The organism is Escherichia sp. E4702, from assembly GCF_963883545.1.
Lineage (GTDB): Bacteria > Pseudomonadota > Gammaproteobacteria > Enterobacterales > Enterobacteriaceae > Escherichia.
In genome coordinates, this window is the sequence record NZ_CAWORF010000013.1 from 1 (window position 1) to 52,624 (window position 52,624).

At 49.8% G+C, this 52,624-nt stretch carries 38 protein-coding genes, 5 pseudogenes and 1 riboswitch; of the genes and pseudogenes, 20 read left to right on the forward strand and 23 right to left on the reverse strand.

What is annotated here, in order from left to right; translation table 11 throughout:
- Positions 1–186 precede the first annotated feature (186 nt).
- On the reverse strand, positions 187–1,902 hold the full coding sequence (gene dld, locus AACU94_RS05735) for a D-lactate dehydrogenase (RefSeq protein ID WP_130217152.1): 1,716 nt from the start codon (positions 1,900–1,902) through the stop codon (positions 187–189).
- Positions 1,903–2,097: 195 nt separating this feature from the next.
- Here dld and bglX point away from each other — a divergent pair, with 195 nt between their 5' ends.
- From bglX to yehW, 5 genes are all read left to right on the forward strand, one after another.
- The gene (gene bglX / locus AACU94_RS05740; protein ID WP_000871488.1) at positions 2,098–4,395 is read left to right on the forward strand and encodes a beta-glucosidase BglX; all 2,298 of its coding nucleotides are present in this window, start codon (positions 2,098–2,100) and stop codon (positions 4,393–4,395) included.
- Positions 4,396–4,646: 251 nt separating this feature from the next.
- Positions 4,647–5,564, forward strand: a complete 918-nt coding sequence (gene osmF, locus AACU94_RS05745) for a glycine betaine ABC transporter substrate-binding protein OsmF (protein ID WP_135489085.1) — start codon at positions 4,647–4,649, stop codon at positions 5,562–5,564.
- A gap of 6 nt (positions 5,565–5,570) precedes the next feature.
- Positions 5,571–6,728 carry a glycine betaine ABC transporter permease YehY gene (gene yehY, locus AACU94_RS05750; RefSeq protein WP_135489086.1) on the forward strand — a complete coding sequence of 386 codons (1,158 nt, stop codon included), beginning with the start codon at positions 5,571–5,573 and terminating at the stop codon, positions 6,726–6,728.
- On the forward strand, positions 6,721–7,647 hold the full coding sequence (gene yehX, locus AACU94_RS05755) for a glycine betaine ABC transporter ATP binding protein YehX (protein ID WP_135489087.1): 927 nt from the start codon (positions 6,721–6,723) through the stop codon (positions 7,645–7,647). The genes yehY and yehX overlap by 8 nt, the downstream gene beginning before the upstream one ends.
- A 4-nt stretch (positions 7,648–7,651) precedes the next feature.
- Positions 7,652–8,383 (forward strand): glycine betaine ABC transporter permease YehW, encoded by a 732-nt coding sequence (gene yehW / locus AACU94_RS05760; RefSeq protein WP_135489088.1) that lies wholly within the window; start codon positions 7,652–7,654, stop codon positions 8,381–8,383.
- On the opposite strand, the gene AACU94_RS05765 is transcribed toward yehW, so the two are convergent.
- Together AACU94_RS05765 and mlrA are read right to left on the reverse strand one after the other, a co-directional pair.
- Positions 8,364–8,471, reverse strand: a complete 108-nt coding sequence (locus tag AACU94_RS05765) for a protein YohO (RefSeq protein ID WP_001216963.1) — start codon at positions 8,469–8,471, stop codon at positions 8,364–8,366. The genes yehW and AACU94_RS05765 overlap by 20 nt on opposite strands.
- A 59-nt stretch (positions 8,472–8,530) precedes the next feature.
- Positions 8,531–9,262 carry an HTH-type transcriptional regulator MlrA gene (gene mlrA / locus AACU94_RS05770; RefSeq protein WP_135489089.1) on the reverse strand — a complete coding sequence of 244 codons (732 nt, stop codon included), beginning with the start codon at positions 9,260–9,262 and terminating at the stop codon, positions 8,531–8,533.
- A 221-nt stretch (positions 9,263–9,483) separates the two neighbouring features.
- Between mlrA and btsS the strand changes: the two genes are divergently transcribed.
- The 3 genes from btsS to AACU94_RS05785 are packed head-to-tail and all read left to right on the forward strand — an operon-like array spanning position 9,484 to position 12,402.
- Positions 9,484–11,169 carry a two-component regulatory system sensor histidine kinase BtsS gene (gene btsS, locus AACU94_RS05775; RefSeq protein ID WP_130217160.1) on the forward strand — a complete coding sequence of 562 codons (1,686 nt, stop codon included), beginning with the start codon at positions 9,484–9,486 and terminating at the stop codon, positions 11,167–11,169.
- Complete coding sequence (btsR, locus tag AACU94_RS05780) at positions 11,166–11,885, forward strand: two-component system response regulator BtsR (RefSeq protein WP_130207024.1); 720 nt, start codon at positions 11,166–11,168, stop codon at positions 11,883–11,885. The genes btsS and btsR overlap by 4 nt, the downstream gene beginning before the upstream one ends.
- A gap of 46 nt (positions 11,886–11,931) precedes the next feature.
- On the forward strand, positions 11,932–12,402 hold the full coding sequence (locus AACU94_RS05785) for a YehS family protein (protein ID WP_130207022.1): 471 nt from the start codon (positions 11,932–11,934) through the stop codon (positions 12,400–12,402).
- Between the two features lie 42 nt (positions 12,403–12,444).
- Here AACU94_RS05785 and AACU94_RS05790 read toward each other — a convergent pair whose 3' ends face one another.
- From AACU94_RS05790 to metG, 11 genes and pseudogenes are all read right to left on the reverse strand, one after another.
- The gene (locus AACU94_RS05790) at positions 12,445–12,906 is read right to left on the reverse strand and encodes a YehR family lipoprotein (protein WP_135487547.1); all 462 of its coding nucleotides are present in this window, start codon (positions 12,904–12,906) and stop codon (positions 12,445–12,447) included.
- Between the two features lie 133 nt (positions 12,907–13,039).
- Positions 13,040–15,031: an SWIM zinc finger family protein gene (locus AACU94_RS05795; protein ID WP_135489090.1), complete on the reverse strand. Its 1,992-nt coding sequence runs from the start codon at positions 15,029–15,031 to the stop codon at positions 13,040–13,042.
- Positions 15,028–16,164, reverse strand: coding sequence for a vWA domain-containing protein (locus tag AACU94_RS05800; protein ID WP_135489091.1), 1,137 nt, complete (start codon positions 16,162–16,164; stop codon positions 15,028–15,030). The genes AACU94_RS05795 and AACU94_RS05800 overlap by 4 nt, the downstream gene beginning before the upstream one ends.
- Entirely contained in the window at positions 16,157–18,436 is a 2,280-nt protein-coding gene (locus tag AACU94_RS05805) for a DUF5682 family protein (RefSeq protein WP_135489092.1), read from the reverse strand. Before AACU94_RS05805 ends, AACU94_RS05800 begins: the two co-directional genes overlap by 8 nt.
- A 10-nt stretch (positions 18,437–18,446) precedes the next feature.
- Positions 18,447–19,535 carry an ATP-binding protein gene (locus AACU94_RS05810; RefSeq protein ID WP_135489093.1) on the reverse strand — a complete coding sequence of 363 codons (1,089 nt, stop codon included), beginning with the start codon at positions 19,533–19,535 and terminating at the stop codon, positions 18,447–18,449.
- A gap of 629 nt (positions 19,536–20,164) precedes the next feature.
- Complete coding sequence (gene yehK / locus AACU94_RS05815; RefSeq protein ID WP_135487551.1) at positions 20,165–20,482, reverse strand: protein YehK; 318 nt, start codon at positions 20,480–20,482, stop codon at positions 20,165–20,167.
- Positions 20,483–20,542: 60 nt separating this feature from the next.
- Positions 20,543–24,190 (reverse strand): DUF4132 domain-containing protein, encoded by a 3,648-nt coding sequence (locus AACU94_RS05820; RefSeq protein ID WP_135489094.1) that lies wholly within the window; start codon positions 24,188–24,190, stop codon positions 20,543–20,545.
- Positions 24,191–24,199: 9 nt separating this feature from the next.
- Positions 24,200–27,231, reverse strand: a pseudogene (locus tag AACU94_RS05825) (WGR and DUF4132 domain-containing protein).
- A gap of 12 nt (positions 27,232–27,243) precedes the next feature.
- Positions 27,244–28,911, reverse strand: a pseudogene (locus AACU94_RS24685) (DUF4132 domain-containing protein); the annotation flags it as partial.
- A 1,941-nt stretch (positions 28,912–30,852) separates the two neighbouring features.
- Positions 30,853–31,044 (reverse strand): annotated as a pseudogene (locus tag AACU94_RS05835) (WGR domain-containing protein); the annotation flags it as partial.
- A 140-nt stretch (positions 31,045–31,184) separates the two neighbouring features.
- Positions 31,185–33,218: a methionine--tRNA ligase gene (gene metG, locus AACU94_RS05840; RefSeq protein ID WP_130217180.1), complete on the reverse strand. Its 2,034-nt coding sequence runs from the start codon at positions 33,216–33,218 to the stop codon at positions 31,185–31,187.
- Between the two features lie 167 nt (positions 33,219–33,385).
- Between metG and apbC the strand changes: the two genes are divergently transcribed.
- The 6 genes from apbC to AACU94_RS05870 all read left to right on the forward strand — a co-directional run bounded on the left by apbC (position 33,386) and on the right by AACU94_RS05870 (position 40,172).
- Positions 33,386–34,495 (forward strand): iron-sulfur cluster carrier protein ApbC, encoded by a 1,110-nt coding sequence (gene apbC, locus AACU94_RS05845; RefSeq protein WP_130217182.1) that lies wholly within the window; start codon positions 33,386–33,388, stop codon positions 34,493–34,495.
- Positions 34,496–34,753: 258 nt separating this feature from the next.
- Positions 34,754–35,035 (forward strand): DUF2574 family protein, encoded by a 282-nt coding sequence (locus tag AACU94_RS05850; protein ID WP_130217184.1) that lies wholly within the window; start codon positions 34,754–34,756, stop codon positions 35,033–35,035.
- Between the two features lie 291 nt (positions 35,036–35,326).
- Positions 35,327–35,869, forward strand: a complete 543-nt coding sequence (locus AACU94_RS05855; protein ID WP_130217186.1) for a fimbrial protein — start codon at positions 35,327–35,329, stop codon at positions 35,867–35,869.
- Between the two features lie 87 nt (positions 35,870–35,956).
- Positions 35,957–36,631: a fimbria/pilus periplasmic chaperone gene (locus AACU94_RS05860; RefSeq protein ID WP_130217188.1), complete on the forward strand. Its 675-nt coding sequence runs from the start codon at positions 35,957–35,959 to the stop codon at positions 36,629–36,631.
- A gap of 15 nt (positions 36,632–36,646) precedes the next feature.
- Positions 36,647–39,127, forward strand: coding sequence for a fimbrial biogenesis outer membrane usher protein (locus AACU94_RS05865; protein ID WP_130217190.1), 2,481 nt, complete (start codon positions 36,647–36,649; stop codon positions 39,125–39,127).
- Between the two features lie 10 nt (positions 39,128–39,137).
- Positions 39,138–40,172: a fimbrial protein gene (locus AACU94_RS05870; RefSeq protein WP_135489100.1), complete on the forward strand. Its 1,035-nt coding sequence runs from the start codon at positions 39,138–39,140 to the stop codon at positions 40,170–40,172.
- A gap of 81 nt (positions 40,173–40,253) precedes the next feature.
- On the opposite strand, the gene rcnB is transcribed toward AACU94_RS05870, so the two are convergent.
- Together rcnB and AACU94_RS05880 are read right to left on the reverse strand one after the other, a co-directional pair.
- Positions 40,254–40,592 (reverse strand): Ni(II)/Co(II) efflux transporter accessory subunit RcnB, encoded by a 339-nt coding sequence (gene rcnB, locus AACU94_RS05875; RefSeq protein ID WP_000153060.1) that lies wholly within the window; start codon positions 40,590–40,592, stop codon positions 40,254–40,256.
- Between the two features lie 217 nt (positions 40,593–40,809).
- Positions 40,810–41,631, reverse strand: a complete 822-nt coding sequence (locus tag AACU94_RS05880) for a nickel/cobalt efflux protein RcnA (protein ID WP_135489095.1) — start codon at positions 41,629–41,631, stop codon at positions 40,810–40,812.
- A 120-nt stretch (positions 41,632–41,751) separates the two neighbouring features.
- Between AACU94_RS05880 and rcnR the strand changes: the two genes are divergently transcribed.
- A complete protein-coding gene (gene rcnR / locus AACU94_RS05885; RefSeq protein ID WP_000019944.1) occupies positions 41,752–42,024 on the forward strand; it encodes a Ni(II)/Co(II)-binding transcriptional repressor RcnR in 273 nt (90 codons plus the stop codon).
- 109 nt (positions 42,025–42,133) lie between these two features.
- On the opposite strand, the gene AACU94_RS05890 is transcribed toward rcnR, so the two are convergent.
- The 3 genes from AACU94_RS05890 to AACU94_RS05900 all read right to left on the reverse strand — a co-directional run bounded on the left by AACU94_RS05890 (position 42,134) and on the right by AACU94_RS05900 (position 44,099).
- Positions 42,134–42,448 (reverse strand): hypothetical protein, encoded by a 315-nt coding sequence (locus tag AACU94_RS05890; RefSeq protein WP_135404922.1) that lies wholly within the window; start codon positions 42,446–42,448, stop codon positions 42,134–42,136.
- A 9-nt stretch (positions 42,449–42,457) separates the two neighbouring features.
- Positions 42,458–42,805 (reverse strand): hypothetical protein, encoded by a 348-nt coding sequence (locus tag AACU94_RS05895; RefSeq protein ID WP_135489096.1) that lies wholly within the window; start codon positions 42,803–42,805, stop codon positions 42,458–42,460.
- A gap of 1,054 nt (positions 42,806–43,859) precedes the next feature.
- Positions 43,860–44,099: an HTH-like domain-containing protein gene (locus AACU94_RS05900; RefSeq protein WP_032303346.1), complete on the reverse strand. Its 240-nt coding sequence runs from the start codon at positions 44,097–44,099 to the stop codon at positions 43,860–43,862.
- A gap of 203 nt (positions 44,100–44,302) precedes the next feature.
- Positions 44,303–44,399, forward strand: a riboswitch (TPP riboswitch).
- Positions 44,400–44,433: 34 nt separating this feature from the next.
- Here AACU94_RS05900 and thiM point away from each other — a divergent pair.
- The 4 genes from thiM to AACU94_RS05920 all read left to right on the forward strand — a co-directional run bounded on the left by thiM (position 44,434) and on the right by AACU94_RS05920 (position 47,701).
- Positions 44,434–45,222, forward strand: coding sequence for a hydroxyethylthiazole kinase (thiM, locus tag AACU94_RS05905; RefSeq protein WP_135489097.1), 789 nt, complete (start codon positions 44,434–44,436; stop codon positions 45,220–45,222).
- Positions 45,219–46,019: a bifunctional hydroxymethylpyrimidine kinase/phosphomethylpyrimidine kinase gene (thiD, locus tag AACU94_RS05910; protein ID WP_135489098.1), complete on the forward strand. Its 801-nt coding sequence runs from the start codon at positions 45,219–45,221 to the stop codon at positions 46,017–46,019. The genes thiM and thiD overlap by 4 nt, the downstream gene beginning before the upstream one ends.
- A gap of 65 nt (positions 46,020–46,084) precedes the next feature.
- A complete protein-coding gene (locus AACU94_RS05915; RefSeq protein ID WP_135487560.1) occupies positions 46,085–46,903 on the forward strand; it encodes a glycoside hydrolase family 25 protein in 819 nt (272 codons plus the stop codon).
- Between the two features lie 51 nt (positions 46,904–46,954).
- On the forward strand, positions 46,955–47,701 hold the full coding sequence (locus AACU94_RS05920) for a GntR family transcriptional regulator (RefSeq protein ID WP_135489099.1): 747 nt from the start codon (positions 46,955–46,957) through the stop codon (positions 47,699–47,701).
- Here AACU94_RS05920 and AACU94_RS05925 read toward each other — a convergent pair.
- The 3 genes and pseudogenes from AACU94_RS05925 to AACU94_RS05935 form a co-directional block, all read right to left on the reverse strand.
- Positions 47,675–48,641 (reverse strand): annotated as a pseudogene (locus AACU94_RS05925) (carbohydrate kinase family protein). The gene AACU94_RS05920 and the pseudogene AACU94_RS05925 overlap by 27 nt on opposite strands.
- Entirely contained in the window at positions 48,638–49,642 is a 1,005-nt protein-coding gene (locus AACU94_RS05930) for an ADP-ribosylglycohydrolase family protein (protein ID WP_130257553.1), read from the reverse strand. Before AACU94_RS05930 ends, AACU94_RS05925 begins: the two are co-directional and overlap by 4 nt.
- Positions 49,639–50,915: pseudogene (locus tag AACU94_RS05935) on the reverse strand (nucleoside permease). The gene AACU94_RS05930 and the pseudogene AACU94_RS05935 overlap by 4 nt, the downstream one beginning before the upstream one ends.
- 256 nt (positions 50,916–51,171) lie before the next feature.
- Here AACU94_RS05935 and fbaB point away from each other — a divergent pair.
- Positions 51,172–52,224, forward strand: a complete 1,053-nt coding sequence (fbaB, locus tag AACU94_RS05940) for a class I fructose-bisphosphate aldolase (protein ID WP_000129551.1) — start codon at positions 51,172–51,174, stop codon at positions 52,222–52,224.
- 135 nt (positions 52,225–52,359) lie between these two features.
- On the opposite strand, the gene AACU94_RS05945 is transcribed toward fbaB, so the two are convergent.
- Positions 52,360–52,624, reverse strand: a 265-nt coding sequence (locus AACU94_RS05945) for a transposase (protein ID WP_167856181.1), incomplete at its 5' end; no start/stop codon positions are given.

Genomic DNA, 52,624 nt, shown 5'->3' on the forward strand with positions numbered 1-52,624 from the left:
CGTAGGCCGGATAAGGCGTTCACGCCGGCATCCGGCATTCGATGCCCGTGCCTGATGCGATGCTTGCGCATCTTATCAGGCCTACAAACGTGACGCGCCCGTAGGCCGGATAAGGCGTTTACGCCGCATCCGGCATTTGATGCCCATGCCTGATGCGATGCTTGCGCATCAGGCATCCAGCCGTATTTACTCCACTTCTTGCCAGTTTTTCCGCTTACTGGTTTTACCGATCCCCGGATTCATACTGTTGGTCGGATCGTTTTCACGATAAAACTTCTGCAACGTCTCCGGTGCTTTATACAAATGACCGACGTTATGCTCGGCAGGATATTGCGCGCCGCGCTGGCGTAACAATTCCAGCATCTGTTCCTTCAGCGCATGCACATCCACGCCTTTCTTAACGATGTAATCCTGGTGGAAGACGTAGCACATAAAATGCCCGTAATAGAGCTTATGCACCAGCTGGCTGTCGATTTCCGGCGGTAGATGTTCATACCACTCGGTGTCATTACGCCTCAGAGCAATATCCAGCGCCAGAATGTCTTCGACTTCATCGGAATGCACGGCCTGATAACGTATCGCTGCGCCTGCCGCCGCGAAACGGTGCAAAAACGCTTTACTGCCTTCTTCCGGCGTACAGACAAAGAAATCGCCTTCGGCCTGTTTGAAAAAATCTACCAGCCAGGATTTTGCTTCGCCCACGCCATCCCCCGCCATTTTTAACAGCAGATGATGTTCATATTTATCGCGCCAGCTTTTCATGCGTGGCGGCAAATGACTGGGGAACAAATGACTGAATTTCTGCATTGCGAGATCGGTAAAGTGTGGTCGGAAGAACTTCACCTTCTCCAGTATCGCATCGGTACGTCCCTTGATATTAAAGAATAACGGCATCTTGTCGGTGCCTAGCTTGTCGATCATCAGGAAGGTATCTTTGCCGTATTTTTCCGCGATATCGTAGATATCCCGATGCATATATTCGCCGGCAACCGGCAGATTTTCGAAATTAGCCAGAATATGGCGGCGGATCTCGGTCAGTACTTCCGGCTGGTTGGTGCCGATATAAAACACCTGCTGGTTTTTTTCCGCTTCAAAGGTATCCAGACGCACTGCGAAAACTGCCAGTTTGCCAGCGCAACCGGAGGATTCAAACAGGCGATCCGGGTCAGCGTTATAACGTGCGGGCGTGTCGGCTTCAATATCACGGACGCGGTGGACATAGTCATAATCGTGGGCGTGACGACCATCGTGACGCACATCGTCATCTTTGATGCGATCGTCATCCAGCTTGCTAAGGATCTGCTCCGGCGTTTCACCCAGATCAATTCCCAGATGGTTAACCAGCGTCAGCTTGCCGTTTTCATCTATGCGTGCGAATAACGACATTTCGGTATACGCCGGGCCACGCTGCACCAGCGAACCACCAGAGTTATTACAGATGCCGCCGATAACCGATGCGCCAATACACGATGAACCAATCACCGAGTGCGGTTCGCGGCCTAATGGTTTGAGAGCTTTCTCCAGCGAATAGAGCGTGGTGCCAGGATACGCCAGCACCTGTTCGCCCTTGCCGAGAACATGCAGCTTGTCGAGGCGCTGGGTGCTGATGATCACGATATCGCGATCATAATCGTTACCATTTGGCGTGGAGCCTTCGGTCAGACCGGTATTGGCGGCCTGCATCAGAATAATTTTGTCGGCGGTGACGCAGGCTTTCAGTACTCGCCACAATTCCAGTAGCGAGCCTGGAAGAACAACGGCCAGCGCGTCACCCTGACCGGAGCGGAAGCCCTTGCGATAGCGGGCCGTTTTTGCGGGATCGGTGAGCAGGTGTGAAGAACCGACCAGACGGGCAAGTTCATTCAAAAAGGTTTTATTATCAGTTGTTGTCATGGAAGACATTTTCCACTCCTTGTGGTGGCGAAAAAATATCAGAAACTAGAATAGCGCCTTGTATGACAATTCAGCGAGTGAATATTTTGAAAATTCAGACAATAAACTGAGCTTTCTTTTTCTCTCTCTATCAGGGTTATGGCAAACTACCGCTTTTGCACCATTTTCGCTGCCACGTCGGGCAACAGAGGAAGAATAATCCATATGAAATGGCTATGTTCAGTAGGTATCGCGGTGAGTCTGGCCCTACAGCCAGCACTGGCGGATGATTTATTCGGCAACCATCCATTAACGCCCGAAGCGCGGGATGCGTTCGTCACCGAACTGCTCAAGAAAATGACGGTCGATGAGAAAATTGGTCAGCTGCGTTTAATCAGTGTTGGTCCGGATAACCCGAAAGAGGCGATCCGCGAGATGATCAAAGACGGGCAGGTGGGGGCGATTTTCAATACCGTCACACGCCAGGATATCCGCGCCATGCAGGATCAGGTGATGGAACTGAGCCGCCTGAAAATTCCTCTCTTCTTTGCCTACGACGTGCTGCACGGTCAGCGCACGGTCTTCCCGATTAGCCTCGGTCTGGCGTCCTCTTTTAACCTCGACGCAGTGAAAACCGTCGGGCGCGTTTCAGCTTATGAAGCGGCGGACGATGGCCTGAACATGACCTGGGCGCCGATGGTCGATGTCTCGCGCGATCCGCGCTGGGGGCGCGCTTCCGAAGGTTTTGGTGAAGATACGTATCTCACCTCAATTATGGGTAAAACCATGGTTGAAGCGATGCAGGGTAAAAGCCCGGCGGATCGCTACTCGGTGATGACCAGCGTCAAACACTTTGCTGCTTACGGCGCGGTAGAAGGCGGTAAAGAGTACAACACCGTCGATATGAGCCCGCAGCGTCTGTTTAATGACTATATGCCGCCGTACAAAGCGGGGCTGGACGCAGGCAGCGGCGCGGTAATGGTGGCGCTGAACTCACTCAACGGCACGCCTGCAACTTCTGATTCCTGGCTGCTGAAAGATGTTCTGCGCGACCAGTGGGGTTTTAAAGGCATCACCGTTTCCGATCACGGTGCAATCAAAGAGCTGATTAAACACGGTACGGCGGCAGACCCGGAAGATGCGGTGCGCGTGGCGCTTAAGTCCGGGATCAACATGAGCATGAGCGACGAGTATTACTCGAAGTATCTGCCCGGTTTGATCAAGTCCGGCAAAGTGACGATGGAAGAGCTGGACGACGCCGCCCGCCACGTATTGAACGTTAAATATGATATGGGGCTGTTTAACGACCCATACAGCCATCTCGGTCCGAAAGAGTCTGACCCGGTGGATACCAATGCTGAAAGCCGCCTGCACCGCAAAGAAGCGCGTGAAGTGGCGCGCGAAAGCCTGGTGTTGCTGAAAAACCGTCTCGAAACGTTACCGCTGAAAAAATCGGCAACCATTGCGGTGGTTGGGCCACTGGCGGACAGCAAACGTGACGTGATGGGCAGCTGGTCCGCAGCCGGTGTTGCAGATCAATCCGTGACTGTGCTGACCGGGATTAAAAATGCCGTCGGTGAAAACGGCAAGGTGCTGTATGCCAAAGGGGCGAACGTTACCAGTGACAAAGGCATTATCGATTTCCTGAATCAGTATGAAGAAGCAGTCAAAGTCGATCCGCGCTCGCCGCAAGAGATGATTGATGAAGCGGTGCAGACCGCGAAACAATCTGATGTGGTAGTGGCTGTGGTCGGTGAAGCCCAGGGGATGGCGCATGAGGCTTCCAGCCGTACCGATATCACTATTCCGCAAAGCCAACGTGACTTGATTGCGGCGCTGAAAGCCACCGGAAAACCGCTGGTGCTGGTGCTGATGAACGGTCGTCCGCTGGCGCTGGTGAAAGAAGATCAGCAGGCTGATGCGATTCTGGAAACCTGGTTTGCGGGTACGGAAGGGGGTAATGCGATTGCCGATGTGTTGTTTGGTGATTACAACCCGTCCGGTAAGCTGCCAATGTCCTTCCCGCGTTCTGTCGGGCAGATCCCGGTTTACTACAGCCATCTGAATACCGGTCGTCCGTATAATGCCGACAAGCCGAATAAATACACTTCGCGTTATTTTGATGAAGCTAACGGGGCGCTTTATCCGTTCGGCTATGGTCTGAGCTACACCACTTTCACCGTCTCTGATGTGAAACTTTCTGCGCCGACCATGAAGCGTGACGGTAAAGTGACCGCCAGCGTGCAGGTGACGAACACCGGTAAGCGCGAAGGGGCGACGGTAGTGCAGATGTATTTGCAGGATGTGACGGCTTCCATGAGTCGCCCCGTGAAACAGCTGAAAGGTTTTGAGAAAATCACCCTGAAACCGGGCGAAACTCAGACCGTCAGCTTCCCAATCGATATTGAGGCGCTGAAGTTCTGGAATCAACAGATGAAATATGACGCCGAGCCTGGCAAATTCAACGTCTTCATCGGCACCGATTCCGCACGCGTTAAGAAAGGCGAGTTTGAGTTGCTGTAATGCTTTAGTAAGGGCGCGACGTTTGCGCCCTTTGCCTGATGTTCACATCTTAACTTGCTGAATTTTCGCCCTTTGTAGGCCGGATAAGGCGCTCGCGCCGCATCCGGCAAGATACACCGGGCAAGATATGCCCTTTAAGTATTTATCTGATTCTGCAACTGAATCCGTCTGCTCAGGCTAACCCTGTTATTATCAACTATGCTTTTCTCTTAATTCGCTGAAAACAACAGTAAAAGAATGAGGAAAGCATCATGCCACTCTCAAAGCTCTGGACAGGTTCACTGGTTATGTTGGCAGCCGTGAGCCTGCCGCTACAGGCGGCTTCCCCCGTTAAAGTTGGTTCGAAAATCGATACCGAGGGCGCGCTACTCGGCAACATCATCTTACAGGTACTCGAAAGCCATGGCGTACCGACGGTCAATAAAGTCCAGTTGGGAACCACTCCTGTGGTGCGCGGGGCGATTACTTCCGGCGAACTGGATATCTATCCGGAATATACTGGCAATGGCGCTTTCTTCTTTAAAGATGAAAACGATGCAGCGTGGAAAAATGCCGGGCAAGGCTACGAGAAAGTCAAAAAACTCGATGCAGAGCAAAACAAGTTAATCTGGCTGACGCCCGCACCTGCGAATAACACCTGGACCATCGCCGTGCGCCAGGATGTTGCAGAGAAAAACAAACTCACTTCGCTTGCCGACCTGAGCCGTTATCTGAAAGAGGGCGGCACCTTCAAACTGGCGGCCTCAGCAGAGTTTATCGAACGCGCCGATGCGTTACCCGCTTTTGAAAAAGCCTATGGCTTTAAGCTCGGTCAGGATCAGTTGCTGTCACTGGCCGGTGGCGACACGGCGGTGACGATTAAAGCCGCTGCCCAGCAAACCTCTGGCGTTAATGCCGCAATGGCTTACGGCACTGACGGCCCGGTAGCGGCGCTGGGGCTGCAAACCTTAAGCGATCCGCAAGGCGTGCAACCTATCTACGCGCCTGCACCAGTGGTGCGTGAGTCGGTGTTGAAAGAGTATCCGCAAATGGCACAGTGGCTACAGCCAGTCTTCGCCAGCCTCGATGAAAAAACATTGCAGCAACTGAATGCCAGCATTGCAGTGGAAGGACGGGATGCCAAAAAAGTGGCTGCCGACTACCTGAAACAAAAAGGGTGGACGAAGTAATTTCCCGTGACTTATCTACGTATTAATCCTGTTCTGGCGCTGCTGCTGTTGCTGACGGCAATCGCAGCGGCGCTGCCGTTTATCAGTTACGCGCCTAATCGTTTAGTCTCGGGTGAAGGGCGTCATCTCTGGCAGCTGTGGCCGCAAACGATCTGGATGTTGGTGGGCGTTGGTTGCGCCTGGCTGACCGCCTGTTTTATTCCCGCTAAAAAAGGCAGCATTTTTGCACTCATTCTGGCGCAACTCGTCTTCGTGTTACTGGTATGGGGCGCAGGAAAAGCAGCGACGCAGCTGGCGCAAAACGGCAGTGCGCTGGCGCGTACCAGCCTCGGCAGTGGTTTCTGGCTGGCTGTGGCGCTGGCATTGCTGGCCTGTAGCGATGCCATCCGCCGGATCACCACGCATCCGCTGTGGCGCTGGTTGTTGCATATGCAGATTGCCATTATTCCGCTGTGGTTGCTGTACTCCGGCACGCTTAACGATCTCTCGTTAATGAAAGAATACGCCAACCGTCAGGATGTGTTTGATGACGCGCTGGCACAGCATTTGACGTTGCTGTTTGGTGCGGTGCTGCCTGCGCTGGTGATTGGTGTGCCGCTGGGCGTCTGGTGCTACTTTTCCACTGCGCGTCAGGGGGCGATTTTTTCTCTGCTCAATGTCATTCAGACCGTGCCTTCGGTGGCGCTCTTTGGCCTGTTGATTGCGCCGCTTGCCGCGCTGGTTACTGCCTTTCCGTGGCTGGGGAAGCTCGGCATAGCAGGAACCGGAATGACACCCGCACTGATTGCGCTGGTGCTCTATGCCTTGCTGCCGCTGGTGCGCGGCGTGGTAGTCGGTTTGAACCAGATCCCGCGTGATGTGCTGGAGAGCGCCAGAGCGATGGGGATGAGCGGGGCGCAGCGTTTCCTGCATGTCCAGTTACCGCTGGCGCTGCCAGTATTTCTGCGCAGCCTGCGGGTGGTGATGGTGCAGACCGTCGGTATGGCGGTGATTGCGGCGTTAATTGGTGCGGGTGGTTTTGGGGCGCTGGTCTTCCAGGGGCTGTTAAGCAGTGCCATTGATTTAGTGTTGTTGGGGGTGATCCCGGTAATTGTTCTGGCGGTGCTTACCGACGCGCTGTTCGATTTGCTTATCGCACTGCTGAAGGTGAAACATAATGATTGAATTTAGCCATGTCAGCAAACTGTTCGGCGCACAAAAAGCCGTTAACGATCTCAATCTCAATTTTCAGGAAGGGAGTTTTTCGGTGCTGATTGGCACCTCTGGCTCCGGCAAATCCACCACCCTGAAAATGATTAACCGCCTGGTGGAGCATGACAGCGGCGTGATCCGCTTTGCCGGAGAAGAAATTCGCTCGCTGCCAGTGCTGGAGCTGCGCCGCCGGATGGGCTATGCCATTCAATCTATTGGCCTGTTTCCCCACTGGAGCGTGGCGCAAAACATCGCCACCGTGCCGCAATTACAAAAATGGCCGCAGGCGCGGATTGACGATCGTATCGACGAATTAATGGCGCTACTGGGGCTGGAACCGAATTTGCGTGAGCGTTATCCGCATCAGCTTTCCGGCGGTCAGCAGCAGCGTGTGGGAGTGGCGCGCGCACTGGCTGCCGATCCGCAAGTCTTACTGATGGATGAACCCTTTGGCGCGCTGGACCCGGTAACGCGCGGCGCGTTGCAACAAGAGATGACGCGCATTCACCGTTTGCTGGGGCGCACCATTGTGCTGGTCACTCATGATATTGATGAAGCACTACGGCTGGCAGAACATCTGGTGTTAATGGATCACGGTGAAGTGGTGCAGCAGGGCAATCCGCTGGCGATGCTGACTCGTCCGGCAAACGATTTTGTCCGCCAGTTTTTTGGGCGCAGCGAACTGGGTGTGCGTCTGTTGTCATTGCGTAGCGTAGCGGATTACGTGCGTCGCGAAGAACGGGCAGAAGGTGAGGCGCTGGCAGAAGAGATGACGCTACGCGATGCGCTCTCCCTGTTTGTTGCGCGGGGATGCGAGGTGCTGCCGGTGGTGAACACGCAGGGCCAGCCTTGCGGCACGCTGCATTTTCAGGATCTGCTGGTGGAGGCGTAAGCGTATGAAGATGTTGCGCGATCCGCTGTTCTGGCTCATTGCTCTGTTTGTGGCACTGATCTTCTGGCTGCCTTACAGCCAGCCGCTGTTTGCTGCCTTGTTCCCACAACTGCCACGACCCGTTTATCAGCAAGAAAGTTTTGCAGCTCTGGCACTGGCTCATTTCTGGCTGGTGGGAATTTCGAGTTTGTTTGCGGTGATCATTGGTACTGGTGCCGGAATTGCTGTCACTCGCCCGTGGGGCGCGGAATTTCGCCCGATGGTGGAAACTATTGCCGCCGTTGGGCAGACTTTTCCGCCCGTCGCGGTGCTGGCGATTGCCGTTCCGGTAATTGGGTTTGGTCAGCAACCGGCGATTATCGCGCTGATCCTTTACGGCGTGCTACCCATCTTGCAGGCGACACTTGCCGGGCTGGGAGCGATTGATGCCAGCGTGACCGAAGTTGCCAAAGGCATGGGAATGAGCCGTAGTCAGCGACTGCGCAAAGTCGAGTTACCGCTGGCTTCGCCGGTGATTCTGGCAGGCGTGCGGACTTCAGTAATTATCAACATTGGCACGGCGACCATTGCCTCAACGGTTGGGGCCAGTACGCTGGGTACGCCCATCATCATCGGGCTTAGCGGATTTAATACCGCTTATGTGATTCAGGGGGCGTTACTGGTGGCACTGGCGGCGATCATCGTAGACCGCCTGTTTGAACGGCTGGTGCAGGCGCTTAGCCAGCACGCAAAATAAAGGTATAACCTGCGAGCATTACGCCACCGATACCGCCTAACGCCATAAACAGGAACAGGGCGATAACCCCAATTTTAGCTATGCGCATAATGCACTCCTTATGTTAACGAAAGGATTGTACAGTAAAGCGCATTTGTTAACGAATCATTAAATGCCGAGTGAGAAAATATCATGCCCTTGTTCCTGCCAACTGGTGAGTTGCTGCTGTTGGGTGGAGGTTCGATTTTCACCGCACCACACCAGCAATGTACGGCCTTCAAACAGTTCAGGGCGTAGTTGATTGAGCGAGTGGGCGAGGACATCAATGCGCCATCCTTGTTGACTGGCAATCCAGCCCTCCAGCCACAGACGAGTGGTATCCTGAATATTCCAGCCAACCACCAGCGCATCTTTGCCCTGTTTTTTACGTGCCGAAGCCAGGCAAATGGCGATGTAGTTGATCAGTACGCCGTCCAGAATCGCCAGCAGTGCCTGGAGAGTCGGTTGTTGGCACTGAAGCCGTCGGCGCAGAGGAATGAACAGATGTGTGGTGAGCGTCTGGGCGGGATAATCCTGACCACGCTCTTTGATCCACATTCGCAGACTTTGCAGGTTGCCACTTTGCAGGTAACTAAGCAGAGTTTCTTGCTGATCGCGCCAGCCGTTCTGCACATCAACATTCTCATTACTGAGTAGCATTTTAACTTTGCTGACCTGCACACCGTTGTCGATCCAGCGTTTGATCTCCCGGATCCGGTCGATATCGGCATCGTTGAACAGGCGATGACCGCCGTCTGTGCGTTGCGGTTTTAACAGCCCATAACGCCTCTGCCACGCGCGTAACGTGACAGGGTTGATATCACAAAGCAACGCCACTTCACCAATCGTGTAAAGCGCCATCGTCCCACCCTTGCTTGCGAGGTCCCAGCATAACTGTAGACGTTCTTTTATGAACCAGGTAGTTTTGGCAGTTTTTTGATCTCGATTAGGATGATTTTGTTTTTGCCAGGTTGTTTTGAGTGATCGTACTCACGATTTTTCATTTTTCTGCAACAGTTCAAAGAAAGTTGAACGTGAGCAATGTATGTTACGCGTTTTAAAGGGACGTGTGGTTTGCGGGTATGTACGATTTTAATCTGGTGTTGCTGCTGCTTCAGCAGATGTGCGTTTTTCTGGTCATTGCGTGGTTGATGAGTAAAACGCCATTATTCATACCATTAATGCAGGTCACAGTTCGTCTGCCGCACAAATTTCTCTGCTATATCGTCTTTTCCATCTTCTGCATCATGGGCACCTGGTTCGGGCTGCACATTGACGACTCTATTGCCAATACCCGGGCCATAGGTGCGGTAATGGGCGGCTTACTCGGTGGTCCGGTAGTGGGCGGACTGGTTGGTCTGACCGGCGGTCTACATCGATATTCGATGGGGGGCATGACTGCGCTGAGTTGCATGATCTCGACGATCGTCGAAGGATTGCTCGGCGGGCTGGTACATAGCATCCTGATCCGCCGCGGGCGTACCGATAAAGTCTTTAACCCCATTACCGCTGGTGCCGTCACATTCGTCGCGGAAATGGTGCAAATGCTGATCATCCTGGCGATTGCCCGACCTTATGAAGATGCGGTGCGTCTGGTGAGTAATATCGCTGCGCCGATGATGGTAACCAACACCGTGGGCGCGGCGCTGTTTATGCGCATTTTGCTCGATAAGCGCGCGATGTTTGAAAAATACACCTCGGCTTTTTCCGCCACCGCGCTGAAAGTTGCGGCCTCGACGGAAGGCATTTTGCGCCAGGGCTTTAACGAAGTGAACAGCATGAAGGTGGCCCAGGTGCTGTATCAGGAGCTGGATATTGGCGCGGTAGCGATTACCGATCGCGAGAAACTGTTGGCTTTTACTGGTATTGGTGACGACCATCATTTACCCGGCAAACCGATTTCTTCGGCTTATACCTTAAAAGCCATTGAAACCGGAGAAGTGGTCTACGCCGATGGCAACGAAGTGCCTTATCGTTGCTCTTTGCATCCGCAGTGCAAGTTAGGCTCAACGCTGGTGATCCCTCTGCGTGGTGAAAATCAGCGGGTGATGGGTACCATCAAATTGTATGAAGCTAAAAATCGGCTGTTCAGCTCGATCAACCGCACGCTGGGTGAGGGGATTGCACAACTGCTTTCGGCGCAGATCCTCGCCGGGCAGTATGAGCGGCAAAAAGCGATGCTCACCCAGTCAGAGATCAAACTGCTTCACGCCCAGGTCAATCCCCATTTTTTGTTTAATGCACTTAACACCATCAAAGCCGTGATCCGCCGTGACAGCGAACAGGCCAGTCAGCTGGTGCAGTATCTTTCCACTTTTTTCCGCAAAAACTTAAAGCGGCCTTCGGAGTTTGTTACTCTCGCCGACGAAATTGAACATGTGAATGCTTATCTGCAAATTGAAAAGGCGCGTTTCCAGTCGCGGTTGCAGGTCAACATTTCTATTCCGGAGGCGTTGTCTCAGCAGCAGTTACCCGCATTTACCCTGCAACCAATAGTGGAAAACGCCATCAAACATGGGACATCACAACTGCTGGAAACAGGACGAGTGGCAATTAGCGCCCGACGTGATGGGCAACATTTAATGCTGGAGATCGAAGACAATGCTGGTTTGTATCAACCGGCAACCAATGCCAGCGGGCTGGGGATGAATCTGGTGGATAAGCGTTTACGTGAACGGTTTGGCGATGACTATGGGATAAGCGTCGCCTGTGAGCCTGATAGTTACACCCGAATAACGTTACGACTGCCATGGAGGGATGAGGCATGATTAAAGTCTTAATTGTTGATGATGAACCGTTAGCACGGGAAAACCTGCGCGTATTTTTGCAGGAGCAGAGTGATATTGAAATTGTCGGCGAATGTTCAAACGCCGTAGAAGGGATCGGCGCGGTGCATAAACTGCGCCCGGATGTGCTGTTTCTCGATATCCAGATGCCGCGTATCAGCGGTCTGGAAATGGTTGGCATGCTTGACCCGGAACATCGCCCGTATATTGTTTTTCTCACCGCATTTGACGAATACGCTATAAAAGCCTTTGAAGAACATGCCTTTGATTATCTATTGAAGCCGATTGATGAAGCGCGGCTGGAGAAAACACTGGTGCGTTTGCGACAGGAGCGCAGCAAGCAGGATGTTTCGCTGTTACCGGAAAATCAGCAGGCGCTGAAATTTATCCCTTGTACGGGGCATAGTCGGATTTATTTGCTGCAAATGAAAGATGTGGCGTTTGTTAGTAGTCGAATGAGCGGTGTTTACGTTATCAGCCAGGAAGGGAAAGAGGGCTTCACAGAATTAACTTTGCGCACGCTGGAGAGCCGCACCCCGCTACTGCGCTGCCATCGACAGTATCTGGTTAACCTCGCGCATTTACAGGAGATTCGCCTGGAAGATAACGGTCAGGCTGAGTTGATTTTGCGTAATGGATTAACCGTCCCTGTCAGCCGCCGTTATCTGAAAAGTTTAAAAGAGGCGATTGGCCTGTAAAAGACTGCTAAAATGGCTTTTTGCCTCATTAACACCCGAAGGCCTCATGCTAAGTAACGATATTCTGCGCAGCGTGCGCTACATTTTGAAAGCCAACAATAATGACCTGGTGCGTATCCTGGCGCTGGCTAATGTTGAAGCCACCGCGGAACAGATCGCCGTCTGGCTACGTAAAGAAGACGAAGAGGGTTTTCAGCGTTGTCCGGACATTGTTTTGTCTTCATTCCTGAATGGTTTGATTTACGAAAAACGCGGCAGGGATGAGTCTGCTCCGGCACTGGAGCCGGAACGTCGCATTAATAACAACATCGTGCTGAAAAAATTACGCATCGCGTTTTCACTGAAAACCGATGACATTCTGGCGATCCTCACCGAACAACAGTTCCGTGTTTCGATGCCGGAAATTACTGCGATGATGCGTGCACCGGATCATAAAAACTTCCGTGAATGCGGCGATCAATTCTTGCGTTATTTTCTGCGTGGACTGGCAGCGCGCCAGCATGTGAAGAAAAGCTAAGACGGGCATGGCGGCCATGCGAAGAACATGGCCGCCGACAAATTATTTCACTTCTTTAAAACCAGCAGCAGCCATGACCAGTTCAATCTGCTTCATGCTGACACCTTTGCTGGTATCTTCATCACTCATCTTGATACCAGAAATGCCCTGCAGGGCTTTCAGATCAACTTTTTCCATATCGATATTTACATTTTCCTGCGCGTAAGTATCGGTATAGGTTAATTTTTCCTCAACGCCCGGAATGTTTTTGTATTTGGCGCTTAATGGCTCAAGTTTCTTAGCTGCATCTTCTTTGGTGGTTGCACCAATGGTTGCAAACTGAATTTTGGTTTCTGAAGATTGCTTAATCACTTTGTCGCCTTTGTAGACATAAGTAATGGCAATTTCAGTACCGTTCAGATTAGCGCTAAATTTCTTAGATTCTTCTTTGTCACCGCAGCCTGCGAGAGAGAAAACCAGAACAGATGCAACTACGAGGGAAAACAGCTTGTTGAAAGCCTTCATGTAAAACTCCATTTTATCAAAATCAGGAAACTGGTGACTCTCACCAGGGCGCTATAGAATATGCTTTATACCTTGTTTTGAGCAGTCCGGAAATGGAGTAGAACTCTTAATAAAAAGCATCTTTCCCTCCTTGTTACTCAAGCATCAGTAATGACTGCTCGCAAAGTAAAACACAGTTATTCAATGTTTCTATTAGTGTCTCACCTTCCGTATGACGCCATTGATTCAACACATGCGCCAGCCGATAAAACCCCGTCGCGGTTAAATCAATTGCCAGCAACTCAACCTGGCTAATGATGCTCTGTTCCTGATAGCGCCAGCCGTTGTGTAGCAATTGAATGAGCAACGCCTGACAGCGCATCAGCAACTGATGAGCGGTGGATGGCGCAGGAAGAACGCACGCTGAAGGTAGTGCTGCAACAGGCGCGGTTTCAGCGTCCAGCGCCCAGGCTCTGGTTTGGGTCATCATCACTCGAGGTTCCAGCGTTAACTGTCCTTCAACAAAACTGACGAATCCAGAAACCAGACACACAGGATCATCCTGCTGTTGTAAAAGTGCCGCCATGCGTTCAGTGGCAAAGGGCGCGCAGGCAGAGGCTGGCAGCGATAACGTCAGCACATTATTTTCACCTTCGCCGCTAATCACCTGCGCATCCAGCGTCTGGCGACTGCTGTCCCATCCCAGTGAAATACACTCCGCCACCGGCAGAATAAATAAATTATCCACCTGATTAAGCGGCCGGACGCAGACTGGCGGGCGCAGGTGTAAGTATTCCCGCAAAGCCACAATGCCGGGCTGGCGCAACGGTGCACTCAGCATTTGCCAGGCATCGGGCGACAGTGGGACAACGCTACTTAAGCGGTTGCGAGTAGCTAACAGCAGCTCGCCTTCGGCACTGCGACGCGCGGCTTGTGAAACAATTTGCCCACCTGCCAGTGCGCCAGCCTGAAAACTAAACAGCCGACGTGTGGCTGCCGGTGAGTTTTCCTGTTCGCTTCTCGGCCAACTGCGCGAAAGGTGCAAAATACTGCCGGTGTCGGGATCGGTGAACCAGATGCGTAAACCATACTGCTCATTATCCTGCCAGCAACGCATACCTAGCGACACCAGCCGCAAATGATCAAGCTTTGCTTCGCCAGCAATGCCTGCGCCAACCACCGTTCGCCACGGCATGGGAGGAACTTCACTGATACTGTCGCGCCGCGCCATCTCTTGTGCGCAATTTAATCGACTGTTTAATACCGCAAGCTGACGTAAGCATTCTCCGGCATGATAGTGACTGGCGCGGGCGTGGAAGGCATCAACGCTTGCCCGTAGCTGTCGTAGTGATTCACTCACCCATCGCCAGTTGCAGCTCTCTGCCGCCTGCAATGCACGGCTGAATGCGGCCTCGTAATGGATGAGCGGCTGGCTGATGCCGCCCAGCCATAATACCTGGCTTAATTGCTGAACATATTGACGGCACGCGTTGCCCTCGTTGCTGGCAAATGGGTCATCATTCGCGGCAACTTGCTCGCTGCGCATCTGCCAGATCAAATGGGTAAATTCTGTTTGCTGCGCTTTGGCCTGGACAAAGGCCTGTACCGCCAGCACGACATGTTCGCAAAGTGTTCCTTCAATGCAATCACAGCGCGCGAAGCGAATACTGCTGCGGGAATAAAAACGTACGTCACTCATCGGCATTCGGGCAGAGGGAATTTCTCCCGGCGCACAGAACAACTCAATGGTGATGCCTTTAGCGACAATAGCTTGTGCACGTTTACGGGTGACATCGGGTAGGGTTGCCAGCTCTCCCAGCCAGATTGCTGGATCCCACTCTTCTTCTTTTTCCGTGGGCTGGGCGGTAGCGCAAAGTCGTTGATAACTTAACACCAGCATCACGCGATGACGGCACATGCCGCTGGCCCCGCAAGTGCACTGAGCCTCTTTCAGTGCCTGACCGTTCGCCAGCTGGGTACGGACACCGTCACTGAACGTGGCGAGTAAAACACCGTTCTCATGGCTGATTTCCGGAATGTTGCCATTTTCCAGTTCCTTAAGACTGCGCTTCACAAAACCGGCATTGCTTAACGCCGTCAGCGCCTGCGGTGTCAGTTCTAATAATTCCGGACGTAGTGAATTCATGACTGAAGATTCTCCGCCAGCCATGATGCCAGCTCGCCCGGCGTCATCGCGGCTATTTGTGCGCCGACATTAACCAGCGCCTGGGCCGTATCGCGGTCATAGCATGGCGTTGCTGTGCTATCGAGCGCTGCCAGTCCCAGCACTTTGATACCGCTCTGGACACACTTTTTCACCTGATGCGTCAGCAATGATGATGAACCCCCTTCATAAAAATCGCTCACGAGGATAATGACGCTTTTTGCTGGTTGTTCAATAAGTTGCCGACCATACTCTACGGCACTGGCGATATTGGTCCCGCCGCCCAACTGTACTTTCATTAATAACTCTACCGGATCGGCAACGTCTGCCGTGAGATCAACTACGCTGGTGTCAAACGCCACCAGATGGGTACGAATGCCGGGTAACTGCCATAAACAGGCCGCCATCACCGCAGAGTGGATCACCGAATCGACCATCGATCCGCTTTGATCAACCAGTAAGACCAGTTGCCATTGTTCACTGTGGCGCTTAATACGGCTGTTAAAGCGGGGGGATTCGATATACAGCTTGCCATGTAGCGGGTGCCAGTGTTGCAGGTTGGCGCGCAGAGTACTTTTGAAATCGAAATTACGCGCCAGTGGAATAAATGAGCGACGGCGGCGATCGCGGACACCAGAAAAAGCCTGGCGAACTTCCTTTGCCAGTCGCGCCATAATTTCTTCCACTACCTGGCGCACTATCCGGCGGGCGGCAACCAGCACTTCAGGATTCATCAGATGTTTGGTGTGCAAAACGGCGCGTAGCAGGCTTTCAGAAGGCTGCATACGTTCCAGCACGTCGAGATTCGTCACCACATCTTCAATGCCGTAGCGCAGCACGGCATCGCTTTCCAGCCGCTCAATCACCCGTTGCGGAAACAGCGTGTGAATACTGTTGATCCACTCAGGCGTGGTGAGATTTGAGCTACCCAATCCACCGGAACGTTCACCACGCTGGAGCCGGTCAGGATCGCGCCCGTACAGCCACTCCAGCGCGTGGTCTATTTGTCGGGCGTTGTCATCCAGTCCACAAAGCGTCGTTTCTGCCGCTTCGCCAAGAATCAATCGCCAGCGTTGTAGCTCACGGGTGGTCAGAAGATCGTTCAGTTCAGACATGGAAAACTCCCCAGTGTTGCAGCGATGCCAGTGCCTGCTGTTCGAGTTGTTGATGATGTGCAATGGCTTGCGGTGGGCAATGCAACGGCATTTGCAGCGCCGAAACGGGAAGTTGCGCCAGTTGATAATGCTCAAGCACCTGATGCGCCAGCGTCCCACGTTCTCGTGGCGGTAGCCAGGCCATCGCCGCGCGTAAATCGGGCAGGGCGTTGATAAAATCGGCGTCACTTAGTTGATTTAAATGACTGCTGAAACCGGCGATAAATGCCGGCTGACAGGCCAATTGATGGCGGGCCAGCGCCAGCAAACCGTGCAGCGCCTCGCCGGATTGTGCCGGGGATAACTGCGTCAGCATCGCCAGCGCCGCTTCGGCACTGGCGTTGGGATGTTCCAGACGCATCAGTGCGCCAAGAGCCGCGCCGCGATCCAGTGCCGGGGCATGAACCGCCTGACTGCGGCGCTCCAGTAAGGCCACCGCCGCAGAAAGAGAAACGCCGGGGAGCTGCACACCGCTATGCAGATCGCGCAGGATATGACACAACGCTTGCCAGCTATGCAGGTGAGCGTGAAACTCCTTTTCATCCGGTCTTCCGTTAGATTCACACAGCCACAGCGTGCGATCGATAGCCGCGCATAACGTCGTTTGTAATATCTGCGCGCCTTGCATACCGCTAATTTCATCCAGCCGCCATAAGGCATATAGCACTTCCAGCGCCTGGCCCATTTCGGCAAATTGATTTTCCTGGGCGATTAATAATGTGAGTTGCTCCAGTAATTGTTGACTGAAAGACGCCAGACCCGCTAACGCCGCCTGGCTAAGACATGTGGTGATACTGCCGATTCCGCCCGCGTCCAGCATATCGGCTTCTAATTTATGGCGTGCGGCTTCCTGGAGTGTGGCACCAAAACAGGCGGCCTCAATCAATGCCGCATGTTGGCTAAGCGGGCGAGTTAATTTCCAGCGTTCTTCACCGTTACCTGCAAGTGTCAGTGTACTTCCCTGCTGGCGCACAATCCCTGGGATCTCCAGTATTGCCAGCCGATGTAACACCTGACTTTGCGCTAGTCCATTGGGGTTAAAGCGATTTAAGGTAAGCTCCGCCGGAAGAGAGATTGCGGTACGTTCCAGTTCGCAGGTGACATCTTTTGGCAGAGGCGGTTGTGGCGTGGAGGGGGCAAGTTTACCGAATCCGTCACCCGCTAATGTGTCTATCAACGTTAGCAGAATCGGATCGGTATCGGGATGAATAACGCCGCGATAGCTCCACGGCAACGGTGCATTCAGGGCTTCTTTAATCAGCGAGCCTGCTATGGCATCCAGCCAGTCAGTGCGTAACGGTAGTGTATGTCCGCGCAACTGCGCCAGTGCCATTGCATGCAGATGAGCGGCAGCCATATCAGCGGTTGAAGCAGGCAAGTGATGTTGGCGCAAACGGGTAAGAACCGTTTTTAGCAGTTGTTCTCCCGCCTGCCGCAAGCCCCACTGCCAGCACCAGTTTTGCCAGACCGGGGCAGGCATACCGGAAAGGTATCCAGCCAGCACATCAAGGCGCTTTTCGCTGTATGGCGTGAGATAGCAACCTGTAACGGCCCCATCCTGTGCGGGCAATTCTGGCTTGTTAATTTCCTGCGGACATACGCGCCACATTTTTGCCAGTGCCGGAGCGTGCCAGCCGCCGCAGACGACTAACACGTCGCCATTATTTTGCTGCATCGCCCATGCAATCCAGCGGGCCATAAAGGCTTCGCGCTGACGATTGAGTGCATCGCCGGGGGAGTCGCCCCGCAGTTGGGCAAAATAGTGCGCCAGTGCAGAGGGTAATGCAGTTTGCTGGCTTTCATCTTCGAACAAGTGATCCCACAGGGTGTCGCTGTTATCCATGCGGGTGGCACGCAGCAGCAAGGTCTGGCTTTCCTCTTGCGTATCAGGCGAATCGTCCTCTTCTCCACTCTGCGCCCAGCAAGGCAAATCGATGAAGTAAGTTTGTGCCTGAATACGACGTGCGGCTTGTAGCGCCTGCCACTCCGGCGAAAATTTGGCAAATGGCGTCCAGGCACCACGCCCGGGGGCCGCACCGTCCTGATACTGGCAATAACTGTAAATAGCTACCGGAAGCTGGTGGGCTAACAACAGTTCGTCTACCCGGTCATTAAAATCAGCCGGGCCTTCAATCAACACGTATCGTGGCCGCTGGCTTTCGATTAACGATTTCACCAGCCGGGCGCAGGCCGGACTATGATGCCGGATGCCGACAATTAACGGCTCGCTCATGCATCTTTCCTCACGGCAGGCGGTGGCGGGCTTGATAATAAGCCTGCCAGTGAGCTTCTTTATGTGTGGCGACACGCTGTTCGAAGTAACGGCGCAGACGAGCGCGATCTTCTTCGTTATCTTTGACGATGGTTCCGGCAATACAGTCCACCAGATCGGCTGGCTCACCTGCGCGATTCGCTAAAAACCAGGCGCGGACGCCCACGGCGTGGGCCACGTTCACGGCTTCAGCGGTGGACATAATCGCTGTTAGTGTATCCATTGACGTTTTCTTTTCGCCGTTGGCACGCAGATCGCGGAAGGTGCGTACCAGTAACTCCAGTACCGCGTCAGGCACTTTATGCGGAATACCGCTATGGGCCAGCAAACGCGCCGAAGCACTGGCGACCAGTTCCAGCTCCTGGGCGAAATCCAAAATCGGAAAGACAGTTTCAAAATCGAAGCGACGCTTTAGCGCGGCACTCATCTCATTGACGCCGCGATCGCGGGTATTGGCAGTGGCAATAATATTAAAGCCTTCTCGCGCATAGAGCTGACTGGCTTCACCGGTGAGTTCCGGCACCGTCATAACCCTGTCAGAAAGCATACCTAACAGACAGTCTTGTACTTCCAGTGGTGTACGCGTTATCTCTTCAAAACGGACAATTTTGCCATCGCGCATTCCCTGGTAAAGCGGGGCTGGGACCAGCGCTTCCGTTGACGGACCATGGTTGATAAGCAGGGCGTAGTTCCAGCCGTACTTGATTTGATCTTCGGTGGTAGATGCGCCGCCCTGAATGGTTAACCCGGCATCGCCGCTAATAGCGGTTGCCAGTAATTCAGACAGGAGAGATTTTGCGGTGCCAGGTTCCCCCACCAACATCAAACCGCGTCCGGTGGCAAGAGTGACTAACATACGTTCGACAGCGGAGGGACTAATCACGACTTTACGGCTAATATTTTGCGCTTCGTCGCCAAGGATAAAAGCACGGGCTGCAGGCAAACTTAACTGCCAACCGGGCGGGCAAGGTGCGTTATCATTTTGTTTTAATTGCGCCAGTTCATCGGCGTATAACACAGCGGCAGGCGGACGCTGCAGATGATTATTCTGCGGTGACATATATTCATCCCTGAAATGTATTAATAAAATAAACGATATTTTACGCACAATAACTGTTTGGCGCATTAGTTGTTTGAACGAAAAATATCTGGAAAGCAGATCACAGTAAATAAAAAAACCTGCTGGTGAGGCAGGTTTTTTTATTTACTACAATGACGCTAACTTGCTGATAGTGCAACATTTCGTACCAACGAATAAATTATAACCATATCCACACTCCATTGCAATTCAGTGAGTGAGATTTATAATCCTGCCCGTTGGGAGGTTGTGCCGGATCGGACCAATTTTAAGTCCTGGCTGCCGGACGGGTGGTGCCGCAGGCGGTGCCCTGATCCGGAGAGCAACGTTTCGTACCAACATACGTAAACCAGTATCGACAGGCAGTGTAAGGGTAAGGTGCTGGTGTTGCGCTCCTTAATAAGGAGAGCGGATGGACACGCTGACACAAAAGTTAACCGTGCTCATTGCCGTACTGGAGCTATTAGTGGCTCTGTTACGGTTGATTGATTTGTTGAAGTAACGGGCAAATTGAAACGCATCTAAGGGGGAATACCGTTTCCCCCTTTAATAAAGCTTTACTTGCCATAGTTCAAGTTGCATGTGCTGCTACTTGAATTATTTAGAGTATATTATTCTATTTCTTGGTTGAATATATTCTGTAGTTCACGATTAAAAATTGCTATTACCATTTCAGGTGATTCACCTCGTAATTTCCGCTCATCAATACACTCATCTCTTATATAAATCAATGCATCATTTATTAGCGGGTCAGCATCTTCTCGATCACGTTGATGAAATGTTGGACGTAGCCGGAATCGTTCCAGTCGATAGACGGAACCTGTAAATAATTCAGAGCATTTATGGATCTCAAGTCTGAAGGAAAACGGATCTTCAGGTACAGGGACCTCATAATCGTAAATAGCAACCAGCTCTTTTTGCACGATCATCGCTTTCCCCGCTGGTAAGTCGTGTTGATAACGGGCAGTTGCATCACTGCCCGCTGTGTTTTAATGGAAAATGACGTCAGGTGCGCTTAACGCCTCACTCAAATCAAACACATCAAGTTCGGCAAAAGTGACGGATTTATTGTCACGGTACACCCGAAGAGAACGGAAGCTCATTAGCGCTTTGCTATCAACATTGTAGTGGTTAAAACCGGGTGAAAACTTAAGGACCAGCCGGTACTCGCCCAAATTATAGACAAATGCGTCCTCATAGCCTGACTCCCAGCCTTTGTATCGCATTCCCATAAGTTGCCCAACGGTAGCGGATTTACCTTCCCAGCGAGTCAGGCTGTTACTGGTTGACTCGTCAGGTGTGAGCAGCACCGTGCGGCGCGACAACTGGCGAAAAGGCGGCATAATTTCGTAATCGGCAAAAAGCTGTGCAAATTCACTGCGCATTTCTGCTGTCATTTCTAACGGGTGGGCAATGCCAATCAGAGCGTCCGCAGGCAGGTCAATTGGCTCATCTTGTGCATTGCAGAATTCCCCCTCTGCGGCCACACGAAAGGCGTTGAGTAAATGTCGCGGTTCATTTGCCAGATAAACGCCCCATATCAGTCGCTGGGTAACCAGGCGAGTAAATGGATGATTAACAAAGAGAGAATGAAAATCTGCCAGCGGCCAGCGTCGGGTGGTGCGCAGGGCAGTTTCAAGACGCGGGAGCAGGTTTTTGCTCACCTGAGTGGCATCTTTTTTTAGCCCTTTTAATCGGGCCAGTGCCTCGGGCGCTTTCAGTTGATCGTCATCGGCGCGCAACCGGGGAACACTTTTCTGGCGAACGTTTTGTTGATCGTAGATAACCGGGTTGAGGTTTTCATCGAATCGAACGGTAAACTGCCGGGGACCAAAATCAAAAATCAACGCCTGCGGATCATCAAGGCCCAGTGATGGGACTAATCTGTCCGCTAACTCTTCCTGGCTTAGCCCGCGATTTTCTGCGACCACCTGAAGTAATTCCGCCGCGTTATCACGTAAGGGGCGGGATTTCGCCCGTTGCGATATATGATGCAGCTGTATCAGCGCCATATCATTATTCATCAGGGTGAGTATATTCAGACCACTGACAGCACGGGCAGATTTGCCTTCTTGTGGCCAGGCGAGGATCTGTGTCGTCAGATCCCGTGCCGTGCTTTCGTCGCCAAAGAGACTTAACGCCAGAAATGCCCAGTTGTCTTTTGCGGGGGCGCCCGCTTGTTGCCATGCGGTGAAGAGATCCCAGGCAAAAGCGGCCAGCGTTTGCGGTTGGCAGAACGTTTTCAGTTGTTCCAGCCCGCTATAAAAACGTCCACCCTGGGTAAAGCGCAGCATTTCGCCGATAATTTCCAGAGCGTCATTAGTAACAGGTTGATTATTCGTGATAAGGCGCGGCCTGGACCACATTTGCGGATGCCAGAAATCAGGGGCTTTTGGAATGCGTGCCGGGTAAATCTCTATTGGACTCTGTTTAAGTAATTGTTCCAGGGCAGGCCATACATCTGTACGCTGCCAGCGGTTTGCCAGGGTTTGCAGTAACTCGCCATGTCCCTGTTCGTAAAGTAAACGCAGGGCTAGTAATGCCGCTTCGCTGTTATCGCTGGGTTTGGTAAAGACAAGAGGGATAAGTGCAGTAGCCGTATGTTCCGGCCATTGTAAAATCCACTGGCGAGCCAGATTACGCTGGCCCGCAAAACGGTGCCAGATGCGGGCAACAGGCAGCGCCAGTTCTGTTGCGCCAAAATGAATCAGCAGTGGAAATATCTCTTTTGGATGTCGGGCAAAGGCGGTGTTTAATCCTGGCAAAGCATCGGTACCCAGCACACTTAACAGATATTCCACCCCGGTGTAATGAAAATCAGCCTCGACAATTTGTTGCCAGCACGATACCGCCATTTCGCGCGGCATCTGCGCGATAAGGTACAGATTCCAAATCCCCCAACGCTTTTCATTACCATAGTAAAATCCGTACTGAAAAGTTCGCCACCCTTCCATCAACGCAATGCTATCTTGTGCCAGTAATGATTTGGTGGCTTCTTCCCGGTACTGTTTAGATTTGGCCTGATGCGCGTGATAAGTACGCAATAGTCCTATTGATGTGTATTCTTGCAGTTGCTGAGCATCAAAGGCATCCAACTGTCCATTAAGAAGACGCTTATTAAATTCCAGGCTATGAACGTCAAAACCTAATTCCCGCAAGAAGATATCCGCTCCTCTCTTAGCAAGACGTTCGTCAAAAGACATGGCGCTAAAATGGTCAATTGCAGTTTGCTGTTCCGGCGTCCAGTGTTTATTCGGCGACCTGTACGTTTGTGGTGCAAGCGTAAGATCAGGCAGCGAAAAGTGAGGTATGGAAGTCTTTTTCTTTCTCCCACGCCATGGTGGTGAAACGAGGATTTCAGGCATTTGGCTGTTAGGGGTGCCATCAATAACCAGTTTGGGCGGTGCCGATAAATAACTCTTCAGCTCTGCCCTGGCTTGAGTACTTAACCACGACATCACCCTTTCTGCTAGTTGTGGCTGCGATGCCATCAGCGTTTGTAACAGCGTACGCCAGTATTCATCGCGTGCTTTTTGCTGTGCAGGCAGCTTTTTGTCTTCGATGATTGGATAACCTGGGCGGGCTGGTGGTTCTTTTAACGCCAGCAGTTCTGCCAGTGCGGCGAGCGTCGCATGGGGGAAGTTTTTACTGTATTTAGCCACACGTTGCAGGCTGGGTTTGTTTTTATCAGCAACTAACAGCAAGGTGCGGATGACTTGCGGATGGTTAATTTGTACCAGCAGACTGCCGCAATCTTCTTTATGTGCATACATCGCGAGGCGCGGAACGGCTGCCAGTCCTTGTTCGCGCAAAAGGGCAGCGCAGGCCGCGTAACCGAAGTGGTTTTCATGCGACATGTAGCTGGCTTCTCGATCGCTAAATATATCCTGGCTCCAGTAACGTGCGAGTTCTTTCACCGCCTTAGGGTCATCAGCAACAACTTTTAACCACTCTTTTGAGCGAAAATGAGTTTGCGAACATTCAAGGCTTACCAGCTCGTTGGCGATTTCGGGTTTTTCCGGGAGGTTCAGCGCAATAAAAGGGCGGCGAACTTTGGTTATTCCTGGCAGTGCGGCAATGAGTTTGTCGGCGCAACGCTGCCAGCAGCTTTCCTCTGCCAGAGAGAGATGCTTACGCAATCGGAGATCGAATTCGTTATAGGTTTCTGAGCGATAACCATAGCCATAGTCCTCGTTTTGATATTGCAATGTGACTACCAGAGGATCACTCTCATAACACCGTACAATAAACTGGCGTGCAATCACCACCTCAGTTGCATATTCCAGCCCCTCTTGTTGGACGATTTCGTCGAGCAACTGTTGGCTATCATTTTGCGCGATACAGGCTAGCGCCGCCATTGTCCGGGCCGTGATTGAGGGTTTGTGTTCGCCGATCAAGTTGATGGCCTGCGTGATGGCGGACTGCCACTCCAGTGAAAAGTTTTCATAACGCCAGACAATGTTTTTTTTCTTCTCTGCTTTTTGTAGCAATTCATCACCCAGTGTCTGAATGATGTTTTCAGTGATAACAGGCACCGGTTCGCCCGGCCAATTGCGATGGCTGAGTGGTGTTTTGCCTTTTTTATATTTCAGTTCCACTTGGGCGTTATCCGCCAGCCACGGTAATTCCTTGTCCATGCTCTTTCCTTATTCAAACAGAGCTTCAATATCGTTAATCAACTCGCTGGCGGTGATGGCATCGAGCACGAAGAACTGTGCTTCCTGTGTTGAATTACTTCCCCAGCCATAGCTTTCTGCTTTGCCTTCCCATAGCCACAGCTTGCTTAAGAGTTGCTCGGCGCTAAGTTCGGCTGGCGACATACCAACTGCAAAGCCTTCATCGATTTCCATGATTAACGACCAGCGGCCCAGAGGTTTGATCATCCAGCCGATCCAGCCACCATCCTGCGGTTCACCACGCACCCAACCTTTATTCGCCAGTCCCATGACCCGACCGCTCGGGCATTTTCTGCCTGCCCAGCGGGTCAATTCGCTGGCATTGCGCTCGGTTTCTGTCAGGGCGTAACTGTTACGGTCGAGCTGGCGGAACGGCGGTAACAGTTCATAGTCGGCAAAAAGCTGCCCAAAGGCGGCGGCATCCGTCGGTGATATCTCCAGAACGTGAGGAATACCAATAGAGATATCGCCTTCCGGCAAGGTGAAGATGTCATCGTCAGCGGTGCTGTAGCTGTTATCTTCCGCTACGCGAAAGCAAGCCAGTAGCTGGTTTTCGGCGCTATAAACGCCCCAAATCAGACGGCGGGTTAAGTGGCGGACCAGCGGATGCTCAACCAGGAAGAGCTGAAAGTTTTCAGCCGACCAGCGGCGACGAAGGCACATGGCGGATTCCAGCCTTGCTACCTGCTGGGCAGCAACGGTACGCGCATCTTTTTTCAGCAATTTGTAGCGGTTAACAGCATCGTTCGCCTGTGATTCATCATCGCTTTTGTTTGGTTTGGGCAGGTCTTTCAGACGACTGCCGGAAGCGTCACGCACAAACGGTTTTAAGGTTTCATCAAAGCTGACGGTGAACTGGCGTGGGCCGAAATCCAGCAGCAACGAACCGTTATCATCCAGACCGAGATCCGGTGCTAACCGATCTTCAAGCTCCGCCACCGTGAGTTCGCGGCTCTCGGCAATGTTGGCAATTTTTTCTTTTGCCCGCTCCTGTAATGCTTTGAATTTCAGTTTCTGGGCGATGCCGTTAAGCTGCATCAGGGCGATATCGCTGCCGATAGCAGCGAGAATATCCAACCCAACGGTGGCGCGTTTATGCTGAGATTCGCCAGGCCAGGCGCGGATTAATGGCGTCAGTTTGCGGGCGGTGTCATCGTTGCCGAGAACACCTAACGCAGTGAACGCCCAGCTCTCTTTCGACGGTGCTCCCGCAGTCAGCCAGGCGGTAAACAGATCCCAGGCAAATTCAGCCAGTGAGTCGGCGGTACAAGCGTCTTTCACCTGCAATAATCCCGGATACAGCACCTCTTCCTGAGGGAAGCGGAGCATTTCGCCGAGGTGGAGGAGGGCGCTATCTGGCAGTACCTTGCTGCTATTTTTGAGTTTCGGGCGAGTCCATAATGGAGGTTGATAAAACAACGGTAAAGGGGGAATTTTCGCTGGGTATTTACCCATAGGATCGCTGTCGTTATTTTTATTTTGAATTGCCCAGGGCGGTGAGACTAGTACCATTGGTAGAATTTCTGAGTTTGCAAAATCTTCATTGCGACTATTCAGCAATTGCTGACATTGTTGCAATAAATTTGCCGCTTGCGACGATAATCCGATGACTAATTTTTCGACCAATAAAGGATTTGCATTAAGTAATGAAACCAGCAATGTATGTTTGCGTTTATCATCTTTTTTTACCAATGCTTCGGCTAATGCCGCTATCGTGGCAGAAGGAAAATTTTCGGCACTTTTTATTAGTCGTTCATAACAGCGTTTATTAGTATCGGCGGCTTCGATGAGTGCCGTAATGGCCAACGGATGATTAATACATTTCAGTACGTCACCGCAATTATCTTCTTCAGCATAGGGAGCCAGGCGAGCCAGTGCCGCTATACCTTGCTCCCGTAATACCGTAGCTGACCAACTGGCACCATAGGTGTTAAATACATCAATGTATTGATAGTTCTCCAGTATTTCGAGCGTGAATGGATCTGTCGCTACCAGTTTCAACATTTCAAGTTGTGGAACATCTGCGACCTGGTGTAAACGATGTACGATCTCATGGGCACTTCGGGTATTTCTGGCATTAAAATGGCAATTAACGGTTGGCGATAGAGTGATATATCTGGTAACGCAACGAGTAATTTTGCAATGCAATTTTGCCATACTTCTTCTTCTGCTAGTGATAAATGTTTACGCAGACGTAAACTAAATTTGTCGTTATTCCTTCTATAACTGTCCTTGCTGCTATCTGCATAATTAATAAAGAAAGTCAAATGTTCATCTTTATAGTCAAAATCGAAATCAATTTGCCACCAGAAGATGACAGTTTCAGTTGCGTATTCGATACCGAAGGTGCTAACAATTTCATCCAGCAACTCGGATGAGGTTTCATCATTCCAGCCCTGACAAAAACATATTTCCAGAAAAGTAAGTACCGCCATAGTACGCGCGGGTATCTCAGTCTTTTGGGCCTTAATTAAGCTGATTGCCTGGCTAATCGCATCAGCCCATTCATCAGAGCATGAGCTGTAATCGAAAGTCAGATTTTTATAATAGTGATAAGTACGATTTGCTAGCCGGGAAATTAAATTTTGTTTCTCGGGTTTGGTCGGTTTTTTTACTGGTTCCCCAGGCCAAAGGCGGTGGCTGAGTGCATAGCGGGCAATATTCGGGGGAAGAATAATGGGATCGTTGTCTGCCAGCCAGGGTAAACTGTTAGTTTCCATTTGATGCTTTATTGAGGCGTTTTCCTCTGTGACGAGGACTTTCTTTGCTGAGGCGTCATGTGAGTTAGCGTTTGAGTCTACTTGCTCCACATACCCCTTCTTCACCTTCTCCGCAACCAGCTTCAGTTCCGCTTTTTCCGCCGCCGCAGTATCTGCAAAGCTTTTTACCTGACTTTGCCCGTTGGTGCCGACTTTGCCCCAACTGATATGCAGCTCGTTGTCTTGCTGCTCAACCGCCCAGAATTTATGTGATTTTTCGTCCTGATAAATATAGGTTTTCATTGCTAAATCCTTTTAATCAAACAGTGATTCGATGTCGTTAATCAGCTCGCTGGCGGTGATGTCGTCGAGCACGGAGAAAGTGGGGGAGGATTGTTTACCGTAGCGATCATAAGAGGCAGTGATTTTTACGCTTTCGACAGGCAGCAGGTCGCTATACCCCGTTTCGCCATAAATTAATGAAAAAGGTTCTGTTTCAAGTTCGAGATCGCCATAAGGAGTAGATTTGCGCATCGCGTAAACGCTGCCGCTTTCTTCCAGACGTTGCCAGCCTCGGCGTTCCAGCCCGACAATGCGCCCGGCCTGGCAAAGACGTCCTTGCCAGCGTATCAATTCATGGGAATCACGTTCATTATCAGCAAGGTGGTAATAACCACGATCGAGTTGGCGGAACGGAGGAAGTAGTTCGTAATCAGTATAAATTTGCCCAAATGCAGCGGCGGATTCAGGAGATATTTCCAGCACATGCGGAATACCGATGTTTCCTGCTGGTAACGTGAATAGCTCTTCCTGCGCATCGCTGTAAGTGCTGTCTTCTGCGACCCGGAAGCAGGCAATCAGCGTGTTTTCCTCAGTATATACTCCCCATAACAGCCGTCGGGTTAAGTGACGTACCAGCGGATGCTCCACCAGAAACAGGCGGAACTGCTCTGCCGTCCAGCGTCTGCGTTGGCACATAGCCTGCTCCAGACGATCAATCTGCTGGCTGGCTATGGCTCGCGCATCTTTCTTCAATTGTTTAAAGAGGTTAACGGCGTCAGTTGCCAGTGTTTTATCATCGCTCTGGTTTGGTTTAGGTAAATCTTTCAGGACTTTGTCGTTTGCGTCGCGAACCACGGGTTTCAAGGTTTCGTCAAAACCAACGGTAAATTGACGTGGGCCGAAATCCAGTGTCAGCGAGCCACTGCTATCAAGTCCTAAATCCGGTGCCAGGCGGTCTTCCAGTTCAGCCATAGTCAGCCCACGGTTTTCAGCGACCATGTTGATTTTGTCACTCGCATGTTCCTGCAATGCGGCGAATTTAATTTTTCGCGCGATGCCATTAAGCAGCATCAGCGCAATATCGCTGCCAATATCAGCTAATACATCCAGCCCGGAAACCGCGCGTTTATGCTGGGATTCACCCGGCCATGCGCGGATGAGTGGGGTTAATTTACGCGCGGTGTCGTCATTGCCTAAAATCCCAAGCGAAGTAAATGCCCAGTTTTCTTTTGCGGGTGCGCCAGCTTCTGTCCAGGCGGTATACAGATCCCAGCCAAATTCAGCCAGTGATTCGCGGGTGAAGGTTTCTTTGATGATCGCAAGCCCTGCGTAGGGGGTAATGTCGCGTGGAAAGCTCAGCATTATGCCGAGGTGGCGCATAGCGTCATCGGACAGAGGCAGGTTGTTACTTTTCAGCCGTGGTCTGCGCCATAAGGTGAACTGATAAAAGCCGGGCAGTGGGGCGATTTTAGCGGGATATTCTTCCAGTGGGTCGCTATCAAATAATGTTGCCAGCGCAGCTAAAACATCAGGTTGGTTATACCCCCGGGCGATTTCCTCAATCGTTTCTCGCTGGTTTAATTTCACTAGCAGGCGGAGCGCCTGGCGGGCACAATCACGATCTTTTCCTTTTTTGCCCAAGGCCACAGGAAGTAGCCCGGCGGCAGCATGGCGCGGGTAGTCAGTTAGCCAGTTTCGCGCATCTTCATAAGACATTTTTTTCTGTAGCTGTTGCGCCATCGGTAAGGCCAGTTCACTGACACCGAGGAAGAAGGTGAAGAAGCACAGGCGTCGTGGATTACGTTGCAGACAGGTCATAAATGCAGGTATGGCGGCGCGACCAAAAATTGCCAGAATATTTTCCTCACCAGAGTAGTTATCTTCTTTGACTATCTGGTTAAGAAAAGAAATGGCCTGTTGACCAGGCAGGTAACAGAGGGCAATGAGATTCCAGCTTTTATATGCATTGTCATGGTATTGCGCAAATTCAGCATTGAGTGCTGGAAAATCGAAGCGTAGCAGGGCATCAACGGCACTTTGTGGCGCCGGAATTTTTTCGTATATTTTTTCTCCGCTCTCCCGCCATTTGTCAAAACCAAGACACCACAGAATTTGCTGTTCTGGTGTGAGGGGGACTAAGTGTGTCTCCCAGCTTGCTTTTTCCATCGGCGGCAGGTCGGTAAACAATGTCTGTTTTGTTGCCTGCTGTTGGGCTATTTGCTGGAAGCGGGTGACAAGGTATGTACGGGTTAGTTTTTTGGCAATCTCTGGAGTGATATCCGAAACAGAAGGAACTGGAAGCACAGGAAGATCAAACACCGGCGTATTTTTCTTTTTCTCTTTGGTCATCCAGGGCGGCGAAACAAATAACTCCGGCAACATATCCACAGTGGCATATTCACATTCTTCAGCGACTGGCTGCGGACGACATTCAGATAAGATGCCTGCCGCCTTAGCATTAACCCAGGGAATGACGTCGCATACTAACTCTGGCGTGGCGGTAATCAGTTTGACAAGTGCGTTGCGCCACTGTGCATCTTCATGTATAGCCAGCAAAGTTGCATAAGCGGCAATAGCCGCAGCGGGATGTTTCTGACAGGCTTTGCTTAAGTATTCCAGGTGCTTTTTCTTGCCAATTACACCGAGGATCAGAATTTGAATCGCATCCGGGTGATTCGTTTTCCATAGCCATTTGACAAGATCTTCAGTCTCGCTGATGCGCTCGAAGAGATAAGTGGGATTGTCAGAATGCTCTTCCGTAAACTCAGTAAGTATACGGCCTGCACCGCGAATTCCATTATTTGCCAGCAACATTGCCAGATAAGCGCGAAAATCACGATATAACGGTGGGAAATCGTATTTTTCTGCTGTAGTCAGAGCGGCGTCATCGGTTACCACCAGTCTTAACCAGGTCATCGCCGGAACGTTTTGGTCTGCATAGCGTAGAGCCATAGCATTGGCGATATCCGGGCGTTCAGGGAGCAGTAACGCCGCAAAAGGTTGCCGTGCGGGGGAGAGCGAGGGAATAGCCGCAAGTACTTTATCTACACAGCGTTGCCACTCATCTTCTGAAGCGAGTGAAAGATGATGACATAGACGTTGATGCCAGTTCGGTAGTGATTCTGCTTCGTGAGCTGGAGGAATAATGGTCGTGACGACGCCTTTTACTGATTTATATTTTAGTTGAAGAGCGAGAAGGGCAATTTCAACGGCACTTTCCAGACCACAGCGAATGACTAAGTCATCGACCAGTTCATCTGCAGAGTAAGAGTTCCTAAAGTGCCAGAGTAATGCTGCGTCAGACTGCGCACTCCCTGTCTGTAGATTATCCCGGATTCGCAACTGTAATTCGGCAAACGCCTGCTTCCAGTTTTCCGGATAAGAACTGTAGTATTGTTTTAAATCATATGCATTGGTGTTATCTGCAATACGCTTCCATATCTCTCCTTTATTGCGCGGATAATTAATTTCTCTTGGCCTGCGGCGATGAGGAAAAGCAAATCGATTAATATCGTCAGTGACCGGAATGACTGCATTATCAGCCAGCCATGGGCGTTTATTTTGACTCACAGGGGGAGTTTTAACTTCAGGAGTGGCTTTGGTGACTGGAGGGATATATACGTTTGCCGAATCGCCTTCCACATAGCCTTTTTTCGTTTTCTCTGCGATCAGCTTCTGTTCCGCTTTTGCCGCCGCAGCAGCATCAGCAAAACTTTTTACCTGGCTTTGCCCGTTGGTGCCGACTTTGCCCCAACTGATATGCAACTCGTTGCCTTGCTGCTCCACCGCCCAAAATTTATGTGATTTTTCGTCCTGATAGATAAAGTGTCTCATTCTGCATCCCTGTAATTTTATCCAGTTGAATGCAGATGCTACCAGTATTTATGCGGGTTAGAGAGAGACAAAATCGCAAGAAAACAACTTTAGGAATTTATAAAGAAAAGGCGCTGTCGATGCAGCGCCTTGAAGGGGGATTATTTCACCTGATGGCCTGGTTTAGCACCAGCATCCGGGCTTAGCAGGAAGATATCTTTCCCGCCAGGACCGGCAGCCATCACCATGCCTTCAGAGATACCAAAGCGCATTTTACGTGGTGCCAGGTTGGCCACCATAATGGTGTGACGACCAATCAGTGCCTGCGGATCCGGGTAAGCAGAACGAATGCCGGAGAAGACATTACGTTTTTCGCCGCCGAGATCCAGCGTCAGGCGCAGCAGTTTGTCAGAACCTTCAACAAACTCTGCGTTTTCAATCAGCGCCACGCGCAGGTCAACTTTGGCGAAGTCGTCAAAGGTGATGGTTTCCTGAATCGGATCATCTGCCAGCGGGCCAGTAACTGGTGCAGCAGTGGCTTTCACTTCTTCTTTAGAGGCTTCCACCAGAGCTTCAACCTGTTTCATATCGATGCGGTTATACAGCGCCTTGAACGGATTCACTTTGTGGCCCAGCAGCGGTAGCTGGATACCATCCCAGGTCAGTTCCGTATTCAGGAATGCTTCTGCACGCACGGTCAGTTTCGGCAGTACCGGCTTCAGGTAAGTCATCAGCACGCGGAACAGGTTGATGCCCATTGAGCAAATCGCCTGCAGGTCAGCATCGCGACCTTCCTGTTTTGCGACTACCCACGGAGCCTGTTCATCGACATAGCGGTTAGCCAGGTCAGCCAGTGCCATGATTTCGCGCACTGCTTTACCAAATTCACGGCTTTCCCACGCTTCACCAATCACTTCAGCGGCATCGGTAAAGGTTTTGTACAGCTCAGGGTCAGCCAGCTCGCTTGCCAGCACACCGTCAAAACGCTTGTTGATAAAGCCCGCATTACGGGAGGCCAGGTTAACCACTTTGTTAACGATATCGGCATTCACGCGCTGAACGAAATCTTCCAGGTTGAGATCGATATCATCAATGCGCGAAGACAGTTTTGCAGTGTAGTAGTAACGCAGGCTGTCGGCGTCAAAATGATTCAGCCAGGTGCTGGCTTTAATAAAGGTGCCGCGAGACTTGGACATTTTCGCGCCGTTCACCGTCACATAGCCGTGAACAAACAGGTTGGTCGGCTTGCGGAAGTTGCTACCTTCCAGCATGGCAGGCCAGAACAGGCTGTGGAAGTAAACAATATCTTTACCGATGAAGTGATACAGCTCGGCGGTGGAATCTTTCTTCCAGTATTCGTCGAAGCTTACGCTGTCGCCGCGCTTGTCGCACAGATTCTTGAATGAACCCATATAGCCAATCGGCGCGTCCAGCCAGACGTAGAAATATTTGCCCGGCGCGTTCGGAATTTCAAAACCGAAGTACGGCGCGTCGCGGGAGATATCCCACTGTTGCAGGCCGGATTCAAACCACTCCTGCATTTTATTTGCCACTTGCTCCTGCAACGCGCCGCTGCGGGTCCATGCCTGCAACATTTCGCTGAAAGAAGGCAGATCAAAGAAGAAGTGTTCGGAATCACGCATTACCGGCGTAGCGCCAGAAACCACCGATTTCGGTTCGATCAATTCAGTCGGGCTATATGTTGCGCCGCAGACTTCGCAGTTATCGCCGTATTGATCAGGTGCTTTACATTTCGGGCAGGTGCCTTTCACAAAACGGTCCGGCAGGAACATGCCTTTTTCCGGATCGTACAACTGAGAGATGGTGCGGTTTTTAATAAAACCGTTCTCTTTCAGGCGGCTGTATATAAGCTCCGACAGCTGACGGTTCTCTTCGCTGTGCGTAGAGTGGTAATTGTCGTAGCTAATGTTAAAGCCTGCGAAATCAGTCTGATGCTCCTGACTCATTTCGCCAATCATCTGCTCCGGTGTGATACCAAGTTGCTGGGCTTTCAGCATGATTGGCGTACCGTGGGCATCGTCGGCGCAGATGAAGTTGACCTCGTGGCCGCGCATTCGCTGGTAACGGACCCAGACATCAGCCTGGATGTGCTCCAGCATATGGCCGAGGTGGATTGAGCCGTTGGCGTACGGCAGTGCGCACGTTACCAGAATTTTCTTCGCGACTTGAGTCATAGCAGGCATTACTTCTTTGTAGTGAAAAGGGCTTAGATAGTACCAAATGGGGCATGGTTACGTAAGTCCTGTGCAAGCATCTTATGATGCATTATTAGGTAAGTACTTAGCTGTTAACTTCAGGTAAACTAATAGCGATAAGTTATCTTTATAAATAAGGAGTCGGGATGAACGAACAATCCCAGGCCAAATCACCAGAAGCCCTGCGCGCAATGGTCGCCGGGACACTGGCCAATTTTCAGCACCCAACCCTCAAGCATAACCTCACTACGCTAAAAGCGTTGCACCATGTTGCCTGGATGGACGACACGTTGCATGTGGAACTGGTTATGCCGTTTGTCTGGCATAGTGCGTTCGAAGATTTAAAAGAGCAATGTAGCGCCGAATTGCTGCGTATCACTGGGGCGAAAGCTATCGACTGGAAACTGTCGCATAACATTGCCACTCTGAAACGAGTGAAGAATCAGCCGGGTATTAACGGCGTGAAGAACATCATTGCGGTCAGTTCCGGCAAAGGCGGCGTGGGTAAATCCTCCACTGCGGTAAACCTGGCGCTGGCACTGGCGGCGGAAGGGGCGAAAGTCGGCATTCTGGACGCCGATATCTACGGCCCATCAATCCCAACCATGCTGGGCGCAGAAAACCAGCGTCCGACGTCACCAGACGGCACCCATATGGCACCGATTATGTCTCATGGCCTGGCAACCAATTCAATTGGTTATCTGGTCACTGACGACAATGCGATGGTATGGCGTGGTCCAATGGCCAGCAAGGCGCTAATGCAGATGTTGCAAGAAACCTTATGGCCAGACCTCGACTATCTGGTGCTCGACATGCCGCCAGGAACTGGTGACATTCAGCTGACGCTGGCGCAGAACATTCCAGTAACCGGTGCAGTAGTGGTAACAACGCCGCAGGATATCGCGCTGATTGATGCCAAAAAAGGCATCGTGATGTTTGAAAAGGTCGAAGTTCCTGTGCTCGGTATTGTCGAGAACATGAGTGTGCATATTTGCAGTAACTGTGGTCACCATGAGCCGATTTTCGGCACTGGCGGCGCAGAGAAACTGGCAGAGAAATACCACACGCAACTGCTGGGGCAGATGCCTTTACACATCTCCTTACGCGAAGATCTTGATAAAGGCACGCCAACGGTTATCAGCCGTCCGGAGAGCGAATTTACCGCTATCTACCGCCAGCTGGCAGACCGTGTTGCAGCCCAACTCTACTGGCAGGGCGAAGTCATCCCTGGCGAGATTGCCTTTCGCGCCGTATAACGCGTATTAACCTTTTAGGTTATTCTTCATTCACCGCATCAATGTTAAATTGATGCGGTGAATTTTTTGCAGCTTTAATAACCCCTTTTTTAATGCCGCGAATATTCAGTGGATCTTAGTCCGAAACTGTACAAAGGCGATTGATTGTGCAAGCACTGTCTCTTTATCATCCCTCGTGGCTGTGTAGCGGATGTACAGCTATAGTTTGTTATGCACTCAATCTACCCGGCATAACCTTTACTACAGGGATAACGTTCAATGAATAAGTATTGGTTGTCAGGAGTTTTTTTTCTTGCTTATGGACTAGCATCACCCGCGTTCTCTTCTGATACTGCAACATTAACCATCAATGGCAGGATTAGTTCCCCTACATGCAGTATGGATGTTGTTAATAATCATCTTCAGCAACGTTGTGGGCGGTTGTTACAACGAGTTGAAACCAACTATCGCGCTTCTTCTACTGCAAAAGGCGTTACGACAGAAGTGGTTGCTGTGGGTAATAATGACAAACGTAAAATCGTGTTAAATCGTTACGATTAATTTGGCAACACCGTTTTAAGCATATTTAGAAAGCCAAAATCATTCTCGTGAATGATTTTGGCTTTTTTATTTATTTAATAAATGTTATTTACGGTAATTTGCGGTAATCAATCAGTTTCAAATATGTTTGTTATATGGAATTATGTGTTGTGATTATATTGTATTAGTTAATTTGTTTTAAATCAATAAAACAATATGTTTACATTGAAGCAACCTTTTTGGTGTGAGAAATTTGTTTCCAAGAGATACAGACTCTTAACAAAACAAAATAAACCTATTAAGGAACACATTATGAAACGTTCAATTATTGCTGCCGCTGTCTTGTCCTCTGTATTTATGAGTGCTGGTGTATTTGCTGAAGACGTCGACACCGGAACTTTAACCATTAAAGGAAATATTGCTGAATCTCCATGTACATTTGTTGCTGGTGGTGATTCAGTCAGTATTAATATGCCGACTGTACCAACCACTGTATTTGATGGTAAAGCGAAATATTCAACTTATGATGATGCGGTTGGTGTAACCAGCAGTATGCTGAAAATTACTTGTCCGAAGACTATTGATGGCGTAAAACTTTCATTGATCACCAACGAGAAAATTCTTGGTAATGATAAGGCAATATCCAGTAGTAATGACACAGTTGGATACTATCTCTATTTAGGGGATAGCAGTGACGTACTGGATATTTCCGCACCGTTTAATATTGAAAGTTATAAAACTGCTGACGGACAATATGCCATACCGTTTAAGGCAAAATATCTGAAGTTGACTGACAGTGGTGTTGCATCTGGTACTGTTAACTCTTCATTGGTTATGCGTGTTGCCCAGGATTAAACATTTAAAATAATCACCTTATTTTTTCAGCAACTTAAAATGGCCGCCATATTCATGGCGGTCAGCATAAATATAAGAGGCATTAAGATGAAAGGATTATTATCTTTACTCATCTCTTCTATGATATTTCCTGTGCATGCCGGAATGGTTATTTTCGGGACACGTATCATTTACCCGGCAGAGCAGAAAGAAGTCATGGTACAACTGATGAATCAGGGAAACCGCTCTTCGCTGGTGCAGGTATGGATTGATGATGGTGACACGTCTCTGCCGCCAGAAAAGATTCAGGTTCCTTTCATGTTAACGCCACCAGTAGTGAAAGTAGCGGCCAATTCTGGGCAACAAATAAAAATTAAAATCATGCCTAATAAATTACCTGTTAATAAGGAGAGTATTTTCTATCTAAACGTTCTGGATATTCCACCGAATAGCCCAGAAGATGAAGGAAAGAATGCGTTAAAATTTGCCATGCAAAACAGAATCAAGTTGTTTTACCGACCTGCAGGTGTTGCCCCAGTAAATAAAACGACCTTTAAAAAATTGCGGGTGAGTCGTAGCGGTAATAACGTAGTCATAAAAAATGACTCGCCAAATTGGGTAACGATTTCTGACGTTAAGGCTAATAACGTCAAAGTGAATTATGAAACTATCATGATTGCACCACTAGAAAGTCAGAATGTCAGTGTGAAAAATAATAATACGGATGGCTGGCAACTGACCATTATCGATGATCACGGCAACTATATTAGTGACAAAATTTAATCGCAGGAGCTTCCTATGTTGAGAATGACCCCGCTTGCATCAGCAATAGTCGCGTTATTGCTCGGCATTGAAGCACATGCAACAGAAGAAACCTTTGACACCCATTTTATGATGGGAGGAATGAAAGGTGAGCAAGTAACAAATTTGCGTCTTGATGATAATCAGCCTTTACCCGGCCAGTACGACATTGATATTTATGTCAATAAGCAATGGCGTGGAAAATATGAGATTATCGTAAAAGATAACCCAGATGAAACTTGCCTGACGCGTGAAATTGTAAAGCGGTTAGGTATAAATAGCGATAATTTGGCACGCGACAAACAATGCTTAACATTTGAGCAACTTGTACAGGGTGGAAGCTACGCCTGGGATATTGGAATTTTTCGTTTGGATCTTGCTGTCCCACAGGCCTGGGTCGAAGAACTGGAAAATGGTTACGTTCCGCCAGAAAACTGGGAACGGGGAATTAATGCGTTTTATACGTCTTATTATGTAAGTCAGTATTACAGTGACTATAAAGCCTCGGGTAATAGTAAGAGTACCTATGTGCGTTTTAACAGTGGGCTAAATTTGCTGGGATGGCAGCTGCATTCTGACGCCAGTTTTAGCAAAACGGATAATAATCCAGGGGAGTGGAAAAGCAACACACTGTATCTGGAGCGTGGATTTTCTCAAATTCTCGGTACTCTGCGTATTGGTGATATGTACACTTCAGCCGATATATTTGATTCCGTTCGCTTCAGCGGAGTTCGGTTATTTCGTGATATGCAGATGTTGCCAAACTCGAAGCAAAATTTTACCCCGCGGGTACAGGGGATTGCCCAGAGTAACGCGTTGGTAACTATTGAACAGAACGGTTTTGTCGTTTATCAGAAAGAGGTTCCACCTGGCCCATTTTCGATTAGTGATTTGCAGTTAGCGGGCGGAGGTGCGGATCTTGATGTGAGTGTTAAGGAAGCCGATGGATCAGTTACTACATATCTGGTGCCTTATGCGGCAGTACCTAATATGCTGCAACCTGGCGTATCAAAATATGATTTTGCAGCGGGCCGTAGTCATATTGAAGGTGCGAGCAAGCAAAGTGATTTTGTCCAGGCAGGTTATCAGTATGGTTTTAATAACTTATTGACGCTGTATGGCGGCACGATGGTTGCTAATAATTACTACGCGTTTACCCTCGGAACAGGTTGGAACACGCGCATTGGCGCAATTTCAGTCGATGCAACTAAATCGCACAGTAAGCAAGACAATGGTGATGTGTTTGACGGGCAAAGTTATCAAATTGCTTATAACAAATTTTTGAGCCAAACATCGACACGTTTTGGTCTGGCGGCCTGGCGTTATTCGTCGCGTGATTACCGCACGTTTAACGATTATGTGTGGGCAAATAATAAAGATAATTATCGTCGTGATAAAAACGATGTCTATGACATTGCCGATTATTACCAGAATGATTTTGGTCGCAAAAATAGCTTTTCCGCCAATATGAGTCAGTCATTGCCAGAAGGCAGGGGATCTGTGTCATTAAGTACTTTATGGCGTGATTACTGGGGGCGCAGTGGCAGTAGTAAAGATTATCAACTGAGTTATTCCAATAACTGGCGGCGGATAAGCTATACCCTCGCGGCAAGCCAGGCGTATGACGAGAATCATCATGAAGAGAAACGTTTTAATATTTTTATATCAATTCCCTTTGATTGGGGTGATGACGTTACGACGTCTCGTCGGCAAATATATATGTCTAACTCAACGACGTTTGATGATCAGGGTTTTGCCTCAAATAATACGGGATTATCAGGAACAGTAGGGAGTCGGGATCAGTTCAATTATGGTGTCAACCTGAGTCATCAACATCAGGGAAATGAAACGACAGCTGGAGCGAATTTAACCTGGAACGCGCCGGTGGCAACAGTGAATGGCAGTTATAGTCAGTCGAGTACTTATCGACAGGCTGGAGCCAGTGTTTCAGGGGGCATCGTCGCCTGGTCGGGTGGCGTTAATCTGGCGAACCGTCTTTCCGAAACGTTTGCTGTGATGAATGCGCCAGGAATTAAAGATGCTTATGTCAATGGGCAAAAATATCGCACAACAAACCGTAATGGAGTGGTGGTATACGACGGAATGACACCTTATCGGGAAAATCACCTGATGCTGGATGTGTCGCAAAGCGATAGCGAAGCAGAATTGCGCGGTAACCGGAAAATTGCCGCACCTTATCGCGGCGCGGTTGTACTGGTTGATTTTGATACCGATCAGCGCAAGCCCTGGTTTATAAAAGCGTCAAGAGCGGATGGGCAACCATTAACGTTTGGTTATGAAGTCAATGATATCCATGGTCATAATATTGGCGTTGTCGGCCAGGGAAGCCAGTTATTTATTCGCACCAATGAAGTACCGCCAGCGGTTAATGTGGCAATTGATAAGCAACAAGGGCTTTCATGCACAATCACCTTCGATAAAGAGATTGATGAAAGTAAAAATTATATCTGTCGGTGAGAGGTGGAATATGATTTTCAGAAATGGAATGTTACTAATTTTTATTTTATGGGCTAATTTTACCTGGGCTGGATGTCGTACCACTGCATCATTAAATATTACTGATAGTATTAATGTGGGGGAGATTTTAGCGAATGAGGTTTCCTTTAGTAAAAGTGTTGTGTTTACTGGGATATCTTGTGATACGAGCACGGATAAAATAGTCTATAAAAATATCCAAAGTGATTGGGTTGAAGTCGGGCCTTTTGGTAATGGCGAAAATTTAAAGGTTAAAATAGAGTCTTTAGGTAAAACCAGTGACACGATTGGGAAATCCAGCAATGCGCAGGCAGTATTACCCTATGTGGTTAAAATATCTAAAGGCACACCTGATTTTACTGGAGAAAGAAAACCTACCTGGTTTCTTTCAGATACTGTGATTGCAAATATTGGCGGTGAGTCATCTTCATCCATTGACTTTTGGTTGAGCATTTGTAAGACATTGAAGATTAACTGGTGTGTAAGTTATCTCACCAGTAAACTGGCGGGGGATACATTTACGCTTGGGTTAAGTATTTCCTATTATCCTAAAAATACGACCTGTAAGCCTGAAAACACAGTAATAAAAGTAGATGATATTGCCTTGTCCCAGCTCAGAAGTCAGGGAAAGATTACGGCGAACACTAAGGAAGGAATAATCACGTTGAAATGTGATAATCTTTTCGGCGACACAAAACAAGCATCGCGGAATATGGTCGTATATCTTTCCAGTAGTGACTTAGTTACAGGAAGCAATACAATTTTGCGCGGCAACATAGATAATGGTGTAGGATTTGTGTTGGATCTAAAAGAACCACCCAAAGGGACTGAAGCAGCCATCAAAATCTCTGCTAGCGGCGATCAGGGCGCGGCGACATCATTATGGAAAACAGATAAACCCGGGGCTTCTTTAAATAGTAATATTATTAATATACCTGTCCTGGCCAGTTACTATGTTTATGATAAAAATAAAGTAAAATCTGGCGCACTACAGGCAACCGCATTAATCAACGTGAAATACGACTAATAACAAGTAAGACGTGCAAGTGGCTAATAATAAAAAATAATAAGGTGTCTGCATTTCCCCCTCTCTCCGAGGGGGCTTTTTTTAGCGATGGTAAAAAATCTCACCGTCGTAGGCTTTAATGATTTTTCCGTCGGTATCATTGATCAGCACATATGCACCGCCCATATAGGTCCAGTGGGTTCCGGCGTCAGGTGCGGGCAGGTTACGCAACTGCCACTGCTTAATGTTGTACTCATCGGTACGGTACATTTCTGGTACGGTGTCACCTGGTTTGAAATGCTTGAAGTCAGCAATGAAACTGCTTAACTCATACTTCGAAATTCCCGAGGCATTGGTCGAACCCGCGGTGGCTGGTGCGGCCCATGCTGCGCTGGTTACCAGCAAAAGCGCACCCAGCAACATCTTATTTTTTATGGTCATATACTCTCCACTTTGGGGATCAGTAAAATCAGTCGCATATCTTTCCTGCCATACAATATAACCGACAAGCGATATTTTGTTAGTGATCCCATGATTTCGTAAAAAGTGTAAATGAAAGGATGCAGCAAAAGCATCCTCATTGAGCGAGAAGTGAGCGGAATAAGCTGATTTAAGAATCATCCTGGGCTAAAGGGATAACGAAGCCCAGGTGATTGTTTTATCTCATAATACCCATCAAGCCATGCACTCCCATATACAACCCGACTAAACCAATCAACAGACTGGAAAAATAGGGGGCGCGTTTAGCGAGAGTGTTAAATCCGCTCCAGCGTTTTGCAACCTGCTGAACGCTGATTGCTGCGCCAACGCCTACGGTGACCAGCGTTAATGCCAGGCCGATGCTGAAACTGACGACCAGAGTTGCACCCAATGTGAGGGCTTTCAACTGAATGCAAATCAACAACACTGTTATTGCCGCAGGGCAGGGGATAAGCCCGCCGGTTAAGCCAAACAGCAAAATTTGCCAGTTGGTGACCTCTCTACCATCAAAGCGTCGTTTAATGTCACTGGCATGGGCCAGCGCATGAGCATCCTGATACTCGTCGCTCTGGTCATGTTCGTGATGATGATCATGCTCGTGGTTGTGGTCGTGATGATGGTCATGATGGTGGTGCTCATGCATATTCTCCAGCCAGTTTTGTTCACCTCGCCAGGTGCGCCAGAACATCCAGAACGCGGTGCCAATAATGATCACCGCGGAAATCAACTGAAGCCACGGCTCCGCTGACTGTGCAGTAAAGCGTTTGCTGATCACCATCCCACCAAAAGCAATCAACCAGATTACTGCCGTATGCGAAATGGTTGCTGCCAGTCCGAGCATCACCGCCTGTTTAATGGTGCCTTTGATGGCGATGATAAACGCCGCCATCATCGTTTTTGAGTGTCCTGGCTCCAGACCATGTAGTGCACCAAGTAAGATGGCGCTGGGGATGAAAAAACAGGCGTTTCCTTGCTGAAGAAGAGTTGTAAATTCGGTCATGATAATAATTCTTAGTATTAAGTCGGCGGCCTGATTCTACTCCCCCCCAGTACCTGATACTACCCCCCAGTAGATTAATAGTGCTATGATTTTCCATGATCTTGTTAACCAGGTGTTGCCATGTCTCATACCATCCGTGATAAACAGAAACTGAAAGCGCGTGCCAGTAAGATTCAGGGCCAGGTTGTTGCGCTCAAGAAAATGCTCGATGAGCCGCATGAATGCGCTGCAGTTTTACAGCAGATTGCCGCTATCCGTGGCGCGGTAAACGGTCTGATGCGGGAAGTGATTAAAGGTCATCTGACGGAACACATCGTTCACCAGGGGGATGAGCTAAAACGTGAAGAAGATCTGGATGTCGTTCTGAAGGTGCTGGATTCTTATATCAAATGAAAGTGCCTAATATGGCCATAGTTGAGGCAATAAATAGAGGGACAAGTGACGTTAAGCTGAATTAGGGTAAATGGCGTGAGGACACACGCCATTAGAGGTTATAGTTTGATTAATTTTCGAAAAATTGCTTCACAGCCCAGCCACCATGACCACCAGGAGTTATGAATGAAACAAAACCTTTGTCATCGACGCTCTGGATTTCTACCGTCATTGATTCATCTAACACGCGACATTTATTGGATGTAATGAGACTCAGCATAGCCTGTTGGTCCTTGTCTTGGATGTAACTGATCATCTCGTAAAAGTCGGTTAACTTTTTACAGTTAAATGTACCTTCTTTAAGTGTTGCGCTGTCTCCGTGACTTAGTGCGAATGCATTTGGCATCATTGCCATAAAGATGACGGTAACGAGTAGTTTTTTCATTTTAGCCTCTTATAATTCAGAACATTCACTGATGTTGTAAGTGCCTTTTCTACCATCATCGTTTACGAGATGTAGCACGAAGATGATGGGATTGACATCAATGAAAGATACAGAGACGTTACCGCTTTCGGTGCTATACATCTTTGCAATCTGTTTTTCACCAATATATGAGAGATCCCAACTCACTCCGTTCAAGCTAAAATGCATCTGTTTGCCGTCAATGTCGATGGAGGATAGTGCCGTAACAGTTTTCCCATTGCTGCCAATTTGACCCTGCTGAAGAGCATCACATTTATAGGAGCTTGCATAAGTAGATAGAGGTAGTAGCAGAAGTGCAGCAAAAATTTTACTCTTCATATTTTCCCTTTGCTTGGATTTGAGTTACCTATTTTGGGGTAGTCATTATAAAACTATTAATTAGTAAAACGAACAAGTTTTCATTTGTTTAGTAATGGTATTGTTTAGGTTTGAAATTATTACGTACTTTCATAGCAATAGGTTGGATAAACAGCAGTTCAGGGAACAAGTTGCACTATCTACATACTTTTCCGCTTTCCATTGTATGTTAGGTAATAGATAGCCTTTGCCCGCAAGACTAAAAATATTAGAAATGACTCATTCGAATACCTTCTACTCACCTTTATATAGGTTTGATTATTGTAATATTTTAATGTGTCTTATGGATTTTTTCCCAACTTTTCATATTGCATAATATAGGGGGCACTGCATTCTCTTGAAATTAATTATTAAAATATTTAAGTTTTACAGCACACAACTATTTTTCGTTGTCTTATGTGTTGAACGTACTTCGAGTATAGGTAGGGTTGTATACATATTACGCGGGTAGAATTAGAATAGAGGAAGCATCATTTATAGAATATTCAAGGCCGTTAGCCTGTGATTAACAAATAAAAATATCAAATGGTATCGAGGCATATTTATCTATGAAAAATCCAGCCATCTATGATGAATTTTTTAGATCGATTTTAATTAAAGTACGATTATGATCCAATATTTAGTAAAGAATGGTGGTATAGAGCGTATCCCATGACACCGGAAAACGAATCTATGAAGTCCTTGTTTATCTCTATAAGAGGAAATCAACACCAATAAAATATAGTGATGTAACACATCGAGCAGGTTGCTCTGATGCTGGTCTTCAATTGTGGCTTAAACAGCTATCAAACTTCGTTATTATTGAGATGAAAGAATTATCTTTCTCAACTTTCAATCTCAAAAGGCTAGAGCAAATAGACCTTAATTATTCCACTCTCTAAACTTATCTCTTTATTTAAAGTAAAAATGAAAATATTATGGTATCAGCTACGTGGTGGTAACTGGTTTTTATGATCATAGGTACATATACAGGGAAACCTAGAAAACGAAAGTAATATATTGATGACTTCGTTTGTTATAACTTTGTGGTATCAAGTCCGGCGGCTTTGAGTCGCTCGGTAAGATTTCTCATTTTGCTGAACTCTGTACCAAAGCTGGCTTTAAGTCCTACACCTTCGCAAAACTCTTTTGCCGTGACGTTTTTCAGATGGTCAGCGTATTTGATCATCTGGAGGTGCATTTCCATTGTTTGGCTATTTCGTGGTGCGCTGCTAATGGCTTGCTTAATGTTCTCGTAGATCTGGGTTTCTGTCATTTTTTATCTCACCTATCAAATTTAGATAAATAATATAAATTAGCTAATTAAGATAGTCTATAGTTTTTACTATCTGAATGATGGGTGTGAATTGCTTCTTTTTCATTACTGATATGGGGTACACAGTGAAGAAGTAATGAATGGAGGTGAGCTTGCATCTGCAAGCCACTTCCCCTAATCTGGCACAAAATATAGAGATTCAACCAAACGACTCGGGGTGCCCTTCTGCGTGAAGGCTGAGAAATACCCGTATCACCTGATCTGGATAATGCCAGCGTAGGGAAGTCACAGACCATCAGGTCATTGCTTCTTCACGTTATGGCAGGAGCAAACTATGCAAGTCGACCTGCTGAGTTCCGCGCAATCTGCGCACGCGTTACACCTCTTTCACCAACACTCTCCCCTTGTGCACTGCATGACCAATGATGTGGTGCAAACCTTTACTGCCAATACCTTACTGGCGCTCGGTGCATCGCCAGCGATGGTTATCGAAGTCGAAGAGGCCAGTCAGTTTACGGCTATCGCCAGTGCCTTGTTGATTAACGTAGGCACACTGACGCAGCCACGTGCGCAGGCGATGCGGGCTGCCGTTGAGCAGGCAACACGATCACAAACGCCCTGGACGCTTGATCCGGTTGCGGTTGGTGCGCTCGATTATCGTCGCTGTTTTTGTCATGAACTTTTATCTTTTAAACCGGCAGCGATACGCGGTAATGCTTCGGAAATCATGGCATTAGCTGGCGTTGCTAATGGTGGACGGGGAGTGGATACCACTGACGACGTAGCTAACGCGTTGCCCGCCGCGCAAACTCTGGCACGGGAAACTGGCGCAGTTGTCGTGGTCACTGGCGAGGTAGATTATGTTACCGATGGTCGTCGCACCGTTGGCATTCACGGCGGCGATCCGTTAATGACCAAAGTGGTAGGAACTGGCTGTGCATTATCGGCAGTCGTCGCCGCCAGTTGTGCATTACCGGGTGATACGCTGGAAAATATCGCATCTGCTTGTCACTGGATGAAACAAGCCGGAGAACGCGCAGTCGCCAGAAGCGAGGGGCCAGGCAGTTTTGTTCCACATTTCCTTGACGCGCTCTGGCAGCTGACGCAGGAGGTGCAGGCATGAAACGGATTAACGCTCTGACGATTGCCGGTACTGATCCGAGTGGTGGTGCGGGGATTCAGGCCGATCTTAAAACCTTCTCGGCGCTAGGTGCGTATGGTTGCTCGGTAATCACTGCACTGGTGGCGCAAAATACCCGTGGCGTACAGTCGGTGTATCGTATTGAGCCTGATTTTGTTGCCGCCCAGCTCGATTCGGTGTTCAGCGATGTGCGAATCGACACCACTAAAATCGGTATGTTGGCGGAAACCGATATTGTTGAAGCGGTGGCAGAACGGTTGCAACGTTATCAGATCCAAAACGTGGTGCTGGATACCGTTATGCTGGCAAAAAGTGGCGATCCGCTGCTTTCACCTTCGGCGGTTGCCACGCTGCGCAGTCGATTATTGCCACAGGTTTCATTAATAACGCCAAACTTGCCCGAAGCTGCCGCCTTGCTCGACGCGCCACACGCGCGTAACGAACAGGAAATGCTGGAACAGGGACGTGAATTATTGGCGATGGGCTGCGGTGCAGTGCTGATGAAAGGCGGTCATCTGGATGACGAGCAAAGCCCGGACTGGCTGTTTACCCGCGAAGGTGAACAACGGTTTACCGCACCGCGTATTATGACCAAAAACACCCACGGCACCGGTTGTACGCTCTCTGCGGCGCTGGCTGCACTACGCCCGCGCCATACAAACTGGGCTGACACCGTACAGGAGGCAAAAAGCTGGCTTTCTGCGGCGTTAACGCAGGCAGACACGCTGGAAGTTGGCCACGGGATTGGTCCGGTTCACCACTTTCACGCCTGGTGGTGAGCACCGTAGTATAGCTGCTTTGGCATTTTTCAGCTTTTTCGCGCTGAAATTCAGGGATGAAACCAATGCAGCTAAGAATCGGCAGTCGAAAAAAATTCACCGCTTTGATATGCGCTCTGGGGCTAATTTCCATCGTTGCGATTCATCCCCGTCAGACGGTGAATTTTTTCTATTCGACAGCAATTCAGATTAAAGACTATATCCACTTTTATGGTTATCGCCCGGTCAAATCTTTTGCTATTCGTATCCCTGCCAATTACACCATTCATGGTATTGATGTTTCACGCTGGCAGGAGCGGATCGACTGGCAGCGTGTAGCAAAAATGCGCGACAACGGTATCCGCTTACAGTTTGCTTTTATTAAGGCTACGGAAGGCGAAAAGCTGGTTGACCCGTATTTTTCGCGCAACTGGCAAAGAAGCCGTGAAAATGGCCTGCTGCGTGGGGCGTATCACTATTTTTCTCCGTCGGTAACCGCTTCAGTTCAGGCCAGATTATTTCTGCAAACGGTGGATTTTGCCCACGGCGATTTCCCTGCCGTGCTGGACGTAGAAGAGCGAGGAAAATTATCGGCAAAAGAATTACGCAAACGGGTAAGTCAGTGGCTAAAAATGGTCGAAAAAAGCACGGGAAAAAAGCCGATTATTTACTCCGGAGCCGTGTTTTATCACACGAATCTGGCGGGGTATTTCAATGAGTATCCGTGGTGGGTGGCGCACTATTATCAACGTCGTCCGGACAATGACGGCATGGCCTGGCGCTTCTGGCAGCATTCCGACCGTGGACAGGTAGATGGCATTAATGGTCCGGTGGATTTTAATGTGTTTAATGGCAAGGCGGAGGAATTGCAGGCTTTCGTTGATGGCATTAAAGAAACGCCTTAAATAACCAGCAGTGATATACTTCCTCCAGACTCCCCGGCAGGAAAAAGATAAATGGAACAAGCGCATACCCAGCTTATCGCTCAACTGAATGAGCGTATTTTAGCGGCGGACAACACGCCGCTTTATATTAAGTTTGCCGAAACGGTAAAAAATGCCGTGCGCAGCGGGGTGCTGGAACATGGCAATATTTTACCCGGCGAGCGTGATTTAAGTCAGTTAACCGGCGTTTCGCGTATTACGGTGCGCAAGGCGATGCAGGCGCTGGAAGAAGAGGGCGTGGTGACACGTTCGCGTGGCTACGGCACGCAGATCAACAACATCTTTGAATACTCGTTGAAAGAAGCGCGAGGATTTTCTCAACAGGTGGTGTTGCGCGGTAAAAAGCCCGATACGCTGTGGGTTAACAAGCGAGTGGTTAAATGCCCTGAAGAGGTGGCGCAGCAACTGGCGGTCGAAGCGGGCAGTGATGTCTTTTTATTGAAGCGTATTCGTTATGTCGATGAAGAAGCTGTATCGATTGAAGAGTCGTGGGTTCCGGCGCATTTAATTCATGATGTTGATGCCATCGGGATTTCTCTTTATGACTACTTCCGCAGTCAGCATATTTTTCCACAACGTACGCGTTCCCGCGTTAGCGCCCGGATGCCGGATGCCGAGTTTCAGTCACATATTCAGTTAGATAGCAAAATACCGGTGCTGGTGATCAAGCAAGTGGCGCTTGACCAACAGCAACGGCCTATTGAGTACAGCATCAGCCACTGTCGCAGCGATCTATACGTTTTTGTGTGCGAGGAGTAGTTCCTCGCGCGTTGGCGCACAATCACCGCCGCGATGCCCGACAACCCACGACGCCACTGCATTGCCCAGTAATACGGCATCCGCCAGTGGCAGACCAGAGGCCAGCCCGGCAAGTACGCCACCTGCATGACTGTCGCCTGCACCAATGGTGTCTACAACTTGCGTTGGATATGCAGGAACGCAGCCTGACGTGTTGTCGCTGAAATACCATGCACCTTCTTTATCCAGACGAACGATCAACGGCGCGGCAAATTTCTCCTGCCATTGCTTGCCGAGTGTTGTTATCTCTGCGGATAAAGCAAAACGTTCGGCGGCAATCTCAGCCTCTTGACGATTGAGTGATACTAAAGGTCGACAGGCCATGAGCCGCGCAAGTAATGCATCCGGGATATCGCCAATACGTGGGCCAAAATCGATAAACGGCGTCACGTTTTTCAGCCCTTCCAGCCATTCCACTAACAATTCGCCGCAGGGCGAGGCCAGTTGATAACCGGAAAAATAGAGCAGGCTGCCAGGCGCAACGGTTAATCGCGCCAGCCATTGGCGATTCCACTGATTTTCCACACCACTGAACGACATAAACGTGCGTTCACCATCCGGCTCAACCAGCGCCAGACACCATCCGTTATCGCTCTTCGGCGTTATCGATCAGGCTGATTAACCCCTCTTTCGCCATCCGGTTGCGAATAATCTCCGCCCACACCCCCTGACCGAGCGGCAGGGCATTACCCGCTTCGATGCCGAGGCGCTTTAACGCCACGGCAATATTCAGTGCGCAGCCGCCAACGTTAACGCTCTGCTGTTTCAGCTCGATATCGCACCCGCGCCAGGGCAGGGCGTAAGCGTCGGCGATCACATCAATGACCGCCGCGCCAATCACCATAACCGGCTGACGCGTGGTTAATTCAGGCAGCAGCGTGTGTAATCGAGCGCCGCTCATACCGCCTCCCGTTGTTGGCGATACTTCGCCAGCGCTGTGGCATAGCGGTTGAAATCAAGCTGATTTACCGCGTCCAGTTCCGTCTTTAATGCAGAATCGATAGCGTTAACGCCATGCAACGCGCCACAAATTGCCGTCGCCATGGCTCCGATGGTGTCTGTGTCGCCGCCAAGGTTAGCGCACAGGACGGCGCAGCGATTCGGGTTGGTTTGTGCCAGTTCAACCAGCGCAATGGCGCATGGAACGGACTCAATAGTGCTGGTACCTGCGCCAACCACCTGATACAGCTGTTCGCTGGCGGATTCGGTGCCGTCGGCATTGCGCACAATTTTCAGCGCAATCTCCAGCCGCGCCGCCAGTGAGGCGCTGAAGGTGGTGATGCGTTTTTGCTGTGCATGTCGCGCAATTGAAGGCAGGGAATCAACAATCGTTGACCAGCTTTCTCCGTCAATGGCACGAGAAATTGCCCACGCGATGACTACCGCACCTGCAACCGCCAGATCGGATTTATGGGTCGGGCTGGACGCCAGCGCCACATCATCAATAAAGGAATCAACATCGCGCGCCGGAAGCAAACAACCTAATGGCGAGACGCGCATCGCTGCGCCGTTGGTCACGCCGTTGTTTTCCAGTTCAGCAACGGGTTTACCGTCGCGAATGGCGTTAAGCGCAATCTTCGAGGTCGGACCTAGCACGTTTTTGTTGAAGGCGTCGAAACGTAGCGCCCAGTCGAGAATATTACGCCCAATCAGATCCGGATCGATCTTGCCTTCACGTTCCAGCAACGCATCCGCCAGACACAGCGCCATCGAGGTATCGTCGGTGAATTCGGCGCGGTTAAAATAACAGGCCGCGTTATTCTCCTTTGGTCCAGGCAGAAAACGGTCAATCCAGCCAAAGTGTGCTTTAACGCGGCTGCGTGGCCAAAGCTCGGAGGGCATCCCCATCGCATCCCCTAACGCCTGCCCGTAAAGAGCACCGAGAATACGTTCTGTTTTCATTTAACTTCCCCTTGTGTCAACGCAATATCGCGATCATCGACCTTGATAGCCGTAATTTCGTTGTCGGATTCGCGGAAAAAAATCATGAACAGCACGGCGATAATGGCAATCATCACCGCGCCAAAAGTCCACATCCCGGCCCAGTTGAAGGTCAGCCCGTTTACCGGTTCCTGATAAGCAAACATCTTCTCCATCATCACACCGCCAAGACGATAGCCGAGCAAACTGCCGAAGCCCTGGCAGCAGAGCGTGATCAGCCCCTGCGCGGCGGTACGCATATGCACGGGGGCTTTTTTATCGACATAGATGTAAGCGGTAACGTAGTAAAAATCGTAACTTACGCCGTGCAGCAAAATGCCGAGGAACAGTAACGCGTAGGTAAAATATTCATCCGCACTACCGTAAATAAAGAAGCCATAACGGATCGCAGCGGTGACCAGACCAAGCAATAATACCTTTTTGATACCAAAGCGTTTGGTGAAAAACGGCAATGCCAGCATAAAGAAGATTTCAGAGAACTGGCCGAGCGTCATCCAGCCGGTGGCGTTTTTCATGCCGACTTCAGTCAGATAACCGTTGGCAAAGATGTAATAGAACGCCAGTGGCATCGCAAACAGGAATGAACAGAAGAAAAAGACGAGGAAATTTTTATCGCGCAGCAGGATCAGCGCATCCAGGCCGAGCATGACTTTAATGTCCATTTTGCCGGTGCTTTTTGGCGGAGTGTCTGGCAGGAATAAGGCAAACGCACCGAGCAATGCGGAGCTTCCTGCGGTAATTAACAGCGGAATATTGGTCGGTGAGATATCGTCATATCCCAGCATCTGAGGCAGGAATCCGCAGACCAGGCCAGAGGCAATCCAGCCTATAGTCCCCAGTACGCGAATGCGCGGAAAATCACGCTCCACATCCGGCACGTTGGCAAACGCGATACTGTTAGTCAGCGCAATGGTCGGCATATAGGTCAGTGAGTAGGCCAGCAGTAATGGGAAGAACCCGGCAAAAGTGGTCTGTTGCGCAGCGAAATACATCAGCACCGCACCGGCGAACATCAATACCGCCAGCACTTTCTGCGCCGAGAAAAAGCGGTCAGTGATGGAGCAACCAGAATAGGTGACAGTATCGCCGCAATGGCGGTACATGCATAGGACCAGCCAATTTCTCCGGCACTGAAACCGCTTTTACTTAGCCACAGCCACAATGGCACAAACCACGCGCCCCAGATAAACCATTCAACAAACATCATGAACGACAGCTTTGCTGTTGTTTTCATCTTTTAATTCCTTCATGACAGGTAATGTAAGGTACGCGCTGACAATACCACTTAACAATACCTTTTAAATACCTTTGCGGTGAAAGCTTGACCGCTGTAACACTTTTTCTGATGAATCGTGCCAACAGAAAACGCTGAAAAAACAGCCGAAAGATGGAAAAACTCGTCCGTAACGACCAGGATTATGATTGCCCGCAAAAGGTGGGCCAGGACAATCCATAGCCGATATCCAATCGGAATTTACGGGAGCATAGTAATGACAGATATTGCGCAGTTGCTTGGCAAAGACGCCGACAACCTTTTACAGCACCGTTGTATGACTATTCCTTCTGACCAGCTTTATCTCCCCGGACATGATTACGTAGACCGCGTGATGATTGACAATAATCGTCCGCCAGCGGTGTTACGTAATATGCAGACGCTCTACAACACCGGGCGTCTGGCTGGCACAGGATATCTTTCTATTCTGCCGGTTGACCAGGGCGTCGAGCACTCTGCCGGAGCTTCATTTGCCGCTAACCCGCTCTACTTTGACCCGAAGAACATTGTGGAGTTGGCGATCGAAGCGGGCTGCAACTGTGTGGCGTCAACTTACGGCGTGCTGGCGTCGGTGTCGCGGCGTTACGCGCACCGCATTCCATTCCTCGTCAAACTTAATCACAACGAGACGCTAAGTTACCCGAACACCTACGATCAAACGCTGTATGCCAGCGTAGAGCAGGCGTTCAACATGGGCGCGGTGGCGGTTGGCGCGACCATCTATTTTGGCTCGGAAGAGTCACGTCGCCAGATTGAAGAAATTTCTGCGGCCTTTGAACGTGCGCACGAGCTGGGCATGGTGACAGTGCTGTGGGCCTATTTGCGTAACTCCGCCTTTAAGAAAGATGGTGTTGATTACCATGTTTCCGCCGACCTGACCGGCCAGGCGAACCATCTGGCGGCGACCATCGGTGCAGATATCGTCAAACAAAAAATGGCGGAAAATAACGGCGGCTATAAAGCGATTAATTACGGTTACACCGACGATCGCGTGTACAGCAAGCTGACCAGCGAAAATCCGATTGATCTGGTGCGTTATCAGTTAGCTAACTGCTATATGGGGCGCGCAGGGTTGATTAACTCCGGCGGCGCTGCGGGCGGTGAAACCGACCTTAGTGATGCGGTGCGTACTGCGGTCATCAACAAACGCGCTGGCGGAATGGGGCTGATTCTCGGCCGTAAAGCGTTTAAGAAATCAATGGCTGACGGCGTGAAACTGATTAACGCCGTGCAGGACGTTTATCTCGATAGCAAAATTACTATCGCCTGATGTGCTTCATACGAACAGCACAGCCCCGTAGATACTGTTACGGCCTGCAAGTTTTTTCCTGGTCCAGTCTCCCGGATTGCAGGCATGCCAGACACAGCGCCGTCAGGCGCTGTTTTTTTCATCCCTTCCGCGATTTTACGCCGCTACCGGATTATGCCGTGACGCATCGAACGGCACGCCTGACTTCAGCACTCCATACGCCACCTGTGCCAGCTTGCGCATCATCGCGCCGAGAATCACCTTTCCTTTCTTGCCATTAGCCGCCAGACGGTCGCGGAACGCCCGTCCCCACTCAGTCTTACTGGTGGCTACCATTGCAGGCATATACAACGCCCTGCGAAGCGACACATGTCCGGCTTTACTCAACCGGTTTGCCCCTCTCACACTGCTGCCTGATTCA

Bases quoted from the DNA above. Each gene is read 5' to 3' on its own strand.
- dld (WP_130217152.1), bottom strand. From the start codon at position 1,902: ATGTCTTCCATGACAACAACTGATAATAAAACCTTTTTGAATGAACTT.
- bglX (WP_000871488.1), top strand. From the start codon at position 2,098: ATGAAATGGCTATGTTCAGTAGGTATCGCGGTGAGTCTGGCCCTACAG.
- osmF (WP_135489085.1), top strand. From the start codon at position 4,647: ATGCCACTCTCAAAGCTCTGGACAGGTTCACTGGTTATGTTGGCAGCC.
- yehX (WP_135489087.1), top strand. From the start codon at position 6,721: ATGATTGAATTTAGCCATGTCAGCAAACTGTTCGGCGCACAAAAAGCC.
- yehW (WP_135489088.1), top strand. From the start codon at position 7,652: ATGAAGATGTTGCGCGATCCGCTGTTCTGGCTCATTGCTCTGTTTGTG.
- AACU94_RS05765 (WP_001216963.1), bottom strand. From the start codon at position 8,471: ATGCGCATAGCTAAAATTGGGGTTATCGCCCTGTTCCTGTTTATGGCG.
- mlrA (WP_135489089.1), bottom strand. From the start codon at position 9,262: ATGGCGCTTTACACGATTGGTGAAGTGGCGTTGCTTTGTGATATCAAC.
- btsS (WP_130217160.1), top strand. From the start codon at position 9,484: ATGTACGATTTTAATCTGGTGTTGCTGCTGCTTCAGCAGATGTGCGTT.
- btsR (WP_130207024.1), top strand. From the start codon at position 11,166: ATGATTAAAGTCTTAATTGTTGATGATGAACCGTTAGCACGGGAAAAC.
- AACU94_RS05785 (WP_130207022.1), top strand. From the start codon at position 11,932: ATGCTAAGTAACGATATTCTGCGCAGCGTGCGCTACATTTTGAAAGCC.
- AACU94_RS05790 (WP_135487547.1), bottom strand. From the start codon at position 12,906: ATGAAGGCTTTCAACAAGCTGTTTTCCCTCGTAGTTGCATCTGTTCTG.
- AACU94_RS05795 (WP_135489090.1), bottom strand. From the start codon at position 15,031: ATGAATTCACTACGTCCGGAATTATTAGAACTGACACCGCAGGCGCTG.
- AACU94_RS05800 (WP_135489091.1), bottom strand. From the start codon at position 16,164: ATGTCTGAACTGAACGATCTTCTGACCACCCGTGAGCTACAACGCTGG.
- AACU94_RS05805 (WP_135489092.1), bottom strand. From the start codon at position 18,436: ATGAGCGAGCCGTTAATTGTCGGCATCCGGCATCATAGTCCGGCCTGC.
- AACU94_RS05810 (WP_135489093.1), bottom strand. From the start codon at position 19,535: ATGTCACCGCAGAATAATCATCTGCAGCGTCCGCCTGCCGCTGTGTTA.
- yehK (WP_135487551.1), bottom strand. From the start codon at position 20,482: ATGATCGTGCAAAAAGAGCTGGTTGCTATTTACGATTATGAGGTCCCT.
- AACU94_RS05820 (WP_135489094.1), bottom strand. From the start codon at position 24,190: ATGGACAAGGAATTACCGTGGCTGGCGGATAACGCCCAAGTGGAACTG.
- metG (WP_130217180.1), bottom strand. From the start codon at position 33,218: ATGACTCAAGTCGCGAAGAAAATTCTGGTAACGTGCGCACTGCCGTAC.
- apbC (WP_130217182.1), top strand. From the start codon at position 33,386: ATGAACGAACAATCCCAGGCCAAATCACCAGAAGCCCTGCGCGCAATG.
- AACU94_RS05850 (WP_130217184.1), top strand. From the start codon at position 34,754: ATGAATAAGTATTGGTTGTCAGGAGTTTTTTTTCTTGCTTATGGACTA.
- AACU94_RS05855 (WP_130217186.1), top strand. From the start codon at position 35,327: ATGAAACGTTCAATTATTGCTGCCGCTGTCTTGTCCTCTGTATTTATG.
- AACU94_RS05860 (WP_130217188.1), top strand. From the start codon at position 35,957: ATGAAAGGATTATTATCTTTACTCATCTCTTCTATGATATTTCCTGTG.
- AACU94_RS05865 (WP_130217190.1), top strand. From the start codon at position 36,647: ATGTTGAGAATGACCCCGCTTGCATCAGCAATAGTCGCGTTATTGCTC.
- AACU94_RS05870 (WP_135489100.1), top strand. From the start codon at position 39,138: ATGATTTTCAGAAATGGAATGTTACTAATTTTTATTTTATGGGCTAAT.
- rcnB (WP_000153060.1), bottom strand. From the start codon at position 40,592: ATGACCATAAAAAATAAGATGTTGCTGGGTGCGCTTTTGCTGGTAACC.
- AACU94_RS05880 (WP_135489095.1), bottom strand. From the start codon at position 41,631: ATGACCGAATTTACAACTCTTCTTCAGCAAGGAAACGCCTGTTTTTTC.
- rcnR (WP_000019944.1), top strand. From the start codon at position 41,752: ATGTCTCATACCATCCGTGATAAACAGAAACTGAAAGCGCGTGCCAGT.
- AACU94_RS05890 (WP_135404922.1), bottom strand. From the start codon at position 42,448: ATGAAAAAACTACTCGTTACCGTCATCTTTATGGCAATGATGCCAAAT.
- AACU94_RS05895 (WP_135489096.1), bottom strand. From the start codon at position 42,805: ATGAAGAGTAAAATTTTTGCTGCACTTCTGCTACTACCTCTATCTACT.
- AACU94_RS05900 (WP_032303346.1), bottom strand. From the start codon at position 44,099: ATGACAGAAACCCAGATCTACGAGAACATTAAGCAAGCCATTAGCAGC.
- thiM (WP_135489097.1), top strand. From the start codon at position 44,434: ATGCAAGTCGACCTGCTGAGTTCCGCGCAATCTGCGCACGCGTTACAC.
- thiD (WP_135489098.1), top strand. From the start codon at position 45,219: ATGAAACGGATTAACGCTCTGACGATTGCCGGTACTGATCCGAGTGGT.
- AACU94_RS05915 (WP_135487560.1), top strand. From the start codon at position 46,085: ATGCAGCTAAGAATCGGCAGTCGAAAAAAATTCACCGCTTTGATATGC.
- AACU94_RS05920 (WP_135489099.1), top strand. From the start codon at position 46,955: ATGGAACAAGCGCATACCCAGCTTATCGCTCAACTGAATGAGCGTATT.
- AACU94_RS05930 (WP_130257553.1), bottom strand. From the start codon at position 49,642: ATGAAAACAGAACGTATTCTCGGTGCTCTTTACGGGCAGGCGTTAGGG.
- fbaB (WP_000129551.1), top strand. From the start codon at position 51,172: ATGACAGATATTGCGCAGTTGCTTGGCAAAGACGCCGACAACCTTTTA.